The following is a 49,130-nucleotide window of genomic DNA, read 5'->3' on the forward strand; positions in this document are numbered from 1 at the left end:
CTGCTGCATGTGGTGGAACGCTCGATCACCGGCGAGCGGCTGGTATTCGAGCTAGAGAAAGCCTTCGCCGCGGCCGGCGGCCCGCCGAAGGTGCTACGGATGGACAACGGGCCGGAAATGGTTTCTCAAGCGCTACAACGGTTCTGCGAGAACAGAACCGGGATGGTCTACATCCCGCCGGGCTGCCCGTGGGACAACGGCTACATCGAATCGTTCAACAACCGCCTGCGCAAGGAGTGCCTCAACCGCAACTACTGGAACACCCTGTTCGAGGCCCGCGTGGTCATCGGCGACTTCAAGCACGAGCACAACCACCGACACCGCCACTCGGCCCTGGGCTACCTGACGCCGGCCGAGTACGCTGCAGCCTGCCGCTGCACCCACACCCCAGTGGCCTGCAGCATCAACTGAGAACGAATCAAACCAACCCGACTCAAGAACCGGATGGACTCAGTAACGGGGACTCGCCACCCCGGCAGTGCCCCCGGCAGTGTGCCCCCGGCAGTGTGCCCCCGACAGTGTGCCCCCGGCAGGATTCGAACCTGCGACACCGGCTTTAGGAGAGCCGTGCTCTATCCCCTGAGCTACGAGGGCGGACGGGTCAGCAGTGTACCCGGCGCAGCCAACCTCACCGTAGTTCGCCGATCACCGCGGCGAAGTAGTCGGCGTGGTTCTTCTGCACCGAGAACGAGGTGATCCCGTAGGTCTCCCGCAGCATGCGCACCTTGTCGGCCGCCTCGGCCGGGGTTCCGCTGAGCACGCTGGGGCGGGCCAACAGCTGCTCGTCGCTGGCGCCGGGGGCGTACTGCCGGGTCAGCGTCAGGTCCGGGACCGTCTCGTCTCTGGCCGGCGCGGCGGTGATCGCCATGTCGAGCACCACCTCGGCGAAACGCTCACCGGCGGCCGCGCGCACGTATCCGATGCGCTCGGCCAGCGGATCGGCGGTGTCCTTGCCGACGTCGGCGCCGGTCAGGCCGATGATATCGGCGTGCCGGGCGGCCAGTCTGAGCACGCGGTCGCCGTTGCCGGCGATCATGATCGGCACGTCGGGGGTGTGGCGTTTGAGGTAGGCGGTAACCCGCTCCAGGTGCCCCACGCGTTCGCCCGCCGACGGGAACGGCAACTCGGCGGCCTCGAACTCCTCGCGGACATACCCCGCGCCCAGCCCGGCGTCGAACCGGCCGCCGCTGACGGTGTGCAGGTCGGCGATGTCGCGGGCCAGCAGCGCCGGTTTGTAGAAACCCACGTTGAGCACGTAGGTGCCCACCCGCATGGTCTCCGAGGCCTGCGCGGCGGCGGCCAGCACCGGGAACGGCGCCGGGGCCCCGAGGTGATCGGGGACGTTGAGCACGCCGAAACCCGCGTCGGCGTAGCGGCGGGTGGTCTCCGCCAGGGCCGCGCGCGACCGCACCGAACGAATACCGACCGCGAACCGCCAGTTAAGACTCATCGCCGAAGATGTTACGCAGGATCGGTTTTGGAACCCCCGGAACCGGCAATCCCAGCGCGCATGAGTACAACGGACAAAGCCAAGAACGCCATCGACGACACCGCCGGCAAGGCCAAGGAGGCGCTCGGCGGTCTGACCGGCGACAAGGGCACCGAGAACGAAGGTAAGATCGACCAGGCCAAGAGTGACATTAAGGACGCCGGTGAGAAGGTGAAAGACGCCTTCAAGAACGACGACGATAAGTAAGACGGCAGGGAACACGACGAGCAGCCCGCCGACCGTCGGGGTCGAGGAGGAGTTCCTGCTCGTCGACCCGGAGACGGGCGCGCCGGTCGCCCGCAACGGCGAGGTGGCGCGGCACGCCGCACTCCACGGCGTGGACCTGCAACTGGAGCTGACCAGCTGCCAGGTGGAGGCCGCCACCGGCGTGTGCGACTCCCGCGCGGAGCTGCTCCGCCAGATCCGCGGGTTACGCAGTGCGGCAGCGGAATCCGCGCAGTCCTGCGGTGCCCGGTTGCTGGCGGTGGCGCTGCCGCCGACGGTTCCCGACGAGTACCCGGTCACCGACACACCGCGCTACCGCGCGATCGGCGAGCGCTTCGGAATGATCGCCCACGAGCAGGGCATCAGCGGGTGCCATGTGCACGTCGCGGTGCCCGACCGCGAGGTGGCCGTCGGTGTCTGCACCCGGCTGCGGCCGTGGCTGCCGCTGTTCCCGGCGCTCAGCGCGAATTCGGCGCTCTTCCGCAACACCGACACCGGTCACGCGAGCTGGCGCCACATCCTGTGGGCGCGCTGGCCCAGTGCCGGCCCGCCGCCCCACCTGGAGTCGGCGGCCGACTACGACCGTGCGGTTCAGATGCTGCTGGACACCGGCGCCGCCCTCGACGAGGGGATGATCTACTGGGACGCAAGGCCGTCGGCGAACTTCCCGACGGTGGACGTCCGTGCCGGCGACGTCCCGGCCACCGCGACGGAGACCGTGCTGCTGGCCACCCTGGTGCGGGCGGCGGTCATGACCGCCGTGGCCCACATCGAACGCGGGCTGCCCCCGCCGCGCGTCGGCGACCACGAGCTGCGGGCGCGCTACTGGCGCTGTGCCCGCGACGGTCTGGAGGGAGGCACGCCGAAGCTGCTGGGCGCCCTCGTGGCGGAACTGCGTCCGGCCCTGGAGGAGTTGGGCGAGTGGGACTACGTCAAGGACGAACTCGACCGGGTGTCTCAGGAGGGCAACGGCGCCATGCGCCAGCGCAGGGCCTGGCGGCGCCGCGGCGAGATCGCCGACGTGGTGGCCGACGGGATCGCCGCGACCGTCCGGTGAATCCCGCCTACACCAACGGCAGCGTGGCGAACGCCGGGCCGGTCGGCTGCGCGGAGCCGGTGCCCGGCTCGACGGTGAACGCCAGTTCCGTCGAATCGCCCAGATCGGGCAGCACCGCCGTGGTCGACGGCGCCACCGAGGCCTCGTCCATCGTGCCGGCCGACACCGGGCCGTCGGCACCGACCAGCCACATTTGGTAGACCGTGCCCTTCGACGGTGGCGGGACGTTGTTCATCACCAGCACCCCGGCATGCTTGTCGTGCGAGTAGACCAGCGTCGCGCGGCCGCCGGCGGGCAGCTCGCCCGACACCGTCCGCACGTCCGGCGCGGCGAACACCTCCTGGGCGATCGACTGCGGCGGCGGTGGGCGCAACGCGATCCCGACCCCCACGGCGCCCAGACCGATCACCACCGCGGCGGCGGCCGCCAGGATGGCGGTCCGCAGCCCACGCCGGCGGCGCGTGTCCAGCGCACGCACGGTACCGCCGGTCGCCTCCGCGGCCACCAGTCCCAGCACCCGCTCCCGTAGCGCCTCGGGCGGTTCCACGGCGGTGGCCGCCGACACCGCGGCCATCACCTCCCGCACCGCGCGCACCTCGTCGAAGAAGGCGTCGGCGGCACCGGACTGCGCGACGGCGTCCTCGACGGCGGCGCGCTCCTGCTCGGACAGCGCGTGCAGCGCGTAGGGCACGGCCATGTCGGAGATCGGCGAATCGGCGGGTGTGGTCATGCCATCCCCAGACAGTTCCGCAGCCCGCGCAGGGCGTCACGCATCCGGGACTTCACCGTGGCCAGGTTCGCCGACAACCGCTGCGACACCTCCGGGTAGGTCAACCCGTCGTAGTAGGCCAGTTGAATGCACTCCCGCTGAAGCTCGGTCAGCCCGCCCAGGCAGTCGGCGACGCGGGCGCGTTCGTCGCTGCGGATCACCGACTCGGTGACCTGATCGCCGGCCCGGTCGACGCTCATGGCGCCGTAGCGTGCCTCCCGGTGGCTTGCCGACTCCTCGGAGCGCACCCGATCCACCGCACGACGGTGCGCCAGGGTCGTCAACCACGCCAGCGCCGAGCCGGCGCTGGGGTCGTAACTGTCTGCGCTGCGCCACACCTGCAGATAGACCTCCTGGGTGGTCTCCTCGCTGTACCCCGGGTCGCGCAGCACCCGCACCACCAGGCCGAACACCCGTGCCCTGGTGGCGTCGTAGAACTGGGCGAACGCGTCGGTGTCGCGCCGGGCCACCCGGCGCAACAGTGCGTCGAGGTCGCTGGTCACCGCCGGGACCCCGTCGGAGATCGGGTCATCGAGCGGTAGCCTAACCGGAGGTCGGGCGATCGTGGTCACACTATCGGCTTCCCGCCCGCCCGCGTTGGCGGGCGCGGCACGAAGAACGAGGTCCGGGCGGCGTACTCGGCGAATCCCGGCCGGTCGGCCATCCGCTTCTCCGTCAACCGCGCTCCGGTGGCATACACCAGGAAATAGGTCATCAGCACCGGGGAGAGCACCGTCAGCAGCGCCGGCCAGCCGGCGACGGCGAGCAGCCACAGGCCCCACCACACGCAGGCATCACCGAAGTAGTTCGGGTGCCGCGTCCACGACCACAGACCGCGGTCCATGATCACGCCCCGGTTGGCCGGGTCGGCCTTGAACACCGCGAGCTGGTGATCGCCCACGGCCTCGAAGACCACGCCCAGCAACCACACGGCGGCCCCGCCGACGGCCACCGGCAGCAGCGCCGCCGGGGTGGGCCCCAACGTGGCCGAGACCTGGATCGGCAGCGAGATGAACCACATGGCCGCGGCCTGCACGGCGAAGATCCTGCGCAACACCGTCGGCGCCGAGAAGTCCCCGCCCAGCAGCGCCTCGTAGCGGGGGTCCTCGCCGCGGCCGGCGGTCTTGGTGACCATGTGCCAGGCCAGCCGCAGGCCCCACACCGCGACCAGCACCAGCATGACCAGGCGGCGCACCGGGTCCCCGGTACCCACCAGGGCGGCCACCGCCGCGACAACCACGAAGCCGGCGCCCCAGGTGACGTCGACGACGTTGTAGCGGCCGATCCGGCGGCCCACCACGAAGGTCACCGCGAAGACCGCGACGACCGCGGCCAGGCTGGCGCCGGTGACGGCCAGGAGGTTCACCACCGACCCCCGGGGGTGAACGTCCACTGGTAGACGTCGAGGTAACCGGAGCGAAAACCCGCCTCCGAGTAGGCCAGGTAGAGCTCCCACATCCGGCGGAACACCGCGTCGAACCCCAACGCGGCCACGGTGTCGTGGCGGGCGACGAAGGTCTGCCGCCACAGCCGCAGCGTCTCGGCGTAGTGGGGACGCAGCGAGAACATGTCGACGGTGCGCAGCGCGGTGTGCCGTTCGGTGATGGCGACGATGGCCTCGGTCGAGGGCAGCAGCCCGCCGGGGAAGATGTACTTCTGGATCCAGGTGTGGGTGTTGCGGCTGGCCAGCATCCGCGAATGCGGCATCGTGATGGCCTGGATGGCCACCCGGCCGCCGGGGGTCACCAGTTCGTCGAGTCGCCGGAAGTACGTCGGCCAGAACTGGTATCCCACCGCCTCGATCATTTCCACGGAGATCACGGCGTCGTAGCGGCCCTCCACGTCGCGGTAGTCGCACAGGTCGATGTCGACGCGATCGGACAGCCCGGCCGCGGCCACCCGGCGCCGGGCCAGGTTCTGCTGCTCCTCGGACAGGGTCACCGAGCGCACCGTGGCTCCGCGTGACGCGGCCCGGATGCACAGTTCCCCCCACCCGGTGCCGATCTCGAGCACCCGGCTGCCCGGCCCCACGTTGGCGCAGTCCAGCAGCCGGTCGATCTTGCGGCGTTGGGCGTCGGCCAGCCGCGCCGGTGTCGCCGGCAGCGTGTCGAACAGCGCGCTGGAGTAGGTCATGGTCTCGTCGAGGAACTGCGCGAACAGGTCGTTGGACAGGTCGTAGTGCTCGGAGATGTTGCGGCGGGCCTGGTCTCGGCTGTTGTGCTGGGAGCGGGGCTGGCGCGCCAGGGCGATCGGGCGCATCCGTTGCAGGGTGCGCGGAACCAGGTCGGCCATGGAGGTGGCGAAGGCCGTCAGCACGCCGGCCAGATCGTCGGAGCTCCACTCTCCGGCCATATACGATTCGCCGAAACCGATCAGGCCGCTGCGCCCGACGCGGCGTGCGAGCGCGTCGGGTGCGTGTAGCACCAGCGTCGGCAAGGTCGGATCGGCGGCGCCGATCACCGACCCGTCGGGATAGGCCAGTCGCAGCGGCAGCCGCTGGGCCGCGCGCCGCAGCAGCCCGGCGGCGACCTTGCCGGAGGCGATCGCCAGCGGGCCCCGCGGTATCCGGGCCACCCCCGGCCACAGCCGCGAATCTATTGCGCCGGAATCTGTTCCGATATCCTCCAGCCTCATGACAATGTCACCCTCTCCTCACGGTGGGCGGGGTGGTGCCCGTGCTCGCGGGGAACGATCGGTACTCGCCGCAGCCACAGGGCGACGCCCTGCACCCGGATTCCCAGCGCCGCCATCAACGGCGCCAGCGGCGCGCTGAGCTGCAGCCGGGCCACCTGGGCGGCAGTGGCGCGACGCCGCTGACCGCGCAACGTCGCCACGAACGCCGGCTGGTGTTCCCGGTGCAGCGAGATGGTGACGTCCAGTCGCCGGTCCGGCCGCGGCGCGCGCACCAGGTAGTGGCCGCTGACGTCGTTGAAGGGGGACACATAGAACTGCTTGACGACCAGATTGGGCCGGTCCTGGTCGGGCGGAAGCAGATATGCGTGCCGCCCGCCGTAGGTGTTGTGCACCTCGGCGATCACCGCGCGCAGGTTGCCCGCGGCGTCGTGGCACCAGAACAGGCTGAGCGGGTTGAAGACGTAGCCCAGCACCCGGGCCTGCATCAGCGCGGTGACCCGCCCGCCGGGCAGCGAGAGGTGATGCGATGCCAGGAAGGCATCCACCCTGCCGCGCAGGGTGTCGGGACCCTCGGCGGGTGCCTGCAGATGGTCGCGCGCCTCGAAACGCGCGAAGGGGCGCAGCCATCGGGGCAGCCGGGGCAGGTCGTCGATGTCGACGTACCAGCTGTAGCTGCGGTATTCGAAATGGTGGTGCACCGGCGCGCGCCGCAGATGTGTGATGCGCGTGCGGTAGATGGCGGGCGGGCTCATACCGGCGCCTCCTCGCGCGGCGGGAGCGGCGGGGGCGAAGACGGACTGAACGGACTCAGTTGCGGCCAGTCGGCGCCCAGCAGCCGCGCCGCCCGCAGTCCCGAGGCGGCTCCGTCCTCGTGGAAGCCCCAGCCGTGATAGGCGCCGGCGAAGACCACCCGGGTGTCGTTGATGGTCGGCAGCAGCCGCTGGGCCGCCACGGAGTCCGGTGTGTAGAGCGGGTGGTGATAGGTCATCTCGGCCAGGACGGTGCTCGGGTCCACCCGCCCGCGGCCGCCCAGGCTGACCAGAAATCGCCGCGGCCCGGACAGGCGCATGAGCCGGGTGACGTCGTAGGTCACCACTGTCTCGTCGGTGCCGTCGGCCATCAGGTAGTTCCAGGACGCGCGGGCCCGCCGGTGTCGCGGCAGCACCGAGGCGTCGGTGTGCAGCAGCGCGTGGTTGGTGGAATAGGGCAGGGCGCCCAGGACCGCGCGCTCGGCGCGGGTCGGCTCGGCGAGCAGGCCCAGGGCCTGGTCGGGGTGTGTCGCGATCACCGCCGCATCGAAGGTGCGCGCGGGTTGTCCCTCGGCCGATACGTACACGCCCTCGGGTACCCGCCGCACCGCGCGGACACGCCGCCCGGTCTGCACCTCGTCGAGCAGCGCCGCGATGGCCCGCACATAGGTCGCCGAACCGCCGACCACGGTGCGCCAGGTCGGCGACCCGAACACCGTCAGCATCCCGTGGTGCTCGAGGAAGACGAACAAATACCGGGCCGGGTAGTCCAGCGCGCAGCCGGGCGCGCACGACCACACCGCCGCCACCAGCGGCTTCATGAAATGCTCGGCGAAATAGTCGGAGAACCGGTGGCGGCGCAGAAAGCCGCCGACGGTCTCGTGCTCGTCGGCGTACCCGCTCTCGGCGTCCCGCAGCAGCCCGGTGGCCGCCCGGTGGAAACGCTTGACCTCGGCGAGCATCGCCAGGTAGCGCGGCCGGAGCAGGTTGGCGGGGGTGGGGAACAGGCCGCCCAGCCCGCGCGCCCCGGCGTATTCCAGGCCGCCGGCCTCGGCGCGCACCGACATCGACATGTCCGTCTCGCGGGTGGCGATCCCGAGCTCGTCGAACAGCCGGCACAGCGTGGGGTAGGTGCGGTCGTTGTGCACGAGGAAGGCCGAGTCCACGCCGACGGTGTTGCCGGCGCCGTCGTCGAGCAGGTGGGTGTGGGCATGCCCGCCCAACCGGGAGTCGGCCTCATACAGGGTGACCCGGTGCCGGGCCGAGAGCACATATGCCGCCGTCAGCCCCGCGACACCGCTACCGATGACCGCGACCGAGCGCGCCGAATCGCTGAATTGCTGTCCGTGTTCCTGCACACCCTCAATTCGTGGCCAACCGGGCGCCGGATGGGTGACGTTCACACGGTGGTCGGATTGCTTTCTCGTTAACGTTGGCTCGGCAACGCTGGCTTGGTGACGTCGGTGCTGCCCACCGTGGGTCCCCCGCCCGGCCGGGCCGGCCCGGCCCGGTGGCTCATCCCGCCCAGACGTCTTCGACGTAGCGGTCCGATTCCACCAGCGCGTTGAGCCAGGCGCCGGCGTCGTCCTCACCGGCGCCGGTGTGTGCCCGGTAGATGTCGAGGAATGCCCGCCGCACGGCGGGCGCCATTTTCGCGCCATCGCCGCAGACGTACACGTAGGTGTCCTTGGCGGGATCGCCGAGCAGGTCCCACACCTCGTCGCCGTCGGCGGCGATCCTGTCCTGGACATAGCGCACCCCGTCCTGCGGCGCCCGCGAGAAGGCGGGACGCATCCGTACGACGCCGAGTTGCTCGCCCCGCTCGAACTCCTCGCGGAAGATGTAGTCGATGTCGGGGTCGCGGACACCGAAGAAGCACAACGCCGGGGCGATCGGCTCCCCGGCCTGTTTGGCGGCCAGACGATCCAGCAGGAAACCGCAGAACGGGGCGACGCCGGTGCCCGCGCTGACCAGGATCACGTTGCGGGTGGGGTCCGCGCCCGACCGGAAGGCCTGGCGGGCCTGATCCACCCGGGCCCGGATGCAGTCCCCGGCCCCGATCCCGGCCAGGTAGTTGGACGCCACTCCCTGGAACGGGCCGTAACCGGAGCGCGCGGGCGCGTCGAGCACACTGATCACCAGGCCGACGACCTGCGGCGAGAGCCGCGACGATGTCGCGATCGAGTAGTGCCGCGGCGTCATCGGGTCGAGTAGTTCGAGCAGTTCGGCCCCGTCCACGTCGCACGCGGGGAACTCCAGCAGACATTCCAGCGGGCTCAGCGCGGTGGGCTCCTCGGCCGCGGCGAGCTCCTCGAGGCGTTGCCGTTCCGGCGTGCACGGATTGGCCGCCGCAAGCCGTTTGAGTTGACTGCGTGAGGCGGGCTTGCGCAGTTCCACGAAGTGACTGAGCAATTCGCGCACGCTGACCTCGCGGTCCAGGGCGATCGCCCGCCGCGAGCTGCGCCGGGGATTGATCGACAGCCGCAGATCGGGCTCGATCTCGAGCAGCCCGATCACCGTGTCGACGAGCTCGGGGGGATTGTCGGCCAGAACGGTCAGATGGTCTCCGGTCTGATACTCGACCCCTTCCGGAAGGGCGATGCGCACATAGCGTTTCGCCTGTCCGAAGGCCTCCTCGCTGACCAGTTCGGTGTTCTCCAGCACCGTCATCGGGGTGACCGCGAAGCGGGTGTCGATCGCGGCGGTCACCGGGCCCAGAATCGGCTGCAGTTCGTAGAGCGGCTCGTCGGCATCGCTGGTCGGGACGGCGTTCGGGTCGCCGTAGTGCTGGGACAGCGCCGCCCACAGGGCCGACGAGAACTCCTCGACCGTCCCGGCGAGGTCACCCGAGGTGTCTGCCGAGGCGCGCGGGACCAGGGCGGTGGCGCCGAGTTCGGTCAGGCGTTCGTCGATCCGCTTGGGCACCGCCTGGTAGGTGTCGGTCCAGTTGTGGTCTCCGACCCCGAGGACCGCGAAGTACGGTGCGCCCTGCACGGCGGCCTCGGGCCCGCTCAGCCAGGTCAGGAACGCGCGGGCGTCGTCGGTGGGCTGACCGTTGTAGGACGAGGCGACGATCAGCGTGACGTCCGCCTCCGGCAGGCCGCCGGCCGCGTCGTCCAGTGGCGCCACCGAGGCCCGGCAGCCCTTGTCGGTGGCCTCCTCGGCCAGCTGGGCGGCCAGCGCCCGGCAGGTCCCCAGATTGGACCCGTGCAGCACGGCCAGCGTGGTCCCGGCCTTGACCGCCGAGACGGGGGCTGCCGGCACCTGGGGCGCGGCGGCCGCCGCGGTGGTGCCGCGGGCCCGGCGCTCGTCGGGGGTGCGTCGGACGAGGTCGAGTTCGAAGCCCACCGGGCGGCGGCTTTGCGCGCTGTCGAACTGCAGGACGTAGTGTCGCGAGTCGATCAGCCGGTACCGGTGCACCAATCGTGCGATCGCCATGGTGGCCTCGTGCAGGGCGAACTGGCGTCCGATGCAGGACCGCGCGCCAGTGCCGAACGGCTTGAACACGCTGGCCGGCCTGCCCTCCGAGCGTTCCGGGGAGAACCGGTCGGGGTCGAACAGCTCGACGTTGTCGCCCCACTGCGGCTGGCGGTGCAGCGCCCCGGTGAGCACGGTGACGGCCTCGCCCCGGCGGATCGGGTATTTCCCGCCGATGACGGTGTCCGACAGTGCCATCCGGTCGAATCCGAGCACCGGTGGAGACAGTCGAAGGGTCTCGTTGATGACCCGGCGCAGATAGTCGAACTTGCCGATGTCGTCGTAGGTGGGCAGGTAGTCGTCGTCGGTGCCGAACACCTCGTCCACCTCGGCGCGTGCCCGTGCCAGCGCCGCCGGGTTGTGCACGAGGTGATACAGCGCATTGGGCATCAGCTCGGAGGTGGTCAGCTGGCCGGCGATCAGGAACGTCATGATCTGGTTCTTGACGTTGTCGGGCTCGAGCACCGGCGCACCGTTGGCGTCGCGGGCGAGCATCGTGAACAGCAGATCGTCCACGCCGTCGGCGTCACCGGACTGGTGGGCGGCCACCAGATCGTCGAAGTAGGCGTGCAGCGTGTTCAGCTCGGCGGTGAACTCCGGCGTGGTTCCGCGCGTGACGACCTCGTTCAGCGCGTGGGTGAAGCTGGTCGGGATCGGGGCCAGGCCCTCGACGTCATAGGAGTTGAACCGGGCGCCGAACCCGGCCAGCGCGACGGTGTCCATCGCCAGTTTCTGCAGGTCGGTGGAGACGTCCACCGGCCGGTGGCCGGCGCTGGCATCCCACCGGTCGATGAGCTGACAGTTGATGTCCAGCATCGCGGAGTGGTAGTTGCGCAGTCCGGCGTAGCTGAACCCGGGCAGCAGTACGTCGTGGGCCCGTTTCCAGTTCGGCTCACCGTAGAAGCTGGTGAACAGCCCGTCGCCGGCGAGCGGCCGGATCCGGGCCAGGGACTGCGTCAGGTTCTTGGCGAAGCGGTCCTCGTCGCACAGTTCCTCGACGAGCTCCGCCGAGCACGCGTAGAGCTTGCGGGCGCCGCTGTAGTCGGCGTAGAACAACGGCCCGTGCAACTCCCCGAGGAGGTCGACGGGCAGCGCGGAGGGGCGGCCGGCCAGCAGCCCCCGGTCGGGAAGCGGACCGTCCGCGGAGGGCACGTCGTCGAGGACAGGGGGCAGCGAGGGCGCGAGTTCCGTCACTCGTCGCAGTCTAGTTTTGCCGCGGCCTTCGCCCCGGGTGTTTGCGCGGTTGTGGTTCTCGCACCGGCGAATCCGCCACCTCCGGCGGGCCGGCGACCGAGGTGTGCGCGGGCCTCAGGACAGCAGCAGTTCGGTGACGTCCAGTTGTGGGCACGTCCTGGCCCAGGATCTGGTGATCAACTCCGATTCGGGTGTGCCCGAACGTAACGCGGCCACCATGGCGTCGGGATCGAAGGACGGGCCGACCGGGTCGACACGGCATTCCGGTCCGTGCAGATACCGGGTGGCCTCGTCGGCGGGCATGTTCTCGATCTGGAGCTCCGCCAGGTTGCCGTCGGGGTCGCGGTAGTAGATCGAGGTGGTGATGCCGTGTTGTACCGGCAGGTACGGGTGGATGCCCGCCTCCTTGAGGGCCTCATACTTGGCGAGCAGACCGGTCAGGCCGGCGAAGGTGTACGAGTGGTGTCCGAGCCCCACCGTCCTGGAGGTGCGCGGCGAGGGTTGGGGTAGCTGGCGCATGGCGATGCGGTGATGCGCCTCGTCGAAGGTCATCAGGCACAGCATGTCGTTCTCGAACACCACGTGGGCGTCGAGAACCTCCAGATACCAGTCCCTGAGCACCGGCAGCTGAGCCGTCTGCAACGCGATATGGGCGAGTCTCTTGTCCACCCGCGAGGCAGACTCGGCCTGCGGTGGTCCTGCCGAAGCCACGGGTCCATGGTGACACCGGGCGGGGCCGCTGTGTAGAGAACTGTGTCGGGAGTTGTGTAGGGAACTAGCGGGACGTCTCGCGGGCCGCGGCGAATCGCTGGGCCCCGCGCGACAGCGCGGCGATCAGCTCCGAGGTCACCGGGGACAGCCCGTCGGGGCCGGGAAGCGGACTGCGCGGGCTGATTCCCCGCACCCGTGCCGGCAGTTCCAGTTGGGTCCCGCCGCGGCGAACCCGGTTGACGGGGTTGTCCGGATGCAGTCCCCGCAGTTCGCGCGGGATCGCGTCGAGATCGGTGACCACCCGGTAGCCCGGCAGGCGGACCGCGCCCGCCAACTGGGCCGCCAGGTTCCGGTTGGGCCCGCCGGCCAGCAGGTCGGTCTCGCGCCCCTGCCGGCCGTAGCCGTGCAGCGAGATCACCGTGTCGACGTGGTCGAGGAAGTCATCCAGCAGCGCCGACTCACCCGGTCGGTACCGCGCCGAGGGCAGGTGGTGCGGGTAGTCCTCGGGATGCCGGACCACATACAACGACGCCCCGGCCCGCGCGGCGGCGCGCTCGGCGATGACGTCGGTCATCTTCTCCAGGCCGCCGCCGTGGACGGCCATGAACCCGATCCGGGAGCGCAGCACGCTCGCTTCGACCACGCCGGGTTCCGAGAGCAGCTCCGAGAGAGTCTGGGGTGCAGTCGAATCCGGGCCCGGGCGGGGCCGTGGCCAGGTCAGCGGGTCCCAGCGGCCCAGGAATTCCAGCCAGTGGTGCGGCAGCCGGTGATGCCGGGCCCCGCTGAGCACCCGCTCCAGGTAGCCGGGCCGGGGTGGGCCCGCGTCGACGCGGTGATCGATGTAGACCCAGGCATCCAGCGGGCCGTCGACGGTGTGCACCATCATCCGGTCGCGCCGGTACCGCACCGGCACCCCCTCGGCACTGTCCAGCGTCGCGAGGTCGGCGTCCGAGACATCCCACAACACGCCGTGCACCAGCGACCCCGGGAAGGGTTCGATGGTGGCCACGCCGCGCTCGTTGATCAGCCAGTCATGGTCGGCCAGCGTGGCCGCCCGCGGGCGCAGCGCGTCGGGGCATCGGCGCCCCATCTGTTCCACGCACAGGTTGGATCCGTATGCGAAGTAGAGATGGCGCCCGCGGGTCATTCAGCCGGTCACCGTCAGATAGATCAGCACTAGACATGCCTGTGCGCTGTCCGTGACCTGCGCAAACTGGAGATTCTTCATACGCTGTGCTGCCAAATATCTTTGAGGTGGCAAATGCCGACGGGGCTGCCGTGAGACAGGTCACCCTAGCGCAGGATACCCCGTGGGAAGGGGATCGGACCGAACTAGGGGTCCGCGTGGTGTGCCAGCCAGCCCCGACAGAATCAGGCCACAGGATGCGTCGCCCTCGTACACTTCAGGGGGTGGACACCATGTTGCTGCGTCAGTTCCAGAAACAGGTGGCCGACAGCTGCAAGGTCGGTATCCACGGTGTACATATCATCAATCACGGCCTCGGTGCCACTGATCAGGACGCCATCTGGGTAGGGGTGCCGATCCTTCTCACCGGCGCTGCGAACGCGGCCAAGGCGATGTGGGGGCAGAAGGGGAGGCTGTCTGTCCAGCGAGCACCGCTACGTCAGTCGCTCGAGGTGGATGACACGTCACCACTGAAAGACGTGGACATGCGTAACAACTTCGAGCACTACGACGAGCGTCTGGACCGGTGGTGGAGCGATTCCCCGCGGCACAACATTGCCGACCGCTTCGTAGGCCCGCCCGACATGATTGCCGGGCTTGAGCCTTGAAGGTCATCCTCACCGTCCCCCGTGTGCGATTGCTGCAAGACGCCAGGCTGCCGCATTCAGGCTGGGGCCATCGAGCAGTGGCTGCACATCTTCCCGTGCCGGGCCGCAACGTCTCGGGGTGCGCCCGACAGTGCCGGAAGAAGCCGTGCCGGGCGGGTGAGCCCGCTGCATAGCGCCCGGGTGTGGATCGCACCGCCGGGAGGCTGGAAGTAGCGTGCCCAGCGGTGTCGGGTCCACCTCGACTCGGCGTAGTGGATGCAGTCGGCCAGGTTCTGCAGTTCGTCATCTAGACCGCCCTCGCCTCGTCGTTGCCGCCTCATCAGCGCAGATCTTTCGGCCATCAGAGCGACGAGTTCGCGGTCAATTTCGCTGGGTGTCATGCCCGCAGACGGTAGGCCGTCGATGCCGCATTCGCAAGGGCCGCAATGTGTTTGGGTGCCATAACTCGACTTACGCCGATGTGTGCGATGGGCACCAAAAAACCCCTTGCGGCCTGTGTAGAGCAAGCGCAGCAAGGGGTTTCGGGTGCAGCCAGTTACGGCGCACGGTGGGCGGTGAAGGGACCAAGCCCGCCCACACACGATTGGGGGTGCCCCCGACCCCTTGGCGGACCAGTGCCAGGGGTCGGGGGCGGTGGCGGGACTGAGGGGCCCGCCGTAAGCCGCGTCGAGGGGGCCATCGCCCGCCCTCACGACGCGGTTGGTATCAGTTTGCTAGCGCGGTAATCGCATACCACACAAAGCGATTGCGGCGACCCGTCAAGCCGCCAGGCTCTGCCCACTGCGCGGGCCCGTGCACTCGATACTTGACGGTTCCGATCACCAGCGTGTCGCCGTGGTTCGGCAGGCGCTTGGCCGTCACTGGCACGCCCACGGGGCTGCCCTCGGCCGAGACCACGTCACCGCCTCGAGACGGCGCGAGGTTCCACTTCGGCCCGCCCATCACGAGACCTGACAGCTTGATGCCATCGCCGCCGACACCGTGCAACACGTTGCCGTCGGCGTCTACAAGATCACCGAAGGCGTCGCGGCCCACAGCGACGGTGCGCGGTGCGCCGGGCGAGTAGAGGATTCCCGTGGCCATCAGAGTGCCCGGACCCGGTGGCGGTCGAGCGCCATCCGCTCGACGGTCGTCCACCCAGTGAACGCGCTTCGGAATGAAACACTCTCGGGGCCAACGGATTCGTCGTAGAGCAACCCCTTCGAGTTCGACAGCAGCCGGGCAGCGGCCGTGAGGATCACCGCCCGGATTTCGGGTGCAGGACCGTCCTCGGTGAAGCCAGCGCCCCGCGTGTACGACCTCGCCATCACGGTCACGATGCTCAGAGCCGTTGCTGCTCGGGAGAACTCGTCCGCTCCGTCGAAGTTCTGCCCGAGCAGCAGGCCCAGGTCGTCAGGGGTGGGCGCGGTCATGATCAGCTTGCTTCGTAGAGGCGGACGATGCCCGCTGGGTTCGGGAATCCGAAGCCCACCCGCGAGGTGGCACGAACCTGTACTGCGTCCTCGGCGAACGCGGCGTCGGTTGAGGTCACCACGGTAGTGCCTGTGCGGCGCACGACGAGCACCTGCGACGAATCGACTGCCCAGGCGTTGCCTGCAGCGACGTGTGGCGACACCAGCGCGGTGATGCCTGCAAGCTGCACACCGTCGGCGACGTTGTCGAACAGGCCGACGTTGCTGTCGGTGCCCTGCTTGGCCTTGGCCAGAGCCAGGGCCACGTCCGGGGCGAGTACAATGTGGGTCAGCTCGGCACCCTCGGCCAGGGCTGCGGCCTTGGCGTCGTGGACGTGATCCAGGGTGGTCCATGCGCCGCCGGTGTCTACGACCTCAGTCGTCACCGACAGCAGACCGCTGGGCCCGTTCACGGTGGTGTTGGCGAAGAACGCCGCATCGACACCCTTAGCGATGCTGCGGGCCAGGCTGTTTCCGATCTGCTCGGCCACCGCGGGCTCGGAGTCGGATGCCGCCTCGTTGGAGATCTGCGTGCGGCCCGCGACCTTGGTGGGGGTGATCTCGACCTCACCGGCGCTCGGGTCGGCCAGGGTGATCGTGGAGTTCTCAGCGAACCAGGCGGTCGCCGGATCGGCGGTCAGAATCGGCACGCGGATCGATTGGCGCTGCGTTCCGATGACGGTCGCGGCCTGAAATGCAACGCTTTTCGCGGCGACGACGGTGTCGACCAGGGCGCCGTAATCTTCCGGGGTCCACGCTGCGGCGAGATTGGAGTTCAGGGTTGCCATGTGTTGAATATCCTTATGGTGGTGAGCTTTTCACTACTGCCGCCGGGGCAGGGTGTGGGAAGTTGGACGCCGGGTCCGTTTGAGCAGCCGCTCGCCACCAGGACGAATATAGCCACCCTAAGTTTATCATCCGTGGGTGCGCAGAAGATCCGAGAACGTCGGGGCGGCTGGCGCGTTACCCCGATTCCCCTGCCCGACAGCTCCACCGACGCGGCGCTTCGCGTAGTGGGGCCGCCTCTCGATCAGCTCATCGATAGCCGCGTCGAGGGCATCTGCATCATCGAGTAGGTCGGCGTCGAACTCGAGATCCCCTGCGTCGGCCAGCTTCCCGGTGGCCTGGACGCGGGCCGTGAACAGGGCGCGGGCCAGCTCGTCGGCGCGTTCCTCGGCCTCCTTGGCGCGGGTGCGGTGCTTGGCGTTCTCGTCGCGCAGCTTGCGCACCACGTCGGCGGGGTAGGTCTGCTCGGCGTCGTCGGGCTCTGAGTCGCCCGCTGCGCCATCCGGGTCGTCCCCCGGTGTGACGACCTCGGGGTCGGTCTGTTCGTCGGCCTGCGGGGCGTCTGGGGCATCATCAGTCTTGGGCACGTTGTTCCTTCCGTTATCCACGTTCAGTGATGGTTCGGGTGTATCGGTCGACATCAGCCCGGATGCCGCTGGCGATGTCGTTCTCCCGGTCGGCGAGGATGTCGGCGACCTCGGCGTCGGAGTAGCCCAGGCGGCGCAGGGCGTGGGACACCGGCAGAATCCCCGCCTGGACCAGCTTCGTGACGCTGTCGGAGACCTGAGCTTCGCTGCGGGTGTCGGCGGGTGCCCAATTCACACGAAGCGGAATGCTAGCGGGGTCGGCCCCGGTGTCTACCGCAACGAGTAGCCGACCTATTTGCTCCCAGGATCTTCCAAACGCCTGCTGCCGCTGCTCGACACGGGCGACCAGGGATGCTTCGCTGGCGCGCAGCGCGTCGGCGGATGTGGGCTGTGAGGTCAGGATTCCCAGGTAGTGGCTTGGCAGTGCCGATACCGCCATGATCTGCGAAACAATCACCCGTACCGCGGTTTCGAAGCCCGAGAGGGTGGGCTCGGTGAAGTTGCCGAACTTCGTTTCGCTGCTCTCGGAGATGGCCATCGGCAACGTCGAGATGTCCTCAATCGGGCTCACGACTTCCACCATCGGCTGGCCGTCAGAGTCGAGGATCGGATCTCCCTCGGAGTTCAGGATCGGCTTCTCGGTCAGTTCTAGGCCGGTGGACCATGAACGTCCGAATCCTGCACGGTGCACGCCGACGAGCATGGAGAGGATGACTTTGTTGAGCGCGTCGACCGGACCCTTCAGGTCATCGATTTCGCTGCGCCCGGTGCCGATGGGCACCAGCGGGACTCGGCCCAGATCGTGGTCGATGGTTTCCACCAGCGCGTAGGTGGTGCCCCCGGTCGTGGGCGCCGACCAGTGCTCGACGGTGGTCGGCCCGTAGATGTAGGCCTCGGTGGTCGTCGCGGTGTGGTACCGCTTGATTCCGGCCACCACGGTGCGGTTGGCGGGGTCGCGGATGACGGCGCACTGGCGGGGGTCTTCCACGGTGGCGGTCGGCCTGCCGTCCTGCGACCACACCAGCACGTACCCTGACCCGTAGGTGAGGGCGTCGGCCATCGCCTCGGCAGAGGTCTGGTCTAGGTCAGTGGAGCGGAACAGTTCGGTGGCGCGCTGGTCGCTGAAGCCCGAGATGCGCAGCCGCTCCACTAGACTCGACACGGCAAGGCTTGGGATGTTGATCGCCAGCCGGTACAGGTGCGAGTCGAGGGCCTTGCGGCTGTCCTCGGACAGGAACGCCTGACGCTGGGTGCCCGTGGAGTAGCGATACAGCTCCTCAAACCGGGCCCGGGGTGCGTCCAGTTCCTTGAGCAGGGTGTCCAGTAGCTTCGAGTTCATCGAGTTCCAATCACACGTCGTCGCTTGCGGGTGGGGCGGGTCGCCAGCCACGAACACCGCGAATGGCAGAACACCAGGGCCGCAGCAAGATCAATCTTCGGGGCATGCTTCGACCGTGACGCCTTGGCCAGTCTGATGCCCTTGTCAGACTCGCGCACGGTCGCGGCCAGGACGTGGCGGCGCAGATCCTCATCGCCGGAATGTGTGAACAGGCCGTTCATCGCGGCTGCGTGCAGATCGTTGGTGGCCGGGGTGAGTCGCGCCGGGTTCTGGGTGAACTCCACCATCGGCAACCCCTCGTTGGCGAGCACCTGCGCCGAACGAGTGAAATACGCTGGGTCGTAGGCGACCTCGCGGATCTTCCACCGCTTCGCGGCCTCTCTGATCGCGTCCTCCACGGCGAGGACGTCGACGCGCCAGCCGTCGTGACCGGCGGGCCGCTGCCATACCCGGTAGGCGTCGAAGTGCGGGCGCGGAGTCGGCGTTCCCACCACGATGGCCGTGCTGTCGTCCTTCAGGCTGGCGTCGACGGCCAGGACCACTTCGGCGCCGTCGGGGATGCCCCTGCCGGTACCCAGGCCGTCCCATGTCTCCGCGTCGAGGAATGGCGACTCGTTATCCTCCACGAACTGTGCCAATCTCTGGCGCCTGAACGTGTTTTCCCGGGTGCCTCGCGACAGCTTGAGCGCATCCGGCGCCAGGAAGTCCCCGAGCGCAGGGTTGGCCAACTGCGCGCAGTGCAGGCATCCGACCGGGTGGTGCTGGAAGTCATCGGAGCTGAACTCGCGGTAAACAAGCGCTTCGTCGCCCAGGTCACGGTGCAGGCCCCGCAGATCGGTCAGCACCGAATCCCGGGGGTTCGGCGGCGGGGTACCGGCAGCGACCAGGCGGGAGGATGGGCGCTTTCCCTGTGCGAGCAATAGCACTTCGTAGGTGTCGCGTGACACGACGCCGCACTCGTCCAAGTAGCAGCTCGAATAGTCGAGGCCCTCAAGCGATTTCGGATCTGCTGGGAGGCACACCATGGATGAGTTCGAATGCGGGATGAAGATCTTCTCGGCCGCGATCTGGCAGCGGGCCTCCAGCTCGGGAGCCAGCTCGATGAACCGGCGCGCAATACCGAAGATGATGCCAGCCTGCCGCTGGTCACTGGCGCAGATCACGACGTTGGCCGACTCGCCGTAGGTGAAGAACTCGTAGGTCGCGATGGCTGCCAGCAACGACGACTTGCCGTTACCGCGGCCAATCATCAAGCACGCCAGACGTGTTGGAGAATCCAGGATGTCGCGGACGATGGCCATCTGCCAGTCCCGCAGCTCCAGAGGCTTGAGCTTTTGGTCTCCCTTGCCGACTTTCAGAAACCGCCGGGCGAAGTAGGCGAACTGCTCCGACTTCGGGCCCTTTGGAGGGCGCCACGGCAGCGAACTGTCGTCCACGGCCCTGGGTCGCGCCATCGGTAAAACTCCAAATCAGGATTTGTGGTGTGAGCTGGGAAAAGTGCTAACGACGCCCTCCGCGCTTTGCACGATCTGTGCCGGGAGGGCAGCCGCAGGGGCCCTCCCCTGGTCTTTGCCGTCCATCTGCCATGCTGAGCGGTGTTTGCTGGCGGTCCTGATGGGATACACCAGTGAGGGTGTTTGCGTCCGCCTGTGTGGCTGTCAGGCGTGCGTGTCGGCGTTTGCGCTGGTGGCTGCGGCTCGGCGTGCGGCTTCGATGCGTTGCCGTCCGGCTCGGGTCGGTCGCCGCTGTTGACTGGCCTCGAGCCTGTCGATTACTTGTCGTGCCTCGTCCTGCGTGTATGTTGCACGGCGAGAGGCGTTCTCGGATCGGCAGAGGACGCGGCAGTTTTCTGGTGCCAGTGCGAGTTCCGGCGCCACGGACACGGGGATCACGTGATCAACGACGAGATCTGCGGTAGCGCCGCATGATTCGCAGAAGGGGGACTCGCGCCGCAGGCGCTTGCTGAGCCGGTCCCATGCTGCTGGGCGGTGTCGCTCAGCCCGGGTTTTGCCGTCCCAGGCCCGTTTGGGTGTGCAGGCAGGGCAGCGGCTACCGGACTCGATGAGTTCACCACATGAGATGCAGGGACGCGGGATCACTGGGCGAGTGCCGCCTCGCGGTACATCGCGTTGACCTCGGCTTGGAGGCGTTCGACTTCACGGTCCCGCGCGGCCAGCATCTCCTTGAGGTAGCGGATTGCGATGCGCGCTTCGATGAGAAGGTCGGCTGGGTCTGTGCTGCGGGGCGAAGCCTGGTATTCATCGGTGTCGATGTTGGTCAACTTCATGTCCTTTTCAGGTGAGCGGCGGCGTCGCCGACTGATGTGTATGGGCACCGGTGTCGGGCTGCCATCGACCCGACCGAGGGCGCCGCTTTGATCGTGCCCGTCTCAGGTGGTGGTGGCTGGGTCCAGGTGACCTGGGTAGCGGGGTCGACGTGTTTTGCATCGAGTTCGACCGCCCGGGTGGTTCCGGTGTGCGCCATGGCCAGCCCGGCCAGGCCGCGGTGTCCCCGGGCCCGGGGAACGCCGGGCCCGATCTCGGGCCCCAGTGCGGGGACGGTGGCCAGCCAGGGTGGTGGATCGACGCTCAACTGCTGCCGTTCGCGGGAATCGCGTAGCTGCGTGGCCGGGCCGGGGTGTGGCATGCGGCGACAATCTCACGGCTGCCGATGGCTGTGGTCTTGTGGGCGTGGCGAGCCCGGCAGTGCGGGCAGCTAACGATCACGTAGCCGCCGCGAACGTTGAGCACCCGAGCGGTCCCCGTCTGCCAGTCCGTCACTCGGGCAGTCCCTCGCCGCGCAGGGTGCGGCCACGTTCACGCTCCAGGAACGCCTCAACATCAGCGGCCCGAAAGACCAGCCGTGCGCCCCGACGATGTCCAAGTGGGCCCTTACCGGCGACCCGCATCTTGTGAATCGTCTCGACCCGCACGCCCAACGCTTCGGCGACCTGCTGAACATTCATCATCTCGTCATGTGCCATGCTCTGCTCCTAAAGTCATTGGCGTACAACACGTTTTAGTCATGGAGATACTGAGAAGAACCCGAACATCCCCTCCATGCACTCAATGTCTGGTTGCACCGATCCCGGAGGGGAATAGACCCTTGCCCCCCATGGGGCTGGGGCGGGCACTTGGGCGCCAGCTCTTGATGAACGCTCCGGCTCCAGCTTGGGCGTTCCTGGTGTCACCAATCGGATGTATCCAGGTACCTCACATCGTCCTGGCCGTGCCCTCACGGATCGCTCCGTGCTCCGGTTCCCGGTTCGACTCCGATTCAACGGAGGGCCGCACACATGCAAGGCTCTTCAGGGCACAGGGAACTGTCCCCGTCTGACGGATGTATCGGCAAGGTGATGGCCTTCTGTCATCCCGACGATGGCAGCCCCTGCACACTCCCCGGCTGCTAGCCGTGGGATTTTAAGTTGTGCACCAGTCGATTTGGTGCTTACTTGTTAATTCCCCTGAATCCGCGACGGCGACGCTTACGTATGCGGTCGCGGTGCGGAGGTGGCGGGACAGTGGGCAGCGAGTACACCGCGTACTCCCTGCCAGCAACGATGCGCGTCTCCAACATGCGCTGCATTTGCCCTCACCCTCAGTATAGCAGCAAACTTCCCAGATCGTCGGCGAGCTGCACCCGCCGGTCAACCGTTTCCAGATTAGACGCCCGGCAAAGGGGGTTACAGGGAGTGCGCACTGGCGGGTAAACGTGCCCTGACCAGGGGTTACAGGGAGGCCATACGTTTACGGCTATGAGCGACAAAGAGTTCACCGCGCAGCGGACCCGGGAGCGAGCCACGCTCGCGAGCATCGCCTCGCACCAGTCATGGGCAAAGACTCACGACCGGGCCGCCCGCACCGCCCCTGCGCGGGCGGCGATGATGGCGAAGTTTGAACGTGAGGTGGACCCACAGGGCGTGCTCACCCCGTGGGAACGCGCTCGCCGGGCAGAGAATGCCAAGAGCGCCTACTACAAGCGCTTGGCGCTGAAGTCCGCCCAGGCGCGGCGGCGCCGGGCCTAGATGTCGCCCAGGCCCAACTTCTGCGCCTCGGCGGCGGCCCGCTCGGCTGCGCTGGCAGCGGTGTAGCGGTCGAGCATCGCCCGTGACGACCATCCAGCGGTGGTCATCAGTCCGCCCTCCGAGCCACCGGCACGAAGCCATCGGGTCGCGGCCGTGTGCCTCATTTTGTGCGGATAGAAGTCCTTGATCCCGGCCCGCTCTGCTCGCCCAACGAGTGCGTGCCGCAGGCCGTAGTAACGGAAGTCCCGCCAATTGTCGGCGCCGAGCCACAGCTTGCCCCCGTCGGCCATGCGGTGGCTGCGGCGCATACGTAGATACCGGTCGATGGCCTGGCCGGTCTGGGGGCCGAACGACACTATCCGGCCTTTGCCACCCTTTCCACGCCGAACGAGGGCCTGGCCGCGATCCAGATCGAGGTCCGCGATATCCATCCCCGTGACCTCGCTGGCGCGCATCCCCGTTTCTGCCATCAGCCGCACGATGGCCTCATCGCGGCGGTCGGTGAAGTTCTTGCCCTGGCAGGCCTTGATGAGCGCTCGAAGTTCATCATCACTCAAGGGCTCGACCACCGGTCGGTCCAGTTTCGGCTGCTTCACACCGAGCAGGGGGTCAGCGCTCAGCTCGCCTTCCTCAGTCAGCCACGCCGAGAACCGCCGGATTCCGGTTAGGCGTGCCGTGGCCGTCCTGGGCTGCTGGCCGCTGTCGAGGAGGTCGGTCACGAACGTCTGAACGTTCGCCTTGGTCAGTTCGGCGGGGGTGCCGGTTCGGTCGCACCACCTGAGGAATGCGGTGACGCCCTCGGAGTAGGACTTGACGGTGGCAGGCGACTTGCGCTCGGCGCGCAGCGCCAGGCGCCACGACTTCAACATCTCGGGCAGATCCAGCAAACTCTTCTCCATGCATCTATCTTGACATGGAGCGCTGTCCGGTTACAGGGAACAGCGAATATGCGCCGAATCCCCAGGTCGGAACCCAATTCCTAGCTACCGGTCACCGTCAGATAGATCAACAGCATGTTCAGCAGACTAATCACCGCGGCGATCACCCAGCCGAGCGTGGTGGTCACACGACGGTTGACGTCCTCGCCCATCAGGGTCGCGTCGTTGGTCATCCGCACCAGCGGAATCAGCGCGAACGGGATCCCGAAGGACAGCACCACCTGCGAGAGCACCAGGGCGCGACTGGGGTCGAATCCCACCGCCAGGACCACCAGGGCCGGCAGCAGCGTCACCAGCCGGCGCAGCAGCATCGGCACCGAGACCTTCAGCAGGCCCTGCATGATCATCGCGCCCGCGTAGGCCCCCACCGAGGTGGAGGCCAGCCCCGAGGCCAGCAGGCCGACGGCGAACAACAGCGCGACCGTCGGTCCCAGGCTGTCGCGCACCGCGTCGTAGGCGCCCTCGATGGAATCGGTGTTCTCCCGGCCGCGCAGGTTGGTCGCGGCCACCAGCAGCATCCCGATGTTCACCGCCCCGGCCAGCACCATCGCCAACGCGACGTCCCAGCGGGTGGCGCGCAACAGGCGCCGCCGCTGCGGCCCGGGCTCGGGGTGGCCGTGCCGGTCGCGGGTCAACCCGGAATGCAGGTAGACCGCGTGCGGCATCAGGGTCGCCCCCAGCATCGCCGAGGCCAACAGGACGCTCTCGGCGCCCTCGAAGCGCGGCACCAGGCCGGCGACCATCTCGTCGACGGGCGGCGGCGCGACGACGAGGCTGCTGAGGAAGCCGATCGCGATGACGGCCAGTAGCCCGACGACGACGGTTTCGAAAGTCCGCTGGCCGCGGCGGCTCTGAACGGCCAGCAGCATCAGCGACACCGCGCCGGTGATGATGCCGCCGAGCAGCAGCGGCAGATCGAACAACAGGTACAGGGCCAGCGCTCCGCCGACCACCTCGGCCAGATCGGTGGCCATCGCCACCAGTTCGGCCTGCAGCCAGTACAGGATGCGGGTCGGGCGACCGGTGCGTTCGGCGACGGTTTCGGGCAGCGAGCGGCCGGTGACCAGGCCCAGCTTGGCCGACAGGTACTGAATCAGGCTGGCCATCAGGTTGGCCAGCACGATCACCCACAGCAGCAGGAAGCCGAATTGCGCACCGGCGCTGACATTCGCGGCGACGTTGCCGGGGTCGACGTAGGCGATGGCCGCGACGAAGGCCGGCCCGAGCAGGTAGATCGACGGCATCCGGCGGGGCATCCGGCGCGGTGAACGCACGCGCTGTGTCAACCCGCCCCCGCTTTCGTTCCTGCACGTCGAATCAAAAAGTTAGGATAAACGAAAATATGCCGGTGGCAACCCCCGGGCGCTGCGTGAGGAGCGCAGACGGAAACGGCGCGGCGACATCACGCGATGTCGCCGCGCCGTTCCCGTTCGGGTCAGCCGTGGATCACATGAACCACATGCCGCCGCCCCAGCCCTCCCACGGGAAGGCGTAGACCGACGGAGTGGAGGACAGCTGTGCATTGCCCGGGTCGGTGCATTCGGTGGTGGCGCCGCCCTGCTCGCCGCCTCCGCCGCTCTCGGTTCCTTCACAGCTCGGCATCAGCGGCTCGTTGGCCCCTGGTTCCGCCGCGGCGACGGGAGCAACTGCCATCGCAACCCCGCCGGCGAACAGCAGCCCGGCCAGCGCGCCCGCAGTTCTCTTCATCATCGGATTCCCTTTCAGCCGATTTCACACCGCACGATTACAGCGCATCACTGAGCAGCGTATAACCCTTTGCCCGTCACCAATGGTAAGTCGAGCATGCTGGTGATGCCGGGCGGCGCGGCGACCACCGCCGGGATGGCGTTGACCACCCGCATCGCCGTCGCAACCAGGCCCGCATGGTTGTGGTCGCCGTGGGGACTGCCCAGGCACAGGTCCAACGCGTACGAGGGCTCGCCGGTGATCTCGACCCGGTAGGAGCCGCCGGGTTGGGCCGGTTGCGGCCAGTCCGGGCACAGGTCCTCGCGCAGCCGGGTCACATGCTCGAGGACGACGGCGGCCTGCCCGTCCACCATGCCGCGCACCTCGAAGCGCAACGCCGCCGCGGTGCCCTTGTCGATATGCCCGGCGGCGATGTCGAACGCCTCCGGGGCCGGTTCCCGGACATAGATCTCCTCGACCGCGTCGAGGGTGATGCCCAGCCCCGCCGCCAGCTGCCGCACCACCGAACCCCACGCCATGCTCAGCACCCCGGTCTGCAGCAGCAGCGGAATCTCGTCGAGCGGCCTGCCGAAACCCATCACGTCGAACATCACCGTCGCGCTGTCGTAGGTGGCGTAGTCGACGATCTCCATGCAACGGACCTGCTCTACCCGCTGACAGGTCCCGGTCAGCGCCAGCGGCAACAGGTCATTGGCGAAACCGGGGTCGATCCCGTTGACGAACAGGCTGGCGCCGCCGTCGCGGGCGGCGTCGGCCAGCGGCTGGATCAGCTCGTCGGGGATCACCTGGTAGGGGTACTGCAGGAACACCGGGCCGCTCCCCACGACATTGACCCCGGCGGCCAGGATGCGGCGGTAGTCCTCCAGCGCCTCGGGCAGCCGGTTGTCGGCCATCGCGGTGTAGACCGCGCACTGCGGGCCGCCGGCCAGCACCGCGGCCAGATCGTCGGTGGCCGTGACCCCGGTGGTGACGTCGAGGCCGGCCAATTCGCCGGCGTCGAGGCCCACCTTCGCCGGGGAGGACACCCACACCCCGGTGAGCTCGAAGTCGGGATTGGTGATCAGCGCGGTCAGGGCGTGCCTGCCCACGTTTCCGGTGCCAATCTGTGCAACGCGAATCGCCATCTGCCGATGTCCTTTACAGGTCGGGAAGGGGTAGGTCCAGGTTGGGGAACGTGATGCCGCCGTCGACCTCCAGGGTCTTTCCTGTGAGGTAGCTGCCGGCGGGGGAGGCCAGGTAGACCGCCGCGGCGGCGATGTCGGCCGGGTCGCCCAGGCGGCGCAGCGGTGTCGCCCTCTCCATCGGGGTGCGCAGCTCCTCGTTGGCGGCGACGACGTCGAGCGCCGAGGTCAGGATCGAGCCGGGGGCGATGGCGTTGACGCGGATGCGCGGGCACAGGTCCAGCGCTGCCAGCCGGGTGTAGTGCGCCAGGGCGGCCTTGGCGGTGCCGTAGGCGGCGAACCCGCGCCCGGCCAGCCGGCCCATCGTCGAGGTGATGTTGATGGCGCTGCCGCCGCCGGAGTGCTCGAGCATGATCGGGACGGCCGCGGTGAGCAGGGCGTGCGCGGTGGAGACGTTGAAGGTGAACGCGTTGCGAAGGTCCTTCGCGGAGGTGTCCAGCAGCGCCCCCGGCATCGTCCCGCCGACGTTGTTGACGACGATGTCTAGTCGGCCGAACACCTCCGCCGCGGTGCCCGCCAGTCCGGCCGTCGCCTCCGGATGGGCCAGGTCGCCGACGACGACGTGGGCACGCCGGCCGGTGCCACGGATCTGCTCGGCCACGGCGTCGAGTTCTGTCGCTGTGCGCGAGGCGATCACGACGTCGGCACCGGCCTCGGCGAAGGCGATCGCGATCGCCGCGCCCAGGCCCCGGCCGGCGCCGGTGACCACCGCCACCTGATCGTCGAGGCGGAATCTGTCAAGGATCACGGGAAGCCACGCTAACAACTCCGCGGTCCTCCGCGGACCGCATTGCGCAAGGTTTTTAGAACAGGTTCTAGTGCTGAGCGGCGGTCGCCGGTGGCGCGATAGGCATAGCATGGCAGCAGGGGAGGCCGACAAAGGTGGACGACCATATGAACGCCGAACCCCATAGCGTGAGCCGATGAATCCGACCCCAGCGGAGCCGGCGATCAGATCGGCCGTCGTGGAGCTTCCGCCGCACCGCTACGGCCAGGAGGAACTGATCTCCGCGCTGTCCGGCCTGGCCGGCCAGGAGTTCGGACGCTTCGCGGAGGCGAGCGGAGTGGCGTCGCGCCACCTGGCGCTGCCGTTGGAGCGCTACCCGGAACTGACCGGCTTCACCGAGGCCAACGCGGCCTACAACGAAGTGGCGCTTGATCTTTCCGAGCGGGCCCTGCTCTCCGCGCTGGACCGCGCCGCGCTGCATCCCGCCGACGTCGACATCGTGTTCTCCACCACCGTCACCGGCCTGGCCGTGCCGACATTGGAGGCGCGGCTGGCCAACCGGATCGGCCTGCGCCCCGATGTCAAGCGGGTGCCGCTGTTCGGGCTGGGCTGCGTCGCAGGTGCCGCCGGCGTGGCCCGGATGACCGACTACCTGCTGGCCTACCCCGATCAGGTGGCCGTGCTGCTGGCCGTCGAGCTGTGTTCGCTGACCATCCAGCGTGACGACACCTCGGTGGCGAACCTGGTGGCCTCCAGCCTGTTCGGTGACGGCGCGGGTGCCGTCGTCGCCACCGGCGCGGCCCGCGCCACCGGCGGGCCCCGCGTATTGGGCACCCGCAGCAGGCTCTACCCCGACAGCGAGAACGTCATGGGATGGCGGATCGGTACCGAGGGTTTCCGGATCGTGCTGTCGGCGGACGTGCCCACGGTGGCCGAGAAGTACCTCGGCGAAGACGTGCGGCTGTTCCTCGACGAGTTCGGACTGACCCCGGACGACATCGCCACCTGGGTGTGCCACCCCGGCGGCCCCAAGGTGATCGAGGCCGTCGAGGACACGCTGGAGCTGCCGGCCGGCACCCTGGACCGGACCCGGGAGTCGTTGCGGCAGAACGGTAACCTCTCCTCGGTCTCGGTGCTCGACGTGCTGCGCGCCAACTTGGCCGAGCCGCCGGAGCCGGGCTCCTACGGGTTGATGATTGCGATGGGCCCGGGCTTCTGCTCCGAACTGGTGTTGCTGCGGTGGTGAGCCCGTGTACTACCTGCTGATCGTCGTGGTCGCCCTGGAGCGGGTGGCCGAACTCGTCGTCTCGCGGCGCAACGCCGCCTGGGCGTTCGCCCGGGGTGGCCGGGAGTTCGGACGTGGCCACTACCCGGTCATGGTCGCGCTGCACGCCGCGCTGTTGCTGGGCTGTGTGCTCGAGGTCTGGCTGGGCCAGCGGCCGTTCCTGCCGTGGTTGGGCTGGCCGATGCTCGCGGTGGTGCTACTGGCCCAGGTGCTGCGCTGGTGGTGCATCGCGACGCTGGGGCGGCGGTGGAACACGCTGGTGATCGTGGTGCCCGGTGCGCCGTTGGTGCGTCGCGGGCCCTACCGGCTGCTGCACCACCCCAACTACGTGGCGGTGGTGATCGAGGGCATCGCCCTGCCGCTGGTGCACACCGCCTGGGTCACCGCGGTGTGCTTCACGGTGGCCAACGCGGCGCTGCTGGCGGTGCGGATCCGGGTGGAGAACGCGGCGCTGGGCTACACCGACTCCACGACCGACCCCACGATCGACCCCACGCCATCCGGAACCAGCGGGCCATGACCGGGCACGATGTCGACCTGCTCGTCGTCGGGGGCGGCCCGGCGGGTCTGGCCGCCGCGCTGGCGGCGCGGGCGCGGGGCCTCTCGGTGGTGGTGATCGAACCCCGGGACAGCCCGATCGACAAGGCGTGCGGCGAGGGGTTGATGCCGGGGGGCCTGCGGGCGCTGACGGCGCTGGGGGTGGATCCGGCGGGAGTGCCGTTGCGGGGCATCGCCTATCTCGATGGCGAACGACGTGCCGAGGCGTGTTTCGACGCCGGCCCCGGTCGTGGGGTCCGGCGTACGACGCTGCACGCGGCCCTGGCTTCCCGCGCCAAAGAACTGGACACCGAGTGGATCCCGCAGAAGGTGACCGAGGTCGTCCAGGACCCCACCGGCGTGCGTGCGGCGGGCGTGCGGGCCCGCTATCTGATCGGAGCCGACGGTCTGCATTCCGCGGTGCGCCGGGCGGTCGGCATTCCCACGGTGGTCGGCACACCGCGCCGGTTCGGCGTGCGCCGGCACTACCGGATCGCACCGTGGTCGGAGTTCGTCGAGGTCTACTGGTCGCCGTGGGGCGAGGCCTACGTGACGCCCGTGGAACCCGATCTGGTGGGGGTGGCGATCCTGAGCCGCCACCGTCCCGACCTCGACTGGTTTCCGGGGTTGGCCCGGCGGCTGGCCGGCGCCGCGCACACCGCCGAACGCGGCTGCGGACCGCTGCGGCAGGTGGTGTCACGGCGCGTGGCGGGCCGGGTGCTGCTCGTCGGTGACGCCGCCGGCTACGAGGACGCCCTGACCGGGGAAGGTGTCAGCCTGGCGGTCAAGCAGGCCGGCGTCGCCGTCTGCGCGCTCAGTGCCGGCCGGCCGGAATCCTATGAGCGCGAATGGCGCCGGGTGACCCGCCGCTACCGGTTGCTCACCAGGGGATTGGTGGTGGGGACCGCGACCACCGGCGGGCGGCGAGCCGTGGTGCCGGTCTGCCGCGCCCTGCCGGGTGTTTTCGGCCGGGCGGTCAACCTGCTGGCCGGGTGACCGCGAGCCGCCGCGCCAGTTCGGCCTCCACGTCGCGCAGTGGCTGCGGCGAACGCTGCGCGCGGGCCTGCAACAGGCCGCCCTCGATCGCGCTGACGCAGAACGAGGCCAGCGCCGCCGGGTCGCCCGGAATCTCGGGATGGCGGCGCAGCGAGACCTCGATGCGTTCCCGCAGCAGCGCGAACGCGTGCGCGGCCGCCTCGGTGATCTCCGGTTCGTCGGGCCCCGCCAGCGCCGCCGCCGCGATGGGGCATCCGGTGTCGTAGTCGGCGGCGTCGAGCGCCCGCACCCACATCGCGATCATGGCGCGCACCATCTCCGCGGGCGCGGCCGACTCGGCGTAGGTGTCGATGCGCCGGGCCGTCGAGGCTCCGGCGGCCTGGGTGACCGCGACCATCAGTTCGGTCTTGCCACCCGGAAAATGCTGGTAGATCGAGTTGCGCGCCGCCGCGCTGCGCCGCAGCAGGTCCGCCAGGCCGGTCGCGTGCACCCCGCGCTCCTGGACCATGGCGATGGCGTTGGCGATGAGGCGCTCCCGGGGCCCGGCGGCCTTGCCGGCGTCGGTGGTCATTTCCTGGCAGCCTCCTTGGCCGGTGTCTTCTTGGCCGGTGCTTTCTTGGCCGGTGTCTTTCGGGCCGGTGCCTTCGCGTCCGGCGAGGCGCCCGACTCTCCGGAGGCCTGCCGCTTCTTCACGCTGGCCTCCAGTTTGGCCAGCAGGTCCGAGACGTCCTCGGTCTCGTCGAGTTCGGTCGGTTGCTCCTCGACGGTGAACGCCTCGCCGCCCTCGAGTTTCGCCTCGACCAGCTCGCGGAGCTGCTCCTGATAGTCGTCGTGGAACTGGTCGGGGTTGAAGTCCTCGGCCATCGAGTCGACGACCTGACCGGCCATCTTCAACTCCGAGGGCTTGAGCTCCACCTTCTGGTCCAGGACGGGGAAGTCGGGGTCGCGGATCTCGTCGGGCCACAGCAGGGTGTGCACCACCATCACTTCGCGCTTGCTGAAGTCCTTGACCCGCAGGGCCGCCAGCCGGGTCTTGCTGCGCAGCGCGAAATGCACGATCGCGATCCGGTCGGTCTCCATCAGCGTCTTCGCCAGCAGCACATAGGACTTCGAGGACTTCGAATCCGGCTCCAGAAAGTAGCTGCGGTCGTACATGATGGGGTCGATCTGCTCGGCGGGCACGAATTCGAGCACCTCGATCTCGCGGCTGCGCTCCTCGGGCAGCGTCGCGATATCGTCGTCGGTGATGACCACGCTGCGGCCGTCGTCGGACTCGTAGGCGCGGGCGATGTCGCGGTACTCGACGACCTCGCCGCACACCTCGCAGACGCGCTTGTAGCGGATGCGCCCGTTGTCCTTGGCGTGCACCTGATGGAACTTGATGTCGTGGTCCTCGGTGGCGCTGTACACCTTGACGGGCACGTTGACGAGCCCGAAGGCGATCGATCCCTTCCAGATGGAGCGCATAAAGCCAGTATGGACCAGCAGGTCTACCCGTGTCCGTGAGGCAGCAGACGCGGCGCGGCGGCGTCGCGGGCCGCCCGGTCCGGCAGGTCGGCGCCGGCGCGGGAGACGGTCAGCGCGGAGTTCAGCGCCGCCGAGTCGAGCACCGTCTGCAGGGTAGCGGCGTCGATGGCGTGCAGCCGGGCGCGGTGCTCGGCACCCAGCAGACCCTGCGACCACAACCCGTCGATCAGGCCGGTCATGAACGAGTCGCCGGCGCCCACCGTGTCGACGACGTCGGTCGTCAGCGCCGGGACGTGCACGGTGCCCTGGGCGCACACCGCGAAGGCGCCGTCGGCGCCGGTGGTCACTGCGACGACGGCGGGCCCCCGGTGCTCGAGCCAGCGGCGGGCCACCTCCTCGGGCGCGACGTCGGGAAACAGCCACCGCAGGTCCTCGTCGGAGGCCTTGACCACGTCGCTGCGGCCGATGGCCCGCTCCAGGCGGGCGCGCGCCTGTTCGGCGTCGGGGATCAGGCTGGGCCGCACATTCGGGTCGAACGTGACGGTGGCCGAGACCCGGTAGGTGTCCAACAGGGCGGCGACGGCGCGGCACCCGGGTTCGAGCACCGCCGCGATCGACCCGGTGTGTACGACCAACGGCGGCTCCACCGTCGTGGTGCCGGCGAGTTGCCACTCGATGTCGAACCGGTAGGTCGCCGAACCGGCGGCGTCCAGCACCGCCCTCGCCACCGGTGTGCGCTGGGCGGTGGTGCTGCCCTCGGCGAGCCCGACCCCGGCCGCGGCGAGGTATTCGGCGATGCGCCGGCCACGCTCGTCGGTGCCGATATGGGTCAGGAAGTCGACCCCGTGCCCGAGCCGTCCGAGACCGACCGCGACGTTGAGCGGGCTGCCGCCCACGTGCTCCCCGGTCACCCGCCCCTCGCGTTCGACGATGTCGATCAGGGCCTCACCGATCACCAGGGCACGGTTCACCACTCCTCCTTGCGTAGCGCCTCCAGTGTCGCCCGGGCGCCGTCGCGGTGCAGCGAGTCCAGGGCCCAGCGGTAGGCCTCGACGAACCGGGGCGACTCGGCCAGATCCCCGAACAGCGAGGTGTTCTTCACGAAGGCCAGCGGGGCCAGGGGATCGTCGCGCTGGGTGCGGGCCAGTGGGACCAGCGTGTCGGCCAGCTGGTCGACCACCTCGATCGGCCGCCCCTCCTCGTCGATCCCTTCGGCGTAGCGCGCCCAGCTGGCCACGATCGCCGCGGAGAGCCGAACGGGTCGGTCGGCGGCCAGGTTGGCCCGCACGACGGGCAGCAGCCACTTCGGGATCCGGTCGGAGGAGTCGGCGCACAACCGCGCGACGGTGTCGCGGACGCCGGGGTTGGCGAACCGTTCGAGCAGGGTGCGTTTGTAGTCCGGCAGGTCGATGCCCGGCACCGGTTTGAGGGTCGGGGTGGCCTCCGAATCCATGTAGGCCAGCAGAAACTCCGCGAACAGTGGATCGGCGGCGGCGTCGTGCACCAGCCGGTACCCGGCCAGGTACGCGAAGTAGCACAGGCCCTGGTGGCTGGCGTTGAGCAGGCGCAGCTTCATCAGCTCGTAGGGTGTGACGTCGCCGACCATCAGCACGCCGACGTCCTCGTAGGGGGGCCGGCCCTCGACTCGGCCCTGCACGAAGTCGTCCTCCAGGACCCACGCCGTGAACGGTTCGGCGACCACCGGCCAGCGGTCCTCGACGCCGTACTCCGCGGCCAGCCTCTCGATGACGTCCGGCGTGGTCACCGGGGTGATGCGGTCCACCATCGAGTTCGGGAACGTCGTGTGCTCGCCCATCCAGGCCACCAGGTCGGGGTGGACGCGTTCGGCGTAGGAGGTGAACGCCGCGCGCGCGACGTCGCCGTTGCCCTCGATGTTGTCGCAGGACACGATGGTCGGGGAGGCCACCCCGCGTTGGCGTCGGCGCTCCAGCGCCGCGGTGACCAGCCCGAACACCGAAACCTCATCGGGCTTCTCGATGGCCTTGTCGATCTGGTAGCCGCCCTCGGTGATGGTCATCGACACGATCCGGGTGCTCGGTGCGGCCAGCAGCTCGATGACCGCCTCCGGGTCGTCGGGGGCGTAGCGGTAGTCGACGATGGAGCCGATGACCCGCACGTCACGGGAGCCGTCGGGTTTCTCCAGGATCAGCGTGTACAGCCCGTCCTGGGCGTCCAGCGCCTCCTTCATGCGGCGGTCGGCGGGCATGACCCCGATCCCGCAGATCCCCCAGTCGAGCGCGCGCCCCTGCTCCAACAGCTTGTCGATGTACATCGCCTGGTGGGCGCGGTGGAACCCGCCGACGCCGAAATGGACGATGCCGACCGTGATTTCGCCACGGTCGTAGGTCGGAGCGGATACCGGCAGGTCGGCCAGTGTCGAGTCGTTCAGCTCCATGACGCCACCGCCTGCACACGAGCAATACAAAAACCAAAAAACGGGAATGTTGTGTACGTCACAGTGTCCATGTTAGCGTGATGAGCATCTACTCGCACCCGTGAGCAAATGCTCACGAGAAAGGCGGCCTGGCGTGACGCTTGCGGACAGCGGTCGGGACACGGCGAACGTCACTGCGGCGCAGACCGACGGGGCGCGGGCCGAGGACCTGCGCCTGGCTTTGCGTGCCGCCACCATGTACTACGTCGACGGCATGACCCAGGCCGAGATCGCCCAGCGGCTCGGCGTCTCACGGCCCACCGCCGGCCGGCTCGTCGCCCGCGCCAAGGCCCGCGGCCTGGTGCGGATCGAGATCGTGGTGCCGCCCGCCCTGCGTGACGACCTGCACGCCGAGGAGGAACGCGCCCTCGAGCACCGGTTCGGGTTGACCGAGGCGGTGGTGGCCGGCCACGGCGTCGCCGCCGAGGCCACCGTGCGGCCCGAGGCCTACGCCAGTCTGGGGCGGGCGGCGGCCACACTGCTGCTGCGCCGCCTCGCGGCCGGCGACACCCTGGGGTTCACCTGGGGGCCCGAGACGGTCGCCATGGCGCGCGCCCTGACCCCCGGCGTGAGCACCTGCCGCGCGGTGGTCCAGCTGGACGGCTCGATGTCGACGGCGGCCTACCAGACCGGCGCCGAGTACATCCTCAGCCGATGCGGCGAGCTGTTGCACGCCGACACGTACCGGCTGCCGGCACCGCTGTACGCCGATCCCGCCACCGTCGCCTCGATCCGTGCCGACTCCGGGATGTCGCGCACCCTGCAGGCCGGTCGCGGCGCGGCGGTGATGGTCTTCGGGATCGGCGCCGTCTCGGCCTCCACCACGCTGTTCGAGGGCAGCTTCCTCGACACTTCGATGCTCGACGAACTGGTGGCGCTGGGCGCCGTCGGAGAGATCGGCGGGCGCTTCTTCGACGCCTCGGGAGTCCCGGTGGATTCCGACCTGCAGAGCCGGACGGTCTCGGTGGAGCTGTCCGACATCCGGGACTGCCCGACGACGATCCTGGTCGCCAGCGGCGCGGTCAAGCACCGCGCCGTGCTGGGTGCCCTGCGCGGCAAGCTGGCCCGGCTCCTGGTATGCGACATCGACTGCGCCCGATGGCTTCTGAGCCAATCCGAGGGGGCGGGACAGTGAAGACCGTCTCGATGAAGGTTCGACACCGGAGTTTCGGCGGCCAAGGTTTCGGCGGCCAAGATTTCGGCGGCCAAGGTTTCGGCGGCCAAGGTTTCGGCCGTCAAGAGTTCAACAGCCGAGATTTCAACAGAGTGAGGTGAAGGTGAAGTCCCAACGAAGAGCGCTACACCGGCTGGCCCTGATGGTCGCCGCGGTCGGACTGTTGTTCACCTCCGGGTGTGCGGGTGCCGGCAGCATCGGTACGTCCGAGGACACCGTCACCATCGCCATGGTGTCGAACTCGCAGATGACCGACGCACGGTCGCTGGCCGACAACTTCGAACAGGCCAACCCCGACATTAAACTGAAGTTCATCACGCTGTCGGAGAACCAGGCGCGGGCCAAGATCACCGCCTCCACGGCGATGGGCGGCGGCGAGTTCGACGTCGTGATGATCAGCAACTACGAGACCCCGCAGTGGGCCGAGAACGGCTGGCTGGTCAACCTGTCCGACTACATCGCCAACACACCGGGTTACGACCAGGACGACTTCATTCCCTCGCTGCGGGAGTCGCTGTCCTACCAGGGCGACATGTACTCGGTCCCGTTCTACGGCGAGTCCTCGTTCCTGATGTACCGCAAGGACCTCTTCGAGCAGGCCGGGATCGACATGCCGCGCAACCCCAGCTGGCAGCAGGTCGCCGAGGCCGCCGCCAAGCTCGACGGTCCCGACATGGTGGGCATCTGCCTGCGCGGCAAGCCCGGCTGGGGTGAGGTGCTCGCCCCGCTGGACACGGTGATCAACACCGCCGGCGGCCGGTGGTACGACATGGACTGGAACGCCCAGCTGACCACCCCCGAGGTGGAGAAGGCCGTGCAGTTCTACGTCGATCTGGTCCGCGCCCACGGCGAGCCCGGAGCGGCCACGAGCGGATTCAGCGAATGCGCCACGCAGTTCGCCCAGGGCCGCGCGGCCATGTGGTACGACGCCACCTCGGCGGTGTCGGTGCTGGAGGACCCGGCCTCGTCCAAGGTGGTCGGCAAGGTCGGGTACGCCATGGCGCCGACGATGATCAAGCCCGACTCCGGCTGGCTCTACACCTGGTCACTGGGAATCCCTCAGGCGGCCAAGAACAAGGACGCCGCCTGGAAGTTCATCTCGTGGATGACCGACAAGAACTACATCAAGCTCGTCGGCAACGAACTGGGCTGGGAGCGGGTCCCGCCGGGCAGTCGGCTCTCGACCTACCAGATCCCGCAGTACAAGGAGGCATCGAAGGCCTTCGGGCAGCTGACCCTGGACTCCATCGAGGGTGCTGACCCGCTGCACCCGACGGTGCAGCCGGTGCCCTACACCGGCGTGCAGTTCCTGGCCATCCCCGAGTTCCAGGATCTGGGCACCCGGGTGTCCCAGCAGATCAGCGCGGCCATCGCCGGACAGAAATCGGTGACCGACGCGCTGGCCCAGTCGCAGAAGTACGCCGAGGTCGTCGGCAAGACCTACCAGGAGCAGCCATGACAGCCACCGCGCCTCCGGTTTCCGAGACCGAGGAAGCCCACGTCGCCCGGATCAAGAAGGACCAGGACCCCGGGGTCTCCCGGGCCGAGGGCTGGCGGCGGCGGGGGCCCCTGCTGCCGGCGCTGATCTTCATGATCGTCGTCACCCAGATCCCGTTCCTGTTCACGCTGTACTACTCGACCCTGTCGTGGAACCTGGTCCGGCCCGGCTCGCGGCACTTCATCGGCATACAGAACTACGTCGACGTCGTGCAGGACGGCACGTTCTGGCAGGTGGCGTTCAACACCGTGTTCCTGATCGTGGCCACGGTGCTGATCTCGGTGCTCCTGGGACTGGGGCTGGCGCTGCTGCTGGACCGGGTGTTCCTCGGTCGCGGCGTGGTGCGCACGCTGCTGATCACACCGTTCCTGGTGACCCCCGTCGCCGGGGCACTGATGTGGAAGACCGCGATGCTCGACCCGGTCTTCGGCATCGTCAACTGGGTGCTGTCCCCGTTCGGCGTGCACCACGTCGACTGGGTCAGCCGGTTCCCGCTGACCTCGGTGATCATCGCCCTGGTCTGGCAGTGGACACCGTTCATGATGCTGCTGATCCTGGCCGGGCTGCAGTCGATGCCCCGCGACATCCTGGAGGCCGGCCGCGTCGACGGAGCCGGCGCATTCCAGTTGTTCCGCGAGCTGACCCTGCCGCACCTGCGCCGGTTCATCGAACTCGGCGTGGTACTGGGCGCGATCTATCTGGTCAACACGTTCGACCAGATCTACATGATGACCCAGGGCGGGCCGGGCACGGCCAGTTCGAACCTGCCGTTCTACATCTACCAGCGCGCCTTCCTGGGCTTCGACATCGGGCAGGCGGCCGCGATGGGCGTGATCGTCGTGCTGTTCACGATCGTCATCGCCAGCTTCGCGCTTCGCATGATCTTCAAGACGTTCACCGGCAAGGAAGAGGCAGCCTGATGACCGCTGTAGCCGAAACCCCCACCGAGGAAACCGCTTCGGCGGGCCATGCCAAGAAAGTCAAGCACCGCAGGTTCGACCCCTGGGGGGTGGTGGCCTGGATCGCCGGGCTGGGGTTCTTCTTCCCGGTGTTCTGGATGGTGCTCACCGCCTTCAAGCAGGAGGTCGACGCCTACACCACGACACCGAAGTTCTTCTTCGTGCCCACCCTCGACGAGTTCCGGGCGGTGTTCGACCAGGGGATGGGGACGGCGTTCCTCAACTCGCTGTTCGCCACCGTGATGTCGACGATCCTGGTGCTCGCGCTCGGGGTGCCCGCGGCGTTCGCGCTGTCGCTGCGACCGGTCCGCAAGACCCAGGACGCGTTGTTCTTCTTCATCAGCACCAAGATGCTGCCGATCGTCGCCGTGATCGTCCCGCTGTATGTGATCGTGTCGAATATCGGCCTGCTGGACAACATCTGGGTGCTGGTGGTGCTCTACACCGCGATGAACCTGCCGATCGCGGTGTGGATGATGCGTTCGTTCTTCCTGGAGGTCCCGGGCGAGCTGCTGGAGGCCGCAAGCCTCGACGGCGCCAGCCTGTGGCGCTCGGTGCGCGAGGTCATCCTGCCGCTGGTCTCGCCCGGTATCGCCGCGACGGCGCTGATCTGTGTGATCTTCGCGTGGAACGAATTCTTCTTCGCGGTGAACCTGACCGCGGTGCAGGCGCAGACGATGCCGGTGTTCCTGGTCGGCTTCATCACCGGCGAGGGGCTGTACTGGGCCAAGTTGTGCGCGGCGGCCACGATGGCCGCCCTGCCGGTGGTTCTGGCCGGCTGGATCGCGCAGAACAAGCTGGTCCGGGGGCTGTCCTTCGGAGCCATCAAGTAACCCTCCGCCCGTCTCTCCTCCACCCGTCCAGAAAGGCACAACCCATGGCCACCATCACCTACCGCAACGCCTCGTGCATCTACGAGGGCTCCGACAAACTGGCCGTCGACTCGCTGAACCTCGATATCGCCGACGGCGAGTTCGTCGTCCTGGTCGGGCCGTCGGGCTCCGGCAAGAGCACCGCGTTGCGCATGCTCGCCGGGCTCGAGGACATCGACGAGGGCGCCATCGAGATCGGCGGCAGGAACATGAGGGGGGTGCCGTCGAAGGACCGCGACATCGCCATGGTGTTCCAGAACTACGCGCTGTATCCGAACAAGACGGTCGCCGAGAACATGGGCTTCGCGCTGAAACTGCGCGGAGTCTCCGAATCCGAGCGGCGCCACAAGGTCGAGGAGGCCGCCAAGCTGCTCGATCTGTCCGACTTCCTGGATCGCAAGCCCGCCAAGCTGTCCGGCGGGCAGCGTCAGCGCGTGGCCATGGGCCGTGCCATCGTGCGGGAGCCGCAGGTGTTCTGCATGGACGAGCCGCTGAGCAACCTCGACGCCAAACTGCGGGTGCAGACCCGCACGCAGATCGCCGCGCTGCAGCGGCGGCTGGGCACCACCACCGTCTACGTCACCCACGACCAGGTGGAGGCCATGACGATGGGCGACCGGGTGGCGGTGTTGCGCAACGGCAAACTGCAGCAGTTCGCCTCGCCCACCGAGCTCTACGACAACCCCGCCAACGCGTTCGTCGCTGGCTTCATCGGTTCACCGGCGATGAACCTGCTGACCGCGCCGGTGGTCGCCGAGGGTGTGCGCGTAGGGGAGAACTCGACACTGGAGCTCGAGCGCGACCAGTTGAGCAAGCTGCACGACGCCGGCGTCGACGAGGTGACCGTCGGCGTGCGACCCGAACAGCTGCAGGTCTCCGACTCCGGCAGCGGGATCGAGGTGGTCGTCGATCTGGTCGAGGATCTCGGCAGCGAGGCCTACATCTACGCCCACGCCGCCCCGGGGATCGACCTGGTGGCCCGGACCCTGGCCCGCACGCCGGCCCGGCTGGCCGACACCATCCGGCTGCGCAAGACTCCCGACGGCGTGGTGCACCTGTTCCACCCGAAGACCGGAGAGCGCATCTCTTAGCCGGTGCCCGGCCGGTCTCGGGGTATACGTTGACCCCGATGGAGTCGAGACAGCCGCGGGTCACGCTGACCAACGCCGACAAGGTGCTCTACCCGCAGACGGGCACCGTGAAGGCCGACGTCTTCGACTACTACACCGCGGTCGCCGAGGCCATGCTGCCGCACACCGCCGGGCGGCCCGCGACGCGCAAGCGCTGGCCCAACGGCGTGCGCGAGCCGGCGTTCTTCGAAAAGCAGCTGGCCACCTCGGCTCCGGGCTGGCTGCACCGCGGCCGCGTCACCCACCGCTCCGGCACCACCACCTACCCGATCATCGACAGCGCCGACGCGCTGGCCTGGATCGGTCAGCAGGCCGCACTGGAAGTCCATGTGCCGCAGTGGCGTTTCGTCGACGGGAAGCCGGGACCGGCCACCCGCCTGGTGTTCGACCTGGACCCCGGCGAGGACGTCGGCATGGACCAGCTGTGCTGGGTGGCCCGCGCGGTGCGCGACCTGATGGACGACATCGGCCTGCCGACCTACCCGTTGACCAGCGGGAGCAAGGGATTGCACCTGTACGCCCGGTTCCCCGAACCGGTCAGCTCGCGCGGGGCGGTGACGCTGGCCAAACGCGTTGCCCAGCAGCTCGAACAGTCCCTGCCCGAGCTGGTCACCTCGACGATGACCAGGAGCCTGCGCGCGGGCAAGGTGTTCGTCGACTGGAGCCAGAACAGCGCGTCCAAGACGACGATCGCGCCCTACTCGCTGCGGGGCCGCGAGGAGCCCACGGTGGCCGCGCCCCGCGGCTGGGACGAACTCGACGACCCGGATCTGCGCCAGCTGCAGTACCGCGAGGTCCTGGAAAGGCTGTCCCGCGACGGCGATCTGCTCGCCGAACTGGACCCGCCGCTTCCCGACGGGGACCGGCTGAGCACCTACCGCAGCATGCGCGACGCCGCCCGCACCCCCGAGCCGGTACCGGAGGCCAGACCTGCTGTCGGCCAGGACAACACCTTCGTCATCCAGGAACACCACGCCCGCCGGCTGCACTACGACTTCCGGCTCGAACGGGACGGGGTGCTGGTCTCCTGGGCCATCCCGAAGAACCTGCCCGAGAGCCCCGCGGTGAACCACCTGGCGGTGCACACCGAGGACCACCCCCTGGAGTACGCGACCTTCGCCGGCTCGATTCCCCAGGGCGAGTACGGCGGCGGCGAGGTCAGCATCTGGGACTCCGGCACCTACGACACCGAGAAATTCATCGACACTCCCGAGAGGGGAGAGGTCATCGTCACCCTGCACGGCTCCCGGGTCTCCGGCCGCTACGCGCTGATCCGCACCGACGGCAAGAACTGGCTGGCCCACCGCACCAAGGAGCAACCCGAGCTGGCCTTTGCGGATCTGGCTCCGATGCTGGCCACCCCCGGTTCGGTGGCACGCCTGACCGCCGCGGGGTGGGCCTTCGAGGGCAAGTGGGACGGTTACCGACTGCTCGTCGACGCCGACCACGGCAGGGTCCGGCTGCGCTCGCGCAGCGGCCGCGACGTTACCGCGGAGTATCCCCAACTCGGCGCGCTGGCCGCCGACATCGACGAACACCACGCGCTGCTCGACGGCGAGGTGGTCGCGTTCGGCGAGGAGGGAGTGCCCAGCTTCGGGGCGATCCAGAACCGCACCCGCACCAGCCATCTCGAGTTCTGGGCGTTCGACCTGCTCTATCTGGACGGCCGCTCGCTGCTCAACGCCGCCTATCGCGACCGCCGGCGCCTGCTGGAAACGCTGACCGAGGGCACCGATCTGGTGGTGCCCGCCCGGATCCCCGGCGACGGCGCCGACGCACTGGCCCACTCCCGCACGCGGAAGTGGGAGGGCGTCGTGGCCAAGAAATGGGATTCGACCTACCAACCCGGTCGCCGGTCGAGCTCGTGGATCAAGGACAAGAACTGGAACACCCAGGAGGTGGTGATCGGCGGCTGGCGGCAGGGGGAGGGTGGCCGGTCGGGAGGAATCGGTGCGCTGCTGATGGGCATCCCCGGCGACGGTGGCCTGGACTTCGTCGGCCGGGTGGGCACCGGCTTCAGCGAACGGCAGCTCACCGAACTCAAGGAGGCACTGGAACCGCTGCGCACCGACACCTCGCCGTTCACCACCGAGCTGACCGGGCCCGACGCCAAGGGGGTCAGCTTCGTGCAGCCGCGCCTGGTCGGTGAGGTCCGCTACGGCGAGTGGACCTCCGACGGCCGGTTACGGCATCCGAGCTGGCGCGGGCTGCGCCCCGACAAGAAGCCGGCCGAGGTGGTCCGCGAGTAGATGCGTGCAGGGACAGCACTTCGCGCGTCTGCTCAACAAACCGTTTCACAGACTTGGAACCGTGGGCCCGAAATCGTCTGAGCCTGAAGGTTCATCGAGGTTCGATGCGGTTTCTGGGGAACGTCTCGGGCCCGGGACACGCCCTTGCCGATCGAGGGCTGCGTCACTCCGCACGGTCGAAATCGATGTGCAGTTCGGTCAGCCCGCGCAAGAGAAATGTCGGCTCATAGGCGTAGGTGCGCGCCCCGGCGGGGCCGTGAAAGTTCTGGTCGATGCGGATTCCGCTCATCCGGTCGAGCAGTCGTCGCACGGTGATCTGCCCCTCGACGCGCGCCAGCGGTGCACCGGCGCAGGTGTGGATGCCGCGGCCGAACGCGATGTGCTCGCGGACGTTCCTGCGGTCGGGCTGAAACTCATGCGGATCGTCGAACTTGCGCGGATCGCGGTTTGCCGCACCCAGGCACAGCATGACGACCGTGCCGGCAGGCAGCAGCACGCCGCCCAGCTCGGTGGTCTTGCGGACCAGGCGGAAGTCGACCTTCGTAGGGGAGTGCATCCGCAGCGCTTCCTCGATGAATGTTGGTATGCGATCTGGGTCTTCGCGCAGGCTCTGTTGGTACTCGGGACGGTCGCCGAGCACCTGCACCGCGGCAGACAGCAGTTTGGTCACGGTTTCCTGTCCCGCGGCGAATAGGAATGTCGCGGGTTTGACGAGTTCGATCAGTTCCGGTGTTGAGCCGTCGGGATAAAGTGCAGCTGCCATTCCTGACAGGACGTCGTCACGCGGATCGGCGCGCCGGGCGGCCAGGTACCCGAGGAACTTGTCGTCGAGGTACTGCAATGGGTCCAGCCCGACCGGTTCGCCGTCGAGAGCACCGACCCTGTTGCCGCCCGGACGCTCGGCGCCGAGCGCTGCCAGAAACTCCGGCCGGTCCTGGTCCGGAACGCCGAGCAGATCGATGATCGCCGAGGTGGCGAATGGTTTGGCATACTCCGACAGAAACTCGCAGCGGCCATTCTCGATGAACTGATCGATCTGTTGGTCGACCAGCTGCCACATGAAGTCCTCGTTCTCCTTCAGACGTCGCGGCGTCAACAGCTTGCTCAGCAGCGAGCGGGCCTTCTCGTGCGCCGGGGGATCCATCACCACCATGTGTTCATGGATCGGGAACAGGTGGCGGTGGGCCTCGATCTGCTCGCTGATGTCGTCGCCCTCAGGCGTGAACGGCATCGGCGGGAACGGCCCGCCGATGGCATTGACCGCCGAGAAGCTCGCATGGTCCTTGAATGCGGCCATCACCTCCTGATAGCCGGTGACCGCGACGACTCCCTGATGCGGCTCGCGGAAGACCGGATTCTGCTCACGCAGGGCGTCGAAGTACGCATAGGGGTCTTGCGCGAGAGCCGGGTCGGAGAAGAAGTCGACGGATGCCAGATCGGTCATGGCCTCGGTTGTCCTTTCATGGGAATTCTGTTGGGGTCGGCATGGGCTGCACTGTCAGGCTTCGACGATGCTGATGGCACCGCGCGGGCATGCGTCGACGGCCGCCCGGACGAGTTGCCATTGCTCCTCGGACGGTTGCCGGATGCACGTGGCCACATCGTCGTCGGAGAGGTCGAAGAGTTCGGGACCCGACTCGATGCACAGTGCGTGGCCCTCGCACAGCTGTGGATCGATGATCACCCGTCTACTGCTGTTCGACATCGCCATCCGCCGTTCCTGTCGTCTGCACTTCGCAAATGCTGATCGACTGACCAAATTGCTAGAATGCTGCATGCTTACCACGGCGCAGGATCGAGGGTCAAGCAATCGAACACCAGGAGCGCACTGAATGGCTGCACCCCGCAAGACCCGATCCGCGGACAACGGTGCGCGTCAACGCCTGATCGAGGCAACCGCGAAGATCATGCGCGATGAGGGATATGCGGCGGCAACCTCGCGGCGGGTGGCCGCTGAGGCCGGCGTCAAGCAGGCGCTCGTCTACTATTACTTCCCCTCGATGGACGATTTGTTCGTCGAGGTGTTGCGCGCCGGCGCCGAGGCCTCTCTGGAGCACATGCGTGTCGCCCTCGCCGACGACGACCCGTTGTTCACGTTGTGGAAGCTGAACAACGACGCGCGGATGTCAGTCCTGAACACCGAGTTCATGGCGTTGGCCAACCATCGGAAGGCCATTCGCGCGGAACTGAAGGCCTTCGCCGAACGGGTGCGTGATATCGAAACCGCTGCCGTGACGGTTGCGCTGCACGCTAGGGGGGTTGACCTTCAGGCATACCCGCCGGTCGCGGTCGCCATGCTGATCGCGCAGACCGCGCGCAGTCTGTGCAACGAAGACGCTGTCGGCGTCACTCTCGGGCATCAAGAACTCCGCGATTTCGTCGAGCGGCAACTGCAGTTGCTGGCCGAATCGGCGCCGAATGCGACGGGCGCCGGGCCGTAGCCGGCCGCCCGTCAGGCCATCGTGGTTTCCTGCGGGTGTTGACAGCCGGTCTGTGGACTGCGATCCTTCCTGATCGATCGACCAGTTCGATCGTCAAGTGGACATGGACATGCCGGCCAGGTCGGTCTTGGGCGGTCAGAGAAACGAGGTGGTCCCATGGGTGGGCGGGTAGCAGGCAAGGTCGCGTTCGTCACGGGCGCGGCTCGCGGCCAGGGCCGCAGCCACGCGGTGCGGTTGGCTGAAGAAGGCGCCGACATCATCGCGGTCGACATCTGCGGTCCGATCAGTCCCGACAGTCAGATCGCGCCGTCGAACCCCGACGATCTCGCTCAGACCGCGGAACTGGTCAAGAATCTCGACCGGCGCATCGCCACCGCCCAGGTCGACGTCCGAGACTACGACGCCGTCAAATCGGCACTGGACAACGCCGTCGAACAGCTCGGGCGCCTCGACATCGTCGTCGCCAACGCCGGCATCGGCAACGGCGGACAGACACTGGACAAAACCAGCCAGGAAGACTGGGACGATATGATCGGAGTCAACCTCTCGGGCGTCTGGAAGAGCGTCAAAGCCGCTGTCCCATACCTGATTTCTAGTGGCACCGGAGGATCGATCGTCCTCACCAGTTCGGTCGGTGGTCTGAAGGCCTACCCCAACACCGGGCACTACATCGCCGCCAAACACGGCGTCATCGGCCTCATGCGCACCTTCGCCGTCGAACTCGGCCAGCACTTCATCCGCGTCAACGCCGTATGTCCCACCAACGTCGACACCCCGATGTTCATGAACGACGGCACGATGAGGTTGTTCCGTCCGGATCTGGAGCACCCCGGCCCAGCCGACCTTAAGGTCGCCGCCCAGTTCATGCACACCCTGCCCATCGGCTGGGTCGAACCGGTCGACATCAGCAACGCCGTACTGTTCCTGGCCTCCGACGAAGCGCGATACATCACCGGCGTCCCGCTGCCCGTCGACGCCGGCAGCCTGCTCAAGTAGCCGGGTGAATGAGCCCGGGCTGAGTCGGCGTCCGTCCGGGTGTCGGCCGGTCAGCGAAACTACACCTCGAATAACGCGCCTTCGTGCCAGTTGACTGCGAGCCGCCGTTCACCGGCCGCTGAGCGCCTGCTGCAGACCGCGGGTCGCCAGCCGGTCGGCCAGCTCGTTGTCGTCGATACCGGAATGCCCCTTGACCCAGAACCATTCGACGGTGTGCCGCGCACAGGCCAGCCGCAGCCGCTTCCACAGGTCGACGTTCTTCACCGGCTGCTTGGCGGCGGTCAGCCATCCGTTGCGTTCCCAGCCGAGAACCCACTTGGTGATGCCGTTGCGGACGTAGGTGCTGTCGGTGTACAGGTGCACGACCACGGGTCTGGTCAGCGCCTCCAGCGCCATGATCGGTGCCGTCAGCTCCATCCGGTTGTTGCTCGTGTCACCGGCCTCGCCGCCGCACATCTCCCGGACATGCTCCCGCTGGCGCAGGACCGCGCCCCACCCGCCGGGCCCGGGGTTGGGCCGGCACCCGCCGTCGGTGTGGATAACCACGGTGTCGAGCGTGGTTTGTCCGTGGATGTCCACGCGGCGCAGCCCGGGCTCGGTCATGCAGCGAGGATAGTCACGGGGTCCGGGCAACCGGCTCAGCGACGCACTTGCGCCGAGATCATCGCCGAGTGCACCGACATGCCCAACCGGTCATGGCGCAGCGTGGTGATCCGGCGGCCGGGTTGCACCGCGTCCTTGACCGGGGTGGCGTGCTCGCCGAAGAAGGCCGCGGTGGCGTCGATGTCGGCGACGACATAGGTGATCCCCCACAGTGTCGCCGGGCCCTCGTCGGTGCGCCCCGGTGAGCCGACGACCTCGATGATCACGTCGTCGAAGCGGAAGAAGACCTGTCGCATGGGCCGCCCGCCGAGTGTGCCGTCGCGTTCCCGCCGCGGTCGCACGCCGATGTCGGCCAGGGCCGCGACCGTGCGGGCCAGGTCCGGTGACAGCAGCACGATGTGGTCGATCGAAATGACCCCGTTGGGGTGCTCGGCCGGTGCGCAGGCGAGGGCCGCCGAGCGCGTCGTCGGGACCCCGTCGAGGTCGTCGCGGGGCGGCCGCGGCGGCAGGCCGCGCAGGGACCATCCGAGGATGCCGGTGCCGCGGTCGCGTCCGACCAGCCGCACGCGTACGCCGCCGATGCGGCCGACGGCATCCGAGCCGGTATCCCCGTCGATGCTGTCGATGCTGAAGCCGGCCCGCCGCCAGGCCGCGGCCGGATCGGCGACCACCAGCTCGTCGACGGCGACGGTCATGGGCGGCGCACCGGGCGGGGGCGGATCAGGAGTCGGCGGCCAGAATGGGGCGCAACGCGTCCAGCACCGAAGCGTCCTCGATCGTCGACGGCACCGGCTCGTCGCGGCCGGCGGCGATGCCGCGCAACGTCTTCCGCAGGATCTTGCCCGAGCGGGTCTTGGGCAGCGCCGGCACCACGTCGACCAGCTTGAACGCCGCCACCGCGCCGATCTCGTCGCGCACCAGCTGGATCAGATCGGCGGCCAGGCCCTCGGGCGAGGCCCCCGCCTTGAGCACCACCAGTCCGCGCGGGGCCTGCCCCTTGATCGGGTCGGTCACGCCGATCACCGCGCACTCGGCGACCGCCGGGTGGGTGGCCAGCACCTCCTCGATCGCACCGGTGGACAACCGGTGGCCCGCCACGTTGATCACGTCGTCGATGCGGCCCATCACGAACAGGTAGCCGTCGGTGTCGAAGTGGCCGCCGTCCCCGGTGAGGTAGTAGCCGGGGTGCTCGGAGAGGTAGGAGGCCTCGAACCGCTCGTCGGCGTGCCACAACGTGGGCAGCGTGCCCGGTGGCAGCGGCAGCTGGATGCAGATCGCCCCCTCCTGGCCGGGATCGCACCCGTAGCCGTCGTCGTGCAGGATCTGCACGTCGTAGCCGGGCATCGGCACCGTGGGCGATCCGGCCTTGATGGGCATCGGCTCGACGCCCATCGGGTTGGCGGCGATCGCCCAGCCGGTCTCGGTCTGCCACCAGTGGTCGATCACCGGGATGCCCAGATGTTCGCTGGCCCAGTGGTAGGTGTCGGGATCGAGACGCTCGCCGGCGACGAACAGGTAGCGCAACGTCGAGCGGTCGTACTTGGTGACGTAGGTGGCCTCGGGATCCTCCTTGCGGATCACCCGGATCGCGGTCGGGGCGGTGAACAGGGCCTTGACGCCGTGCTCGGTGACGACCCGCCAGAACGTGCCCGGATCGGGGGTGCCGACCGGCTTGCCCTCGAAGAGCACGGTGGTGGCCCCCAGCAGCAGCGGCGCGTACACGATGTAGGAGTGGCCGACGACCCAGCCGACGTCCGAGGCCGCCCAGAACACCTCGCCGGGGGCCATGTCGTAGATGTGGCGCATGGTCCACAGCAGTGCCACCGCGTGTCCGCCGTTGTCGCGGACGATGCCCTTGGGCTTGCCGGTGGTGCCCGAGGTGTAGAGCACATAGAGGGGGTCGGTGGCCGCCACCGGGACCGGGTCGACCGGTTCGGCCGTGGACATCAGCTCGTCCCAGTCGAGGTCGCGGCCCCTGACCACGTCACAGTGGTGCTGCTCGCGCTGAACCACGACGCAATGCTCGGGCGGGTGGGCGGCCATCCCGATGGCGTCCTCCAGCATCGGCATGTACTCGACGATGCGGGTGGGTTCGATACCGCAGGACGCGGTCACCACCACGTGGGGCCGCACGTCGTCGATGCGCACCGCGAGCTCGTGCGGCGCGAAACCGCCGAACACCACCGAGTGCACCGCACCCAGCCGGGCGCAGGCCAGCATCGCGATGACGGCCTGCGGGATCATCGGCATGTAGAGCACCACCCGGTCGCCCTTGCCGACGCCCAGCCCGCGCAGGGCCCCGGCGAACCGCGCCGTCTCCTCCAGCAGCTCGTTGTAGGTATAGGTGCGCTTGGTGTCGGTCACCGGGGAGTCGTAGATCAGCGCCGCCTGCTCGCCGCGGCCGGCCTGCACATGCCGGTCGAGCGCGTTGGCGCACGTGTTGAGCTCGGCGTCGGGAAACCACCGGTAGAACGGCGGATTGTCGTCGTCGAGGATCCGCTCGGGCGCGCGAGTCCACTGGACCTCGCGGGCCGCCTGGCGCCAGAACGCGGCCGGGTCGGCGATGCTGGCCTCGAACAACTCCCGGTATGCACCCATATGGGGAAACCTATCGCAGCGGGAACTACGACGCGTAGGAGATCGGCGGCTCCTATCCGGTTGGCCGGGCCGCTAGTGTCGGGCCATGCCCGCTGTGCACGCCGAGGTCACCGACGACGGCATCTCGATCCTGACGCTGAACCGGCCGGACAAGCTCAACGCCATCGACGGTGCCCTGCTCGACGGTCTGGACGCGGCGATGGACGACGTCGAGGCCGGGGCGTGCCGGGCCGTGGTGCTGACCGGGGCCGGCCGGGGCTTCTGCGCCGGCGCGGACCTCAGCGGCACCGGGCAGCCCTGGGTGAAGCCCGCCAAGGCCCCCTTCAAGACCAGCTACGACGGCCAGGTCCGGCTGGCCGACCAGCTGACCCGGCTCTACGAACTTCCGGTGCCGGTGATCGCGGCCGTCAACGGTGTCGCCGTCGGCGGCGGACTGGCCTACGCGTTGCACTGTGACATCCGGATCGCCTCGGAGACGGCGCGTTTCGGATCGGTGTTCATCAAGGCCGGATTCTCGTCGCTGGACATGGGCACCAGTTACCTGCTGCCCAAGATCGTCGGCGCCGGCGTCGCGCGGGAACTGATGCTCACCGGCCGCATCATCGACGCCGCGGAGGCGCACCGGATCAACCTCGTCTTCGACGTGGTGCCCGGCGACCGGCTGATCGGGGCCGCCCTGGCCAAGGCCCGCGAGATCACCGCCAACAACCCGTACGGGGTGTGGCAGACCAAGACGGGGCTCAACGTCGCGCTGGACGCGACCAGCCTGCGGCACGCCAAGGAACTGGAGAACCGCACGCAGATCCTGTCGGGGTTCACCAACAACCCGCGGGAGGCCGCGATGGCGCTGCGGGAGAAGCGGGCACCGGTCTGGGACGAGCTGTAGTCCAGCCCACCCCCGCACCCGCAGTTCCAGGTTGCCCCCGCACCTAACGATCCGGTACTCAGATCCACCTCGGCGCGCGGATTGCGCTCTGAGTACCGAATCCGTCGGTGCCGGTAACCGGTCCTTAAACAAAACCTACCGTTGC

50 protein-coding genes, 1 tRNA gene and 1 pseudogene are annotated in these 49,130 nt (G+C 68.5%); 17 read left to right on the forward strand and 35 right to left on the reverse strand.

The window, feature by feature from the left end; translation table 11 throughout:
- The coding region (locus CSR00_RS16765; RefSeq protein WP_218014508.1) for an integrase core domain-containing protein at window positions 1–411 on the forward strand (411 nt) is incomplete at its 5' end.
- Between the two features lie 110 nt (window positions 412–521).
- Here CSR00_RS16765 and CSR00_RS16770 read toward each other — a convergent pair.
- Both CSR00_RS16770 and CSR00_RS16775 read right to left on the reverse strand, forming a co-directional pair.
- Window positions 522–594, reverse strand: a tRNA-Arg gene (locus tag CSR00_RS16770).
- 34 nt (window positions 595–628) lie between these two features.
- Window positions 629–1,450: a TIGR03621 family F420-dependent LLM class oxidoreductase gene (locus tag CSR00_RS16775; protein ID WP_099023554.1), complete on the reverse strand. Its 822-nt coding sequence runs from the start codon at window positions 1,448–1,450 to the stop codon at window positions 629–631.
- Between the two features lie 60 nt (window positions 1,451–1,510).
- Here CSR00_RS16775 and CSR00_RS16780 point away from each other — a divergent pair, with 60 nt between their 5' ends.
- Window positions 1,511–1,696, forward strand: a complete 186-nt coding sequence (locus CSR00_RS16780) for a CsbD family protein (protein ID WP_099023555.1) — start codon at window positions 1,511–1,513, stop codon at window positions 1,694–1,696.
- Complete coding sequence (locus CSR00_RS16785; protein WP_099023556.1) at window positions 1,689–2,771, forward strand: glutamate--cysteine ligase; 1,083 nt, start codon at window positions 1,689–1,691, stop codon at window positions 2,769–2,771. Before CSR00_RS16780 ends, CSR00_RS16785 begins: the two co-directional genes overlap by 8 nt.
- A 7-nt stretch (window positions 2,772–2,778) precedes the next feature.
- Here the strand turns inward: CSR00_RS16785 and CSR00_RS16790 are convergent, their stop codons facing one another.
- From CSR00_RS16790 to CSR00_RS16830, 9 genes are all read right to left on the reverse strand, one after another.
- Complete coding sequence (locus CSR00_RS16790) at window positions 2,779–3,501, reverse strand: anti-sigma factor (protein WP_099023557.1); 723 nt, start codon at window positions 3,499–3,501, stop codon at window positions 2,779–2,781.
- Entirely contained in the window at window positions 3,498–4,064 is a 567-nt protein-coding gene (locus CSR00_RS16795) for a sigma-70 family RNA polymerase sigma factor (RefSeq protein ID WP_245906155.1), read from the reverse strand. The genes CSR00_RS16790 and CSR00_RS16795 overlap by 4 nt, the downstream gene beginning before the upstream one ends.
- Before the next feature lie 44 nt (window positions 4,065–4,108).
- The gene (locus CSR00_RS16800; protein WP_099023597.1) at window positions 4,109–4,906 is read right to left on the reverse strand and encodes a DUF1295 domain-containing protein; all 798 of its coding nucleotides are present in this window, start codon (window positions 4,904–4,906) and stop codon (window positions 4,109–4,111) included.
- Window positions 4,903–6,174, reverse strand: a complete 1,272-nt coding sequence (locus tag CSR00_RS16805; protein WP_099023559.1) for a class I SAM-dependent methyltransferase — start codon at window positions 6,172–6,174, stop codon at window positions 4,903–4,905. Before CSR00_RS16805 ends, CSR00_RS16800 begins: the two co-directional genes overlap by 4 nt.
- The gene (locus tag CSR00_RS16810; protein ID WP_099023560.1) at window positions 6,171–6,926 is read right to left on the reverse strand and encodes a DUF1365 domain-containing protein; all 756 of its coding nucleotides are present in this window, start codon (window positions 6,924–6,926) and stop codon (window positions 6,171–6,173) included. The genes CSR00_RS16805 and CSR00_RS16810 overlap by 4 nt, the downstream gene beginning before the upstream one ends.
- Entirely contained in the window at window positions 6,923–8,281 is a 1,359-nt protein-coding gene (locus tag CSR00_RS16815; protein WP_176562106.1) for an NAD(P)/FAD-dependent oxidoreductase, read from the reverse strand. The genes CSR00_RS16810 and CSR00_RS16815 overlap by 4 nt, the downstream gene beginning before the upstream one ends.
- Before the next feature lie 157 nt (window positions 8,282–8,438).
- Complete coding sequence (locus CSR00_RS16820; protein ID WP_099023562.1) at window positions 8,439–11,594, reverse strand: bifunctional cytochrome P450/NADPH--P450 reductase; 3,156 nt, start codon at window positions 11,592–11,594, stop codon at window positions 8,439–8,441.
- Window positions 11,595–11,708: 114 nt separating this feature from the next.
- Window positions 11,709–12,305 (reverse strand): VOC family protein, encoded by a 597-nt coding sequence (locus CSR00_RS16825; protein ID WP_245906153.1) that lies wholly within the window; start codon window positions 12,303–12,305, stop codon window positions 11,709–11,711.
- 64 nt (window positions 12,306–12,369) lie between these two features.
- Window positions 12,370–13,452, reverse strand: a complete 1,083-nt coding sequence (locus CSR00_RS16830; RefSeq protein WP_099023564.1) for a poly-gamma-glutamate hydrolase family protein — start codon at window positions 13,450–13,452, stop codon at window positions 12,370–12,372.
- Window positions 13,453–13,715: 263 nt separating this feature from the next.
- Between CSR00_RS16830 and CSR00_RS16835 the strand changes: the two genes are divergently transcribed.
- Window positions 13,716–14,099: a hypothetical protein gene (locus CSR00_RS16835; protein WP_099023565.1), complete on the forward strand. Its 384-nt coding sequence runs from the start codon at window positions 13,716–13,718 to the stop codon at window positions 14,097–14,099.
- A gap of 705 nt (window positions 14,100–14,804) precedes the next feature.
- On the opposite strand, the gene CSR00_RS16840 is transcribed toward CSR00_RS16835, so the two are convergent.
- From CSR00_RS16840 to CSR00_RS16880, 9 genes are all read right to left on the reverse strand, one after another.
- Window positions 14,805–15,182: a hypothetical protein gene (locus CSR00_RS16840; protein ID WP_099023566.1), complete on the reverse strand. Its 378-nt coding sequence runs from the start codon at window positions 15,180–15,182 to the stop codon at window positions 14,805–14,807.
- Window positions 15,182–15,511: a hypothetical protein gene (locus CSR00_RS16845; protein ID WP_099023567.1), complete on the reverse strand. Its 330-nt coding sequence runs from the start codon at window positions 15,509–15,511 to the stop codon at window positions 15,182–15,184. Before CSR00_RS16845 ends, CSR00_RS16840 begins: the two co-directional genes overlap by 1 nt.
- 2 nt (window positions 15,512–15,513) lie before the next feature.
- Window positions 15,514–16,338: a phage major capsid protein gene (locus CSR00_RS16850; RefSeq protein ID WP_099023568.1), complete on the reverse strand. Its 825-nt coding sequence runs from the start codon at window positions 16,336–16,338 to the stop codon at window positions 15,514–15,516.
- A 126-nt stretch (window positions 16,339–16,464) separates the two neighbouring features.
- Window positions 16,465–16,923 carry a hypothetical protein gene (locus CSR00_RS16855; RefSeq protein WP_099023569.1) on the reverse strand — a complete coding sequence of 153 codons (459 nt, stop codon included), beginning with the start codon at window positions 16,921–16,923 and terminating at the stop codon, window positions 16,465–16,467.
- Between the two features lie 13 nt (window positions 16,924–16,936).
- Window positions 16,937–18,262 carry a phage portal protein gene (locus tag CSR00_RS16860; RefSeq protein WP_099023570.1) on the reverse strand — a complete coding sequence of 442 codons (1,326 nt, stop codon included), beginning with the start codon at window positions 18,260–18,262 and terminating at the stop codon, window positions 16,937–16,939.
- A complete protein-coding gene (locus CSR00_RS16865) occupies window positions 18,259–19,698 on the reverse strand; it encodes a terminase TerL endonuclease subunit (RefSeq protein WP_328514722.1) in 1,440 nt (479 codons plus the stop codon). The genes CSR00_RS16860 and CSR00_RS16865 overlap by 4 nt, the downstream gene beginning before the upstream one ends.
- A 222-nt stretch (window positions 19,699–19,920) precedes the next feature.
- Entirely contained in the window at window positions 19,921–20,361 is a 441-nt protein-coding gene (locus tag CSR00_RS31805; protein ID WP_099023572.1) for an HNH endonuclease signature motif containing protein, read from the reverse strand.
- Window positions 20,358–20,543, reverse strand: coding sequence for a hypothetical protein (locus CSR00_RS16875; RefSeq protein WP_141564382.1), 186 nt, complete (start codon window positions 20,541–20,543; stop codon window positions 20,358–20,360). The genes CSR00_RS31805 and CSR00_RS16875 overlap by 4 nt, the downstream gene beginning before the upstream one ends.
- 495 nt (window positions 20,544–21,038) lie before the next feature.
- Entirely contained in the window at window positions 21,039–21,245 is a 207-nt protein-coding gene (locus CSR00_RS16880) for a helix-turn-helix domain-containing protein (RefSeq protein ID WP_099023574.1), read from the reverse strand.
- A 771-nt stretch (window positions 21,246–22,016) separates the two neighbouring features.
- Here CSR00_RS16880 and CSR00_RS16885 point away from each other — a divergent pair.
- The gene (locus CSR00_RS16885; protein WP_099023575.1) at window positions 22,017–22,286 is read left to right on the forward strand and encodes a hypothetical protein; all 270 of its coding nucleotides are present in this window, start codon (window positions 22,017–22,019) and stop codon (window positions 22,284–22,286) included.
- Here CSR00_RS16885 and CSR00_RS16890 read toward each other — a convergent pair.
- From CSR00_RS16890 to CSR00_RS16910, 5 genes are all read right to left on the reverse strand, one after another.
- Entirely contained in the window at window positions 22,283–23,185 is a 903-nt protein-coding gene (locus CSR00_RS16890) for a tyrosine-type recombinase/integrase (RefSeq protein ID WP_099023576.1), read from the reverse strand. The genes CSR00_RS16885 and CSR00_RS16890 overlap by 4 nt on opposite strands.
- Window positions 23,186–23,265: 80 nt before the next feature.
- The gene (locus CSR00_RS16895; RefSeq protein ID WP_281259728.1) at window positions 23,266–24,498 is read right to left on the reverse strand and encodes an Nramp family divalent metal transporter; all 1,233 of its coding nucleotides are present in this window, start codon (window positions 24,496–24,498) and stop codon (window positions 23,266–23,268) included.
- Between the two features lie 172 nt (window positions 24,499–24,670).
- Complete coding sequence (locus CSR00_RS16900; RefSeq protein ID WP_099023598.1) at window positions 24,671–24,931, reverse strand: hypothetical protein; 261 nt, start codon at window positions 24,929–24,931, stop codon at window positions 24,671–24,673.
- Between the two features lie 47 nt (window positions 24,932–24,978).
- Entirely contained in the window at window positions 24,979–26,055 is a 1,077-nt protein-coding gene (locus tag CSR00_RS16905) for an NAD(P)H-dependent amine dehydrogenase family protein (protein WP_099023578.1), read from the reverse strand.
- Window positions 26,056–26,068: 13 nt separating this feature from the next.
- On the reverse strand, window positions 26,069–26,860 hold the full coding sequence (locus CSR00_RS16910) for an SDR family oxidoreductase (protein ID WP_099023579.1): 792 nt from the start codon (window positions 26,858–26,860) through the stop codon (window positions 26,069–26,071).
- Window positions 26,861–27,035: 175 nt separating this feature from the next.
- Here CSR00_RS16910 and CSR00_RS16915 point away from each other — a divergent pair, with 175 nt between their 5' ends.
- Genes CSR00_RS16915 through CSR00_RS16925 form a run of 3 tightly spaced genes read left to right on the forward strand, consistent with a single transcriptional unit; the run spans window position 27,036 to window position 29,657 of the window.
- A complete protein-coding gene (locus CSR00_RS16915; protein ID WP_099023580.1) occupies window positions 27,036–28,085 on the forward strand; it encodes a type III polyketide synthase in 1,050 nt (349 codons plus the stop codon).
- A gap of 4 nt (window positions 28,086–28,089) precedes the next feature.
- Window positions 28,090–28,644 (forward strand): isoprenylcysteine carboxyl methyltransferase family protein, encoded by a 555-nt coding sequence (locus CSR00_RS16920; RefSeq protein ID WP_099023581.1) that lies wholly within the window; start codon window positions 28,090–28,092, stop codon window positions 28,642–28,644.
- Entirely contained in the window at window positions 28,641–29,657 is a 1,017-nt protein-coding gene (locus CSR00_RS16925; protein WP_099023582.1) for an NAD(P)/FAD-dependent oxidoreductase, read from the forward strand. Before CSR00_RS16920 ends, CSR00_RS16925 begins: the two co-directional genes overlap by 4 nt.
- Here CSR00_RS16925 and CSR00_RS16930 read toward each other — a convergent pair.
- The 5 genes and pseudogenes from CSR00_RS16930 to CSR00_RS16945 form a co-directional block, all read right to left on the reverse strand.
- Window positions 29,638–30,054 (reverse strand): LmrA/YxaF family transcription factor, encoded by a 417-nt coding sequence (locus CSR00_RS16930; protein ID WP_407662463.1) that lies wholly within the window; start codon window positions 30,052–30,054, stop codon window positions 29,638–29,640. The two genes, CSR00_RS16925 and CSR00_RS16930, sit on opposite strands and share 20 nt — an antisense overlap.
- Window positions 30,045–30,228: pseudogene (locus tag CSR00_RS31810) on the reverse strand (TetR family transcriptional regulator); the annotation flags it as partial. The pseudogene CSR00_RS31810 and the gene CSR00_RS16930, both read right to left, overlap by 10 nt.
- Window positions 30,225–31,124: a non-homologous end joining protein Ku gene (gene ku, locus CSR00_RS16935; protein ID WP_099023584.1), complete on the reverse strand. Its 900-nt coding sequence runs from the start codon at window positions 31,122–31,124 to the stop codon at window positions 30,225–30,227. The gene ku and the pseudogene CSR00_RS31810, both read right to left, overlap by 4 nt.
- A gap of 23 nt (window positions 31,125–31,147) precedes the next feature.
- Window positions 31,148–32,095, reverse strand: a complete 948-nt coding sequence (locus CSR00_RS16940) for a carbohydrate kinase family protein (RefSeq protein ID WP_099023599.1) — start codon at window positions 32,093–32,095, stop codon at window positions 31,148–31,150.
- Window positions 32,092–33,540: a mannitol dehydrogenase family protein gene (locus CSR00_RS16945; RefSeq protein WP_099023585.1), complete on the reverse strand. Its 1,449-nt coding sequence runs from the start codon at window positions 33,538–33,540 to the stop codon at window positions 32,092–32,094. Before CSR00_RS16945 ends, CSR00_RS16940 begins: the two co-directional genes overlap by 4 nt.
- Window positions 33,541–33,748: 208 nt before the next feature.
- Between CSR00_RS16945 and CSR00_RS16950 the strand changes: the two genes are divergently transcribed.
- The 6 genes from CSR00_RS16950 (at window position 33,749) to CSR00_RS16975 (ending at window position 41,461) form a co-directional block, all read left to right on the forward strand.
- Window positions 33,749–34,714, forward strand: coding sequence for a sugar-binding transcriptional regulator (locus tag CSR00_RS16950; protein ID WP_281259729.1), 966 nt, complete (start codon window positions 33,749–33,751; stop codon window positions 34,712–34,714).
- A gap of 181 nt (window positions 34,715–34,895) precedes the next feature.
- Window positions 34,896–36,212: an ABC transporter substrate-binding protein gene (locus CSR00_RS16955; RefSeq protein WP_099023586.1), complete on the forward strand. Its 1,317-nt coding sequence runs from the start codon at window positions 34,896–34,898 to the stop codon at window positions 36,210–36,212.
- The gene (locus CSR00_RS16960; protein ID WP_099023587.1) at window positions 36,209–37,171 is read left to right on the forward strand and encodes a carbohydrate ABC transporter permease; all 963 of its coding nucleotides are present in this window, start codon (window positions 36,209–36,211) and stop codon (window positions 37,169–37,171) included. Before CSR00_RS16955 ends, CSR00_RS16960 begins: the two co-directional genes overlap by 4 nt.
- Window positions 37,171–38,043 carry a carbohydrate ABC transporter permease gene (locus CSR00_RS16965; RefSeq protein WP_176562107.1) on the forward strand — a complete coding sequence of 291 codons (873 nt, stop codon included), beginning with the start codon at window positions 37,171–37,173 and terminating at the stop codon, window positions 38,041–38,043. The genes CSR00_RS16960 and CSR00_RS16965 overlap by 1 nt, the downstream gene beginning before the upstream one ends.
- A 44-nt stretch (window positions 38,044–38,087) precedes the next feature.
- Window positions 38,088–39,173, forward strand: coding sequence for an ABC transporter ATP-binding protein (locus CSR00_RS16970; RefSeq protein ID WP_099023588.1), 1,086 nt, complete (start codon window positions 38,088–38,090; stop codon window positions 39,171–39,173).
- Between the two features lie 38 nt (window positions 39,174–39,211).
- On the forward strand, window positions 39,212–41,461 hold the full coding sequence (locus CSR00_RS16975) for an ATP-dependent DNA ligase (protein WP_099023589.1): 2,250 nt from the start codon (window positions 39,212–39,214) through the stop codon (window positions 41,459–41,461).
- Window positions 41,462–41,624: 163 nt separating this feature from the next.
- Here CSR00_RS16975 and CSR00_RS16980 read toward each other — a convergent pair whose 3' ends face one another.
- Both CSR00_RS16980 and CSR00_RS16985 read right to left on the reverse strand, forming a co-directional pair.
- A complete protein-coding gene (locus CSR00_RS16980; protein ID WP_099023590.1) occupies window positions 41,625–42,905 on the reverse strand; it encodes a cytochrome P450 in 1,281 nt (426 codons plus the stop codon).
- Window positions 42,906–42,959: 54 nt separating this feature from the next.
- On the reverse strand, window positions 42,960–43,172 hold the full coding sequence (locus CSR00_RS16985; protein WP_407662462.1) for a ferredoxin: 213 nt from the start codon (window positions 43,170–43,172) through the stop codon (window positions 42,960–42,962).
- A gap of 121 nt (window positions 43,173–43,293) precedes the next feature.
- Between CSR00_RS16985 and CSR00_RS16990 the strand changes: the two genes are divergently transcribed.
- Together CSR00_RS16990 and CSR00_RS16995 are read left to right on the forward strand one after the other, a co-directional pair.
- Complete coding sequence (locus CSR00_RS16990) at window positions 43,294–43,902, forward strand: TetR/AcrR family transcriptional regulator (RefSeq protein ID WP_099023591.1); 609 nt, start codon at window positions 43,294–43,296, stop codon at window positions 43,900–43,902.
- Between the two features lie 156 nt (window positions 43,903–44,058).
- Window positions 44,059–44,898, forward strand: coding sequence for a mycofactocin-coupled SDR family oxidoreductase (locus tag CSR00_RS16995; protein WP_099023592.1), 840 nt, complete (start codon window positions 44,059–44,061; stop codon window positions 44,896–44,898).
- A 108-nt stretch (window positions 44,899–45,006) separates the two neighbouring features.
- Here the strand turns inward: CSR00_RS16995 and rnhA are convergent, their stop codons facing one another.
- The 3 genes from rnhA to CSR00_RS17010 are packed head-to-tail and all read right to left on the reverse strand — an operon-like array spanning window position 45,007 to window position 48,099.
- On the reverse strand, window positions 45,007–45,501 hold the full coding sequence (rnhA, locus tag CSR00_RS17000) for a ribonuclease HI (protein ID WP_099023593.1): 495 nt from the start codon (window positions 45,499–45,501) through the stop codon (window positions 45,007–45,009).
- Window positions 45,502–45,536: 35 nt separating this feature from the next.
- Window positions 45,537–46,196: a VOC family protein gene (locus tag CSR00_RS17005; RefSeq protein WP_099023594.1), complete on the reverse strand. Its 660-nt coding sequence runs from the start codon at window positions 46,194–46,196 to the stop codon at window positions 45,537–45,539.
- A gap of 25 nt (window positions 46,197–46,221) precedes the next feature.
- Entirely contained in the window at window positions 46,222–48,099 is a 1,878-nt protein-coding gene (locus CSR00_RS17010; protein WP_099023595.1) for a propionyl-CoA synthetase, read from the reverse strand.
- A gap of 85 nt (window positions 48,100–48,184) precedes the next feature.
- On the opposite strand from CSR00_RS17010, the gene CSR00_RS17015 reads away from it, so the two are divergent.
- Complete coding sequence (locus tag CSR00_RS17015; RefSeq protein WP_099023596.1) at window positions 48,185–48,985, forward strand: enoyl-CoA hydratase/isomerase family protein; 801 nt, start codon at window positions 48,185–48,187, stop codon at window positions 48,983–48,985.
- Window positions 48,986–49,130: the final 145 nt, after the last annotated feature.

It is taken from the genome of Mycolicibacterium palauense (assembly GCF_002592005.1).
Lineage (GTDB): Bacteria > Actinomycetota > Actinomycetes > Mycobacteriales > Mycobacteriaceae > Mycobacterium > Mycobacterium palauense.

Excerpts from the sequence above, each read along its gene's own strand:
- CSR00_RS16775 (WP_099023554.1), bottom strand. The coding sequence starts at position 1,450 with ATGAGTCTTAACTGGCGGTTCGCGGTCGGTATTCGTTCGGTGCGGTCG.
- CSR00_RS16780 (WP_099023555.1), top strand. The coding sequence starts at position 1,511 with ATGAGTACAACGGACAAAGCCAAGAACGCCATCGACGACACCGCCGGC.
- CSR00_RS16790 (WP_099023557.1), bottom strand. The coding sequence starts at position 3,501 with ATGACCACACCCGCCGATTCGCCGATCTCCGACATGGCCGTGCCCTAC.
- CSR00_RS16805 (WP_099023559.1), bottom strand. The coding sequence starts at position 6,174 with ATGAGGCTGGAGGATATCGGAACAGATTCCGGCGCAATAGATTCGCGG.
- CSR00_RS16810 (WP_099023560.1), bottom strand. The coding sequence starts at position 6,926 with ATGAGCCCGCCCGCCATCTACCGCACGCGCATCACACATCTGCGGCGC.
- CSR00_RS16830 (WP_099023564.1), bottom strand. The coding sequence starts at position 13,452 with ATGACCCGCGGGCGCCATCTCTACTTCGCATACGGATCCAACCTGTGC.
- CSR00_RS16840 (WP_099023566.1), bottom strand. The coding sequence starts at position 15,182 with ATGGCCACGGGAATCCTCTACTCGCCCGGCGCACCGCGCACCGTCGCT.
- CSR00_RS16845 (WP_099023567.1), bottom strand. The coding sequence starts at position 15,511 with ATGACCGCGCCCACCCCTGACGACCTGGGCCTGCTGCTCGGGCAGAAC.
- CSR00_RS16850 (WP_099023568.1), bottom strand. The coding sequence starts at position 16,338 with ATGGCAACCCTGAACTCCAATCTCGCCGCAGCGTGGACCCCGGAAGAT.
- CSR00_RS16860 (WP_099023570.1), bottom strand. The coding sequence starts at position 18,262 with ATGAACTCGAAGCTACTGGACACCCTGCTCAAGGAACTGGACGCACCC.
- CSR00_RS16880 (WP_099023574.1), bottom strand. The coding sequence starts at position 21,245 with ATGGCACATGACGAGATGATGAATGTTCAGCAGGTCGCCGAAGCGTTG.
- CSR00_RS16885 (WP_099023575.1), top strand. The coding sequence starts at position 22,017 with ATGAGCGACAAAGAGTTCACCGCGCAGCGGACCCGGGAGCGAGCCACG.
- CSR00_RS16890 (WP_099023576.1), bottom strand. The coding sequence starts at position 23,185 with ATGGAGAAGAGTTTGCTGGATCTGCCCGAGATGTTGAAGTCGTGGCGC.
- CSR00_RS16900 (WP_099023598.1), bottom strand. The coding sequence starts at position 24,931 with ATGAAGAGAACTGCGGGCGCGCTGGCCGGGCTGCTGTTCGCCGGCGGG.
- CSR00_RS16905 (WP_099023578.1), bottom strand. The coding sequence starts at position 26,055 with ATGGCGATTCGCGTTGCACAGATTGGCACCGGAAACGTGGGCAGGCAC.
- CSR00_RS16915 (WP_099023580.1), top strand. The coding sequence starts at position 27,036 with ATGAATCCGACCCCAGCGGAGCCGGCGATCAGATCGGCCGTCGTGGAG.
- CSR00_RS16925 (WP_099023582.1), top strand. The coding sequence starts at position 28,641 with ATGACCGGGCACGATGTCGACCTGCTCGTCGTCGGGGGCGGCCCGGCG.
- CSR00_RS16930 (WP_407662463.1), bottom strand. The coding sequence starts at position 30,054 with ATGGTCGCGGTCACCCAGGCCGCCGGAGCCTCGACGGCCCGGCGCATC.
- ku (WP_099023584.1), bottom strand. The coding sequence starts at position 31,124 with ATGCGCTCCATCTGGAAGGGATCGATCGCCTTCGGGCTCGTCAACGTG.
- CSR00_RS16945 (WP_099023585.1), bottom strand. The coding sequence starts at position 33,540 with ATGGAGCTGAACGACTCGACACTGGCCGACCTGCCGGTATCCGCTCCG.
- CSR00_RS16955 (WP_099023586.1), top strand. The coding sequence starts at position 34,896 with ATGGTCGCCGCGGTCGGACTGTTGTTCACCTCCGGGTGTGCGGGTGCC.
- CSR00_RS16960 (WP_099023587.1), top strand. The coding sequence starts at position 36,209 with ATGACAGCCACCGCGCCTCCGGTTTCCGAGACCGAGGAAGCCCACGTC.
- CSR00_RS16965 (WP_176562107.1), top strand. The coding sequence starts at position 37,171 with ATGACCGCTGTAGCCGAAACCCCCACCGAGGAAACCGCTTCGGCGGGC.
- CSR00_RS16970 (WP_099023588.1), top strand. The coding sequence starts at position 38,088 with ATGGCCACCATCACCTACCGCAACGCCTCGTGCATCTACGAGGGCTCC.
- CSR00_RS16975 (WP_099023589.1), top strand. The coding sequence starts at position 39,212 with ATGGAGTCGAGACAGCCGCGGGTCACGCTGACCAACGCCGACAAGGTG.
- CSR00_RS16980 (WP_099023590.1), bottom strand. The coding sequence starts at position 42,905 with ATGACCGATCTGGCATCCGTCGACTTCTTCTCCGACCCGGCTCTCGCG.
- CSR00_RS16985 (WP_407662462.1), bottom strand. The coding sequence starts at position 43,172 with ATGGCGATGTCGAACAGCAGTAGACGGGTGATCATCGATCCACAGCTG.
- CSR00_RS16990 (WP_099023591.1), top strand. The coding sequence starts at position 43,294 with ATGGCTGCACCCCGCAAGACCCGATCCGCGGACAACGGTGCGCGTCAA.
- CSR00_RS16995 (WP_099023592.1), top strand. The coding sequence starts at position 44,059 with ATGGGTGGGCGGGTAGCAGGCAAGGTCGCGTTCGTCACGGGCGCGGCT.
- rnhA (WP_099023593.1), bottom strand. The coding sequence starts at position 45,501 with ATGACCGAGCCCGGGCTGCGCCGCGTGGACATCCACGGACAAACCACG.
- CSR00_RS17005 (WP_099023594.1), bottom strand. The coding sequence starts at position 46,196 with ATGACCGTCGCCGTCGACGAGCTGGTGGTCGCCGATCCGGCCGCGGCC.
- CSR00_RS17010 (WP_099023595.1), bottom strand. The coding sequence starts at position 48,099 with ATGGGTGCATACCGGGAGTTGTTCGAGGCCAGCATCGCCGACCCGGCC.
- CSR00_RS17015 (WP_099023596.1), top strand. The coding sequence starts at position 48,185 with ATGCCCGCTGTGCACGCCGAGGTCACCGACGACGGCATCTCGATCCTG.